We start from the raw sequence: 56,467 nt of genomic DNA, 5'->3' as shown, positions 1-56,467 counted from the left end.
GAGACCGCGCAGCCACCAGGCGCCGACGGCGAGGATGCCGGCGAAGAGCAGCGGCTCGGGCGCGGAGAGGACCGCGTCGATGCCGTCGTACATGCCCGTGACGAGCGAGCTGATCGCGTCGAACAGCCAGGAGAGATGACGCTGGAGCCAGTCGACACCGCTGTCGACCCAGTCCCCGAGGTGGAGCCTAGGCACTGGCCACCGCCTTGCCGCCGTCGGCGGCGGTCCGCGTGGCGGCCCCGGTGCCGGTCTGCGCGGGGATCTCCGCAGCGGGTGCGGCCGGTGCCGGCATCGGCTCGCCGAGCACGGCGAGCAGCCGGGTCCTCGGGACGACACCGACCAGTTCACCCTCGTCGTCGGTGACGGCGACGGGGGTGGTGCTGCCCGCGCAGGGCGTGAACAGCTCGATGATCGGGGTGTCCTCGGAGACGGTGGCGGGCGCGGCGGCGAGCACGTCGTCCGCGCCGCGTATCTCGTCGCCGCCGTCGGTCGTGGTGCCGTAGGCGGTCTCCTTGTCGGCCATGATCGCGCCGGCCGTGAGCACCCGGGAGCGGTCCACGTCCTGGGTGAAGGAGGCCACGTAGTCGTTGGCCGGGGTGACGAGGATGTCCTCGGCGGTGCCGAGCTGGACGATCCGGCCGTCGCGCATCACGGCGATCGCGTCGCCGAGGCGCATCGCCTCGTTGAGGTCGTGGGTGATGAAGACGATGGTCTTCTTCAGACGCTTCTGGAGCTCCAGCAACTGGTCCTGCATGTCACGGCGGATCAGCGGGTCGAGCGCGCTGAAGGACTCGTCCATCAGCAGCAGGTCGGCGTCGGTGGCGAGCGCGCGGGCCAGGCCGACGCGCTGCTGCATGCCGCCGGAGAGCTCGTCCGGCCAGGAGTCCTCCCAGCCGGCGAGTCCGACGAGTTCGAGGGCCTCGGCGGCGCGGCGGGTGCGCTCCTCGCGGGGCACGCCCTGCACCTCCAGGCCGTAGCCGGCGTTCTCCAGCACGCTGCGGTGCGGGAAGAGCGCGAAGTGCTGGAAGACCATGCTGATCCGGCTGGAGCGCACGGCCCTCAGGTCGCGGGGGCTGAGGGAGGTGACGTCCTCGCCGTCGAAGAGCACCCGTCCTGCGGTGGGCTCCAGCAGTCCGTTGAGCATCCGCAGGAGCGTGGACTTGCCCGATCCGGACAGGCCCATGACGACGAAGATCTGTCCCGGCTCGACGGTGAACGACGCGTCGATGACCGCGGCGGTCGTGCCGTCGGCACGCAGCTCGTCGCGGTCCGCACCGCTTTCGAGCCTGGTCACCGCTTCATCGGGTCGTCTGCCGAACACTTTGTACAAGTGCTCGGCCTGCAGCCTGGACACATACACCTCACGCGTAGAACGGGGAAACGGCCCGCCGCCCCCGCGGCCGGGCCGTGGAGCGGGACGGGGTCCGCCCGCCGGCCCGCCACGGTGGTTGAAAATGCGACGGGATTCGCTCCGGTTCCGCGCCTGCCCCGGGGCCAAAAGGGCAAACGCAAGAGTGATCCAGGTCACTGCGGGCGGTCGCGGAGCGGTCCGCGGCGGGCTGTCGGCGGGGTGCGGCATCATCGTGCGTGTGACGCGACGCCTGATGCTCCTCGACACCGCCTCCCTGTACTTCCGCGCCTACTTCGGCGTCCCCGACTCGGTCCGCGCCCCGGACGGCACCCCGGTGAACGCGGTGCGCGGGCTGATGGACTTCATCGCCCGCCTGGTGCAGGACCACCGGCCCGACGACCTGGTCGCCTGCTGGGACGACGACTGGCGGCCGCAGTGGCGGGTCGACCTCATCCCGTCCTACAAGGCGCACCGCGTGGCCGAGCCGCGCCCCCAGGGCCCCGACGTCGAGGAGACCCCCGACACCCTCGACCCGCAGGTGCCCGTCATCCGGGAGGTGCTCGCGGCGGTGGGCATCGCCCGCGTCGGCGCCGACGGCTACGAGGCGGACGACGTCATCGGCACGCTGACGGCCCGCGCCGAGGGCCCGGTCGACATCGTCACCGGGGACCGCGACCTGTTCCAGCTCGTGGACGACGCCCGCGCCCGACGGGTGCTCTACCCGCTCAAGGGCGTCGGGACGCTCCAGGTGACGGACGAGGCCTGGCTGCGCGAACGGTACGGGGTGGACGGCCCGGGATACGTCGACCTGGCCCTGCTGAGGGGCGACCCGAGCGACGGCCTGCCGGGCGTGCCGGGGATCGGCGAGAAGACGGCGGCCAAGCTGCTCGACGCCTACGGGGACCTCGACGGGATCATGGCGGCGGTGGACGACCGCACCTCGAAGCTCACCCCCTCGCAGCGCAAGCGGCTGGACGAGGCCCGGGCGTACGTCGCGGTCGCGCCGCGGGTGGTCCGGGTCGCGTCCGACGTGCCGCTGCCGGCGTTCGATCCCGCGCTGCCGCGCACCCCGCGCGATCCGGCGGCGCTGGAGGAGCTGGCGAAGCGCTGGGGGCTCGGTGGCGCGGTGGTCAGGCTGCTGTCAGCGCTCGAGTGATAGCTTGGGTGACTTAGGTATACCTAAGTGAGCGTCGCAGGGAGAAGACCGTGGCAGAGCGTCCGGCCCGCAAGGCACCGAAGGCCCACAGCGCGACCGTGGTGCGCACCGAGCGGCTCACCCCGCACATGGTGCGCGTCGTGCTCGCGGTGGACCCGGGGACGGGCTTCGAGATCGGCGAGTACACCGACCACTACGTGAAGCTGCTCTTCGCGCCGGAGGGCGTGAGCTATCCGGAGCCGTTCGACATGGACCGGATCCGCGAGGAGTTCCCGCGCGAGCAGTGGCCCACCAACCGGACGTACACCGTGCGCTCCTGGGACGCGGCGCACCGGGAGATGGCGGTCGACTTCGTCGTCCACGGCGACGAGGGCCTCGCGGGCCCCTGGGCCGCCCGCGCGACGGCCGGCCAGTCCATGCACTTCCTCGGCCCCGGCGGCGGCTACGCCCCCGAGCCGGACGCGGACTGGCACCTGCTGGCCGGTGACGAGAGCGCGCTGCCGGCGATCGCCGCGTCACTGGAGCGCATGCCGGCGGGCGCCCTGGTGCACGCCTTCGTCGAGGTCGCGGGCCCCGGGGACGAGCAGAAGATCGTCACCCCGGACGGCGTGGAGGTCACCTGGCTCCACCGGGGCGACCGCGCGCCGGGCGAAGCCCTGGTGGAGGCGGTGCTGGCGCTGGACTTCCCGGCGGGCGAGGTGTCGGCGTTCGTCCACGGCGAGGCCGGCAGCGTGAAGGAACTGCGCCGTCTGCTGCGCCTGGAGCACGGGGTCCCGCGGGAGCGGCTGTCGATCTCCGGCTACTGGCGCGTGGGCAAGACGGACGAGGACTGGCGCGCGATCAAGCGCGAGTGGAACGAGCAGGTGGAGCGGGAGCAGGAGCCGTCCGCCTGAGGCGCCCGGCGTGAGGCGCCCGGCGTGAGGCGTGAGGCGTGAGGCGTGAGGCGTGAGGCGTGAGGCGTGAGGCGTGAGGCGTGAGGCGTGAGGCGGGGCCCGCCCCCCGGGGGGCGGGCCCCGCCTCACATCACGGCGAGCCGGATCGCCGCGGTCGCGACCAGCAGCAGCGCGAACGCGGTCCACCACCGTCCGAGGACGCGGCGCCCGGTCGGCGTGAGCGTGATCAGCAGCGCCGGAGCCTCCGTCACGAACACCAGCAGGCAGGCCAGTTCGATCCCGGCGAGGGCCCCTTCGTCGCCGGGGTGGCCCGGCCGGATCGTCAGCGCCGTCCAGCAGCAGAACGCGGCGACCGCGTGGAGCAGCACCAGCGGCACGCCGAGCACCACCCGCAGACAGCCCCGCTCACCGCCGAGGGGCATCTCCCCCGCGGGCTCAGTCAGCCGCGTCGCCGTAGAGGCGCGAGGAGCGGTGGACCTGGGCCATCCGCCGCAGGGACGCGAAGATCGCGTCGCCCATCACCGTGCCCACCACGACGCTCTCCACCAGGTCGTCCAGTGCGACCCGCTTGCGCACATGGTCGAAGTCGGCCTCGGCCACGCCGTCGGCGGCGTCCGCGTAGTCGTCGAGGACCTCCGCGAACGCCCCGTGTCCGGCGCGCTCCAGTGCCGCGAGGGTCTCCGCCAGGGCCGTCACCGCCGGATGGTCGCCGTCGAGCCGCCATCCGCGGGCGGCCACGAGTTCGCCGACCCGGTCCCGGGCCGCCGCGAGCGCCTCGTCGTCGGGGCCCTGCGGAAAGCGGGGGACGATCGGATTCGTCGCCTCCCCCAGCACCTTGTGCACCGACCGGTCCGGTTCGTCGACGGCGGCGACCACGTCCCGGACGGCGGCCACCGACAGGCCCCCCACGTCGAGCAGGGCCCTGATCAGGCGCAGCCGCCGTTCATGGCGCTCCCCGTAGTGGGCCTGGTTGGGGCTCGTGAGCTCGCCGGCGGGCAGCAGGCCCTCCCGGACGTAGTACTTGACCGTCGGGACCGGCACTCCGGTCCGGCGGCTCAACTCACCGATGCGCACTGTGCGTTCACCCTTTCACGCTTGCGATCACGCTCCCCATCATAGATAGTCTCGCTATCGGATAGCGGTAAGCGCCACTATCCATAACGAACCGGGGGTTCCTCATGTCCTCTTGGCACCGGCCGCTCGTGGCCTTCGCCGCTTCGATGGCCTTACTCGCGGCCCTCACCGCCGTCGGCCTGGTGGTCGACGACCGCACCGTCGGCGGCTCGCCGGTCTGGTTCAAGCCGTTCAAGTTCTCCGTCTCGTTCGTCGCCTACTCCCTCTCGCTCGCCTGGATGCTGTCGCTGCTCCCCCGCTTCCGGCGGACCGGCCGCTGGGCGGGGAACGCCGTCGTGGCGGCGAGCGTCGTGGAGATGGTGCTGATCACCGGGCAGGCCCTGCGCGGCCGGCGCAGCCACTTCAACAACGAGACGCCGTTCGACGCGGCCCTGTACACCACCATGGGCGTGTCCGTGGTGGTCCTGTGGGCGGGCGCCCTGGCCGTCGCCGTGCTGCTGTTCCGCGCCCGTCTCGCGGACCGCGCCTCCGCGTGGGCGGTCCGCTGCGGCTCCGTCGTGGCGCTGGCGGGCGCGGCGATCGGCTTCCTGATGGCCCGTCCCACCGAGGAACAACTGGCGGCGGGAGTCACCGACGTCGTCGGCGCGCACGCGGTCGGCGTCCCGGACGGCGGCCCCTCCATGGCGCTCACCGGCTGGGCGACGACCGGCGGCGACCTCCGCGTCCCGCACTTCTTCGGCATGCACGCCCTCCAGGCGCTTCCGCTGGTGCTGCTCGTCCTCGCCGCCCTCGCGTCGCGCTTCGCCCGGCTCGCGGACGAGCAGGTCCGGCTGCGGCTCGTGCTGATCGCCTCGGCGGCCTACGCCGGCGCGTTCGTCCTGGTCACCTGGCAGGCCCTGCGCGGCCAGGCACTGCTGAGCCCGGACGCGCCCACGCTCACGGCCGCCGCCGTGCTCGCGCTGGGCACCGCCGCGGCCGTCGTGGCGGTGCTGCGCACCGCGCCGGCCGGCCCGCCCGCCCCGCCGTCCGCCGAGGACGCCCGGCGCACGGAGGTGACGGCATGACCGGCTTCCTCTTCGCGTTCTCCTTCTGGCTGGCCGCCCCGGTGTGGCTGCTGATGATCCTGGCCCCGCGCCACCCGGTCACCGCACGGGTGGCGGCCTCCCCGCTGACCGTCGTCCCGGTGCTCCTCGTGTACACCGCCCTGGCGCTGCCCGTCCTCCCCGAGCTCTGGACGGCGGTGAGCAACCCCGACATCGACGCCTTCCGCGATCTGACCGCGCTCCCCGGGGGCGCGGGGGCGGTCTGGGCGCAGGTCATCGCCTGGGACCTGCTGATCGGCCAGTGGATCTACCGCGAAGCGGTCCGACTGGGGGTCCACCCGCTGGTCACGGGCCCGCTGCTGGTGTTCACGATCCTGCTGTCGCCGTTCGGCCTGCTGCTCTTCCTCGCGCTGCGGGCCGTGTACACCCGGCGGGACGGGCGCGCTCCGGTGCCCACGGGCGACGGGCCGGGGGCGCGTGCGTGACCTCCGCCGCGAGGCCCGGGTGACCTCCGCCGACGGGCCGGGGGCGCGTCCGTGACACGATGCGGCGCACCGACCCATCCGCGCGCCGTCCGGCTCCGAATAACGGTCGAGAATCGTCCGGAGCGTGCGCACCGTGGAGGAACACCGAGTGAAAGAAGCCGTCCGCATCGGCGGACCCGCGGCCGCGGGGCCCGATCTGGAGCAGTTGCTCGTCCTGGTGGCCAGAGGCGACCAGGACGCCTTCTCCGCGGTGTACGACTCGGTGAGCGGGGCCGTGCTCGGCCTCGTGCGCACCGTGCTGCGTGATCCGGCCCAGTCGGAGGAGGTGACGCAGGAGGTGCTGATCGAGGTCTGGCGGTCCGCCGCCCGCTACCAGCCGGCCCGCGGCTCGGCGATGACGTGGATCATGACCCTGGCCCACCGCCGCGCCGTCGACCGGGTGCGGTCCGCCCAGGCGGCGACCGACCGTGAGCGCCGCGCGGCGCTGCTCGAACGGACCCCGGCCTACGACGAGGTCACCGAGCAGGTCGAGGCACGTCTCGAACACGAGCAGGTGCGGCGCTGCCTGCGGGGGCTGACCGAGCTCCAGCGGCAGTCGGTGACCCTCGCCTACTACCGCGGGCTGGCCTACCGCGAGGTGGCCGAACTGCTCGCCGTACCGCTCGGCACGGTCAAGACACGACTGCGCGACGGCCTCATCCGGCTGCGCGACTGCCTGGGGGTGAGCGCGTGAGCACCGACGAGCTGCACCTGCTGACCGGCGCCTACGTGCTGCACGCGCTCTCCCCGGAGGAGCGCGACCGGTTCGAGCGCCATCTGCACTCCTGCGCCTCGTGTGCCCAGGAGGTGCGCGAACTCGCCGCCACCACGGCGCGGCTGGGGTCGGCGGTCTCCGTCACCGCGCCCGCCGCGATGAAGCGCGAGGTCATGGCCCGGATCTCCACCGAGCGCCAGGAGCCGCCGCTCGTCGCCCGCCGGGCACAGCGCGCGGCGGGCGGCCGGCGTCTCGCCGCCTCCCGGTTCGCGCTGGCCGCCTGCGTGGCGGCGGCCGCCGCCCTCGGCGGGGTCGCGGTCTGGCAGCACCAGGAGGCCGAGGACGCCCGGGCCGCCGCGCGGGCCGCCGAACGCGCGGCGGACGACATCTCCGCCGTGCTCTCCGCCCCCGACGCCAAGGTCTCGGCGGGGAAGCTGCCGGACGGCGCCGGGGCGACGGTGATCGTCTCGCGCACCCGCGACCGGGCCGTGTTCGTCGCGTCCCGGATGCCCCGGCCGCCCGCCGGGAAGGTGTACCAGCTCTGGTTCTCCGACGGCGACGCGATGCGCCCCGCCGGTCTGATGGACGCGTCCCAGGACTCGGGCACGGTGCTGATGGACGGTCCGGTGGACGGCGCGTCCGGGATGGGCATCACCCTCGAACCGGCGGGGGGATCGCCCCAGCCGACCTCGGCACCGCTGGCGGTCATGGAGTTCCCGGCCTGATCCCGGCCCGCGCCGGGCGCCCCGCGACGGCGGGGCGCCCGGCACCGGGCCCTTCGTCCGGACCGAACGGCTCCGGCGCCGCCCGCGCCGCGGGGCCGGATCAGGCGCCCGTGCCGCGGGCGCGCGGCGGGCGGGGGAAGAAGCCGCTGGTGCGGGCCGCGTACTCGGCGAAGCCGGGGCGCTCGGCCATGTGCCGTTCGAGCAGGCGCTTGCCGCTTCCCGCGGTCAGCAGGAAGCTCATGACGACCGGGCCGACGGCGCACACCGCGGCGACGGCCGGCTCGTCGCAGACGAAGAGGAACAGCCCCCACCACACCAGGAAGTCGCCGAAGTAGTTGGGGTGCCGGGTCCACGCCCACAGCCCGCGGTCCATGATGCGCCCCTTGTTCGCCGGGTCCGCCTTGAACCGGGCGAGCTGGTGGTCGCCGACGGCCTCGAAGAGGAAGCCGGCCAGCCACACCGCGCACCCGGCCCAGACCAGCGGCCCCGCCGGGCCGGGCACGTACTGGGCCGCCTGCACCGGCAGCGAGACCAGCCACACCAGGGCGCCCTGGAGGAGGTAGACCATGCGCAGCGCGTACAGCGCCCGGCTGCCGGGGGCGCGGGAGAGCATCCGCTCGTAGCGCGGGTCCTCGCCGTGCCCCCGGCCGCGCCGCCCGATGTGGACGGCGAGCCGCAGCCCCCAGACGCAGGTCAGCACCGTGACCAGCAGCCGCCGGGTGCCGTCGCCCTCGCCCGCGGACGCGGCGTACGAGGCCACGGCGACGGCGGCGAAGCCGACGCCCCAGGCCACGTCCACGATCCGGTGGACGCCCAGCCGCAGCGCGACGGCGAAGGTCACCAGCATGACCGCGAGCGCGGCACCCGCGGCGAGGGCCAGCCCCTGCGCGAAGTCCGCCCATGGGAAGCCGTTCATCCGCCGTACCATCCCTTCGGTGTCGCGGGCATCCCGGAGGCGCCGTCGTCGCCGGGCCGGACGGCCAGGATCTGGTCGACCCCCATCCGCCGTTCCTCGAACGCCAGGGCCCCGCCGACCAGATAGAGCCGCCACACCCGGGCCGTCTGGTGGCCCGCGAGGGCGGTGAAGTCGTCCCAGCGCTCCTCCAGGGTGCGGTGCCAGGCGGCCACCGTGCGGGTGTAGTGCTCGCGCAGCGACTCGGCCGACCGCACCTCCAGACCGGCGCCCTCCAGCAGGGAGACGGTGTCGCCGAGCGGGCGCATGTGCATGTCGGGCGCGATGTACGACTCGATGAACGCGCCGCCGCCGGGCGCGTCGGCGCCCCGGGACATCTGCTGCACGAGCACCCGGCCGCCGGGCCGGACCATCCGGTGCAGGACACCGGCGAACGCCGGGTACTCGGCGTCGCCGACGTGTTCGCCCATCTCGACGGTGGACACCGCGTCGTAGCCGCCGCCGTCGATGTCGCGGTAGTCGCGGAGCAGGACCTCGACCCGGTCCGACAGCCCCCGCTCGCGCACCTGTTCCCGGACGTACCGGGCCTGGGCGGCCGCCAGGGTGACCGCGGTGACGCGCGCCCCGTGGTGCTCGGCCGCGTGGAGGGTGAGGGAGCCCCAGCCGCAGCCGATGTCCAGCAGCCGGGCGCCCTCGCGCAGGCCGAGCTTGCGGCAGATCAGCTCCAGCTTGTCCCGCTGGGCGTCGGCGAGCCCGTACTCCGGGTCGTCACGGGTCCAGTAGGCGCAGGAGTAGGCCATGGACGGGTCGAGCAGGGCCGCGTAGAAGTCGTTCGACAGGTCGTAGTGGTGGCTGATGGCGGCCCGGTCGCGGGCCTTGCTGTGGAGGTCCCCGGTGAGCCGGGCCTCGGCGGCGGGCGCGGGCGGCCGGGGGCCGAGCGCGCCGAGGCGCAGCGCCGTGCCGGCCGCCCTGGCCCGGTCGGCGAGGGTGAGCCGGGGCGGGGCGAGCGCCCGGGTGCGCACGGCCGTCCACATGGTGCGCAGCGCCTCCCCGAGATCGCCCTCGACATCGATCTCGCCCGTGATGTACGCCTGCGCCAGGCCGAGTTCGCCCGGCTGCCAGAGCAGCCGGCGCAGCGCCCTGCGGGAGCGGATCACGACGACCGGGCCGTGGGCGGGGCCGGCGGTGGAGCCGTCCCAGGCGCGCAGCCGGAGCGGGAGGGCGCCGCCGAGCACCTCCTCGACCAGCGGCAGCAGCCGTCGCGCCGCGGTGCCCCGGCCGGCGGGGCGGGTGCCGGCGTCGGGCGCGCGGGTGCCGGTGTCCGGTGCGGTCGGGTGGTTCACGCGGTCGTTCCCTTCGTCAGCCGGAGCTGCTGCACATCGAGGTAGCCCGAGCGGAATCCGGCTTCCGAGTAGGCCAGGTAGAAGGTCCACATCCGGCGGAAGGTCTCGTCGAAGCCGAGGGCGCCGACCTCCTCGGCGCGCGCGGTGAACCGCTCCCGCCACAGCCGCAGCGTCTCGGCGTAGTGCGGCCCGAAGGTGTCGCGCGCCGTGACGGCGAGGCCGCCCGACCGGCCGGCGGTCTCCTCGATCGCCTCGGTCGAGGGCAGCAGGCCGCCGGGGAAGATGTACTTCTGGATCCAGGTGTGGGTGGAGCGGGAGGCCAGCATCCGGTCGTGCGGCATGGTGATGGCCTGGAGGGCGGCGTGTCCGCCGGGGACGAGCAGCCGGCCGAGGGCCGTGAAGTACTCGGGCCAGAACTCCGCGCCGACGGCCTCGATCATCTCCACGCTGACGACGGCGTCGTAGGTGCCCGTGATCGCGCGGTAGTCCCGCAGCAGGATCGTCACCCGGTCGTCCAGTCCGGCGTCGCGCACCCGCCGGGCGGCCAGCTCCTGCTGCTCGGAGGAGAGCGTGACGGTGACGACGTCGGCGCCGCGGGCCGCGGCCCGGATCGCCAGCTCCCCCCAGCCGGTGCCGATCTCCAGCAGCCTGGTGCCCGGGCCCGTCTCCGCCAGGTCGAGCAGCCGGTCGATCTTGCGGTGCTGGGCGGCTTCGAGGAGGTGCTGCTCGGCGGGGAAGCCCCGGAAGAGGGCCGAGGAGTAGGTGAGCGTGTCGTCCAGGAAGAGGGCGAAGAGGTCGTTGGACAGGTCGTAGTGGTGGCTGATGTTGGCCCGGGTGGCGTCGGCGGTGTTGCGGTGCCCGGCGGGCTGCGCCGGGGCCCAGACCTTGCGCAGCCGTTGCAGGGGCCGCGGCACCAGGGTGGCGGCGTGCTCGGCGAAGGCGCTCAGCACGCCGACCAGGTCGGGGGCGTCCCACTCGCCCGCCATGTAGGACTCGCCGAAGCCGATGGTGCCGCCGGCGGCTATGCGGGCGAAGAAGGCCCGCGGGTCGCGCACCTCCATCAGGGGCCCGCCCGCTCCGGCCGGTTCCCGCTCGCCCGCGAGCCGCACCCGCAGCGGGAGGGGGCGGATCGCGCGGCGCACGATCCGTTCGGCCACCGCGGCGCGCGCCCGGGAGACGTGCGGTGGCCGGGCCACGTCCGGCCACCGGCGCGCGTCCACGGGGCCGGCCGGCCGGGGGACGGGAAGGACGGGGACGCTCACTTGACACCCTCCTGGGGCTGATGACGGGGGCGGGGGCGGACGGGCAGTCCGCGCAGGTACAGGCGGATGCCGTGGAAGCGGATGGCCGCCGACACGGCGAGGGTGGACAGCGGATGGCGCAGCAGGCAGCGCAGCACCCCGGCGGTGGTGACCGGCCGGCGGGTGCCGGTGACGGTCGCGGTGAACGGCCGGGAGCCCTCGCGTTCCAGATGGATCGTCAGGCGCAGCGCGTCACCGGGCTCGGGCAGGCGCATCAGATAGCGGCCGTCGACGGGGAAGAACGGCGAGACGTACAGCTCCTTCCCGGTCGTGGCCCGGTGGTCCTCCTCGTCGGGACGGAGCAGGTAGCAGTGCCGCTCGCCGTAGGTGTTGTGGACCTCGGCGACCACGCAGAGCGGGCTGCCGTCCTCGCGGTGGCACCAGTACAGGGTCAGCGGGTTGAACACATGGCCGAGCACCCGGGCGTGGGCGAGCATCAGGACGGGGCCGTCGCCGAGCGCGACGCCCCGGGCCGCGAGGAAGGCGGCGAGCCCGGCGCGGACGGTGGCGCTCCGGCCGCCGAAGTGGTCGCGGGCGTCGAAGCGGGCGAACGGGCGCAGCGGCGCGGGCAGCCGGGGCGGCCGGTCGGGGTCGATCAGCCACAGGTAGGTGCGGTGGCGCAGTACGTAGTCCGACGGCGTCTTGCGCACATGGGTGACCGTGCAGGGGTAGAGGGCCGGGGCGGTGCTCACCAGGTCACGCCCAGGGCCCGGGCGGCCTCCACGCCGGAGCGGCAGCCGTCCTCGTGGAACCCCCACCCGTGGTAGGCGCCGGCGTAGGCGGTGACCGGGCCGCTCAGTGCGGGCAGCAGCCGCTGCGCGGCGACCGACTCCGGTGTGAAGACGGGGTGTTCGTACTCCATCCGTGCGATGACCCGGCCGGGGTCCACCCGGTCGCCGCCGCCCAGGGTGACGACGTGCTCCCGGGGGGCGTCGAGGCGCTGGAGGCGGTTCATGTCGTAGCTGACGCGGACTTGATCGGCGCCGGCGTCGCAGGCGGGCATGGTGAAGTTCCAGCTCGCCCGGGCGCCCGCGGTCCGCGGGAGGACGGAGCCGTCGGTGTGCAGCACGGTGGTGTTGCGGGAGTAGGTGAACGCCCCCAGCGCCCGCTTCTCCTGCTCGGTCGGGTCGGCGAGCAGGCGCAGTGCCTGGTCGGGGTGGGTGGCGACGACCACGCCGTCGAAGCGCGCGGTCCCGCCGTCGCCGGTGGTGACGACGACGCCGTCGGGGCCGCGGTGCAGCGCGCGCACGGGGGTGGCGGTGTGGACGGCGGTGAGCTGCTTGCCGATCCGTTCGACGTACTCCCGGGAGCCGCCGGTGACCGTCCGCCACACCGGCGACCCGGTGACGGTGAGCATGCCGTGGTGGTCGAGGAAGCGGAACAGGTGCAGGGCGGGGTAGCGCAGCGCGGTGACGGCGTCGCAGGACCAGACGCAGGAGACGACCGGGGCCATGAAGTGGGCGGTGAAGTACGGGGAGAAGCGGGCCCGGGCGATGAACTCGCCGACGGTGGTGGTGTCGTCGTGCGGGCCGTCGAGCAGTCGCCGGGCGAGCCGGTGGAAGCGGGGCACCTCGGCGAGCATCCGCAGGTAGCGGCCGCGCAGCGCGTTGCCGGGGCGGGGGAACAGGCCCCTCGCGCCCCGGGCGCCCGCGTAGAGCAGGCCGCAGCCCTCGCACCGCACCGACATGCTCATCTCCGACTCCTGCGTCGCGACGCCGAGTTCCCGGAACAGCCGCAGCAGCAGCGGGTACGTGCGCTCGTTGTGGACGATGAAGCCGGAGTCCACGCGGTACGCCCGTCCGTCGGCCGCGGGCACCTCGTGGGTGTGCGCGTGCCCGCCGAGCCGGGAGTCCGCCTCGTAGAGGGTCACCTCGTGCTCGCGCTGAAGGATGTACGCCGCGGTCAGTCCCGCCACCCCGCCGCCGATCACGGCCGTACGCCGCCGTTGCGCTGTCATACCGCTCCCTCCGGGCAGCTCGGCGCCGCCCCTCAGCCAGCTATTCGTCGCCGGGGGCGGGCCGGATTGGCCGGGGGCCGGAATTCGTCGGATCTTCCGCCCGTCGCGCGCTCCCGCCGGTCCGTGGACAGCCCTCGCGGCCCGTCGGATGATGGAGGAAAGGGATCGACGCGGACGAAAGGTGTGTCCTGCGATGTCTGAGCATCCTGACTGCGCCCTGGTGCGCCGGGGCTACGTAGCGTTCAGCGAGGGCGACATGGAGACCCTCAGCTCCCTGATGACGGCGGACGCCGTCTACCACCTCCCGGGCAGCAGCCCGGTGTCCGGCCACCACAAGGGGCGCGAGGCGATCCTCGGTCTGTTCCAGCGCTTCGGGCAGGAGACCGGCGGCACCATGCAGGTGCAGGTGGAAGCGGTCCTCGCGGACGGCCGCGGCCATGTCATGGCCTTCCACACCACCCGGGCCGACCGGGGCGACCGGGGCATCGAGATGCGCGAGGGCCTGTTCTTCACGATCACCGGCGGAAAGGTGACGGACATCGACGCGTGCGTGGAGGACATCGACGAGATGGACGCGTTCTGGAGCTGACGGCGCCGGTGGGGGCACGGCACGACGGCGCGGCACGGCCGTGGGGCCGTGCCGCGCCGTCGGATGCGCCGTCCCGTACGGGTGCCGTCGCGGGTGTGCTCAGCCCACCGAGCTGTAGGCCACCACGCCGCGCAGCAGTCCGTCGACCGCCTTGCGGGCGTTCTTGGCGACGGTGCTGTTCTCCCGGGGGGCGGCGGCAGCCACCTGGCCGAGGACGTCGATGACCTGCTTGCACCAGCGCACGAAGTCGCCCGCGGGCATCTCCGCCTCGCGCAGCACCTCGTCGAGCGCCTTGCCCGACGCCCACTGGTGGGCGGCCCAGGCGAAGCCGAGGTCGGGCTCGCGCTGGCCGACCCCCTCGGCCTGGTTGATCTTGAACTCCTCCTCCAGGGCGTCCAGCCGGCCCCAGATGCGGATCATCTCGCCCAGCGCCTCCTTGGCCCTGCCGCCCGGGACCTTGGGCGCGACGGCGTCGTCCGCCTGCCTCGCCTCGTAGACCAGCGCCGAGACGCAGGCGGCCAGTTCGGCGGGGCCGAGACCCTCCCAGACCCCGTCGCGCAGGCATTCGCTGGCGAGCAGGTCCAGTTCGCCGTAGAGCCGGGCGAGCCGCCTGCCGTGCTCGGTGACCTCCTCGCCGCGGAAGTAGTCCATCTCCGTCAGCAGGGCCACGATCCGGTCGAAGGTCCGCGCGATGGTGTTGGTGCGGCCCTCGATCCGCCGCTCCAGCTGGCGGGTGTCCCGCTGGAGCCGCTGGTGGCGCTCGGCCCAGCGGGCATGGTCCTCGCGCTCGTCGCAGCCGTGGCAGGGGTGGGCCCGCAACTCCGTGCGCAGACGGGCGATCTCCCGGTCGTCGGCCGCCGCGGCACGCTCCTTGCGGTGCCGTTCGGGCACGATGTGACCGGCCTTCGTGCGCAGCGCCGACGCCAGATCGCGGCGCGACTGCGGCGAGCGGGCGTTGAACGACTTGGGGATGCGCATCCGCTCCAGCGCCTCCACGGGCACCGGGAAGTCGATCGACGCGAGCCGCTTGACCTGGCGTTCGGCCGTGAGCACCAGGGGGCGCGGCCCGTCGTGGTGCTCGAAGCCGCGGTGGCCGTTGGTCCGCCCGGCGGGCAGCCCGGGGTCGAGCACCAGGGCGAGCCCGGCGAACTTGCCCGTCGGCACGTGGATCACGTCGCCCGGCTTCAGCCGCTCCAGCGACGCGGCGGCCGCTGCCCGGCGCTGCGAGGCACCCTGCTTGGCGAGTTCGGTCTCCCGGTCCTTGAGCTCACGGCGCAGCCGCGCGTACTCCTCGAAGTCGCCGAGATGGCAGGTCATGCCCTCGCGGTAGCCCTCCAGCCCCTCCTCGTTGCGCTGGACCTGGCGGGAGATACCGACCACCGAGCGGTCCGCCTGGAACTGGGCGAACGACGTCTCCAGCAGCTCCCGCGAGCGGTGCCGCCCGAACTGGTGCACGAGGTTGACCGCCATGTTGTACGACGGCTTGAAGCTGGAGCGCAGCGGATAGGTACGGGTGCCCGCCAGGCCGGCGAGGGCGCCCGGGTCCATGGCGCGCTGCCACAGCACCACCGCGTGGCCCTCGACGTCGATGCCGCGGCGCCCGGCCCGGCCGGTGAGCTGGGTGTACTCGCCGGGGGTGATGTCCGCGTGCTGCTCGCCGTTCCACTTGACCAGCTTCTCCAGCACCACCGAGCGCGCGGGCATGTTGATGCCGAGCGCGAGGGTCTCGGTGGCGAACACGGCCTTCACCAGGCCGCGGACGAACAGCTCCTCCACGACCTCCTTGAACGTCGGCAGCATGCCGGCGTGGTGGGCGGCGATGCCGCGCTCCAGCCCTTCGAGCCACTCGTAGTACCCGAGGACATGGAGGTCCTCGGTCGGGATCGAGGCGGTGCGCTCCTCGACGATCCCGCGCACCGTGGCGCGCGCGGCCTCGTCGTTGAGCCGCAGGCCGGCGGTGAGGCACTGCTGGACGGCCGCCTCGCAGGCGGCGCGGCTGAAGATGAAGGTGATGGCCGGCAGCAGGCCCTCGGCGTCGAGCCGGTCGATGACCTCGGCCCGGCCCGGGGTCCAGATCCGGCTGCGCTGGCGGCGCTCGCGCTCGCGGTCGGCCTCGCGCACCATCTTCCCGCGGCGGCGCTCGCGCGGGTTGTAGCCGCGCTGGTTCTCCATCCGGGCCAGGCGCACCAGGTCCGGGTTGACCTCGCGCTTGGTCCGGCCGCGGCCGCCGTGGTCGGTGCTCTCCTCGAAGAGGTCGTACATCCGGCGGCCGGCCATGACGTGCTGCCACAGCGGTACGGGCCGCTCCTCGGAGACGATCACCTCGGTGTCGCCGCGGACGGTGTCCAGCCAGTCGCCGAACTCCTCCGCGTTCGACACGGTCGCGGAGAGCGACACCAGCGTCACGGATTCGGGGAGGTGGATGATCACTTCCTCCCACACCGCGCCGCGGAAGCGGTCGGAGAGGTAGTGCACCTCGTCCATCACGACGTAGCCGAGGCCGCGCAGCGCCTGCGAGCCCGCGTAGAGCATGTTCCGGAGCACCTCGGTGGTCATCACGACCACCGGGGCGTCGGCGTTGACGCTGTTGTCGCCGGTGAGCAGGCCGACGCTGCCGGCCCCGTAGCGCTTCACCAGGTCCGTGTACTTCTGGTTGGACAGGGCCTTGATGGGCGTGGTGTAGAAGCATTTGCGGCCCTGTTCGAGGGCCAGGTGGACGGCGAACTCGCCGACGATGGTCTTGCCGGAGCCGGTGGGCGCGGCGACGAGCACGCCCTTGCCGGCCTCCAGCGCCTGACACGCCTCGATCTGGAACGGGTCGAGGTCGAAGTCGTACATCGCGCGGAAGGGCGCCAGTGCGGTGGCCGCCTCCGCCGCGCGGACGCGGGCGGCGGCATAGCGCTCGGCGGGAGAGAGATCCTCGGTCATCTTGTTCATGAGCCTACCCGCCACCTCCGACAGTCAGCGGATCTTTATCCGCCGGGACCCGGGCCCCCGGGACGACGGCGAAACCACCCTCTGTGTACCCGCGGGCGGGGCGGCGGCACACGTGCGAAGGGCCGGGAATCGGCTTCCCGGCCCTTCACCCTCCGCGTGCGCGCGGCGACTTCGCGTCAGGTGATGTCGTCGTACCCGTGGGTGCGCCGGGTGTCGGGCTCGCCGGTCGCCTGCTCGGGCAGCGCCTTGGCGGTGGAGACCGGCTCCACGCCGCCGACCGGGGCGGGCGTGAGGTCGAGGTCGGACGCCTCGTCGTCGTCGAGTTCCGCGTCGGGGTCGTTGCGCCTGCGGCGGCGGTCGTTGAGCAGCGAGAAGCCGACGGCCACGAAGTAGAGGAAGATGATCGGCCCGGAGAGGGCGATCATGCCCAGCGGGTCCGTCGAGGGGGTGGCGACGGCGCCGAAGACGAAGATGCCCATGACCGCGCCGCGCCACCAGCCGAGCATCCGGCGGCCGGTGACGATGCCGGTGAGGTTCAGCATGATCAGCAGCAGCGGCAGTTCGAAGGAGAAGCCGAAGATCAGCACCATCCGGACGGTGAAGTCCAGGATCTTGTCGACGCTCAGCAGGTTCTCGGCGGGGGCCGGGGTGATGGACAGCAGCACCTTCATGCTCACCGGCATGATCAGGTACGCGAAGTAGACACCGGCGGCGAACAGCGGGGCGGCCGCGGCGGCGAAGTAGTACGTGTACTTCTTCTCGTTGCGGTGCAGGCCGGGCGCGACGAAGGCCCAGAGCTGGTACAGCCAGATCGGGCAGGACACCACGATGCCCGCCATCAGGACGACCTTGACCGTGGTGGTGAACGGCGAGAGCAGGTCGGTGTAGACGACCGTCGCGCACACCCCGCCCTTCTTGGGGCCGTCGACGGCGCACTCCGGCACCGGCGAGGTGAGGAATTCCATCAGCTCCTGGCTGAACGCCACGGCGACGACGGAGGCGATGACGATCGCCAGCGTCGCCTTGGCGAGCCGGTTGCGGAGCTCACGGAGATGGTCCGCGAGCGGCATGCGGCCCTCGGGGTCCTTCTCCTGCTGGTTGGGGCGGGCAGGCTTGAGCAACCCACGTCCTCATCTCGTGCGGCAGGCCGCGGTCACCACGGCCTTGGGGTCGTCAGCGCTGGGGGGTGTCGGTCGGCTCGTTCACGGGGCGGGCGCTGCTGACGTCGCCGGGCGAGGCCTGGATCGTCCGGGGCACGGCCTGGCCCTGCGCCGGGTCCTTCGGCTCCGCCGGGGCGGTCTGCTGCTGCTGGCCGTCCGACTTCATCGCCTTGGCCTCGCTCTTGAGGATGCGCGCGGACTTGCCGAGCGAACGGGCCATGTCGGGAAGCTTCTTGGCGCCGAAGAGCAGGAGGATCAGAAGGGCGATGATGATGATCTCGGTGGGGCCGATCTGTCGGAACATAACTGTGTCTACCTTCTCACCGAGGCGGCTTGGGGCTGGTTTCTGCATGTCCCTGCGGACAGATGTCCGAGACGACGCAGCGATCGTAACCCGCAGGGGTAAACGCTGGGCAATCCTCTTGCATACTCCGGTCAGCGGCCCGGCGCCTCATCTCCGGTGCCGCCATCAGCAGCGTACCGCCCGGATCTGCGCTTCTTAAGGGCGCGTCCGCGATCGTCCGCCGGCCGTGGCGGGCGGCTCAGCGCAGCGTCTCCCCGGACCGGGCGAGACCGGTGGCCGCCTGTTCGAGGTCCTGGGCGGCGCGCTCGACGCGCCGGGTGGTGCGGGCGACCTGGTCGCCGAGGCGGCGGGCCTCGATGCCGACCCGGACGGCGAGCACCCCCAGGACGGCGATCGAGAGGAAGCCGACGGCGACGGCGAGCATGGGCCAGAACATGGGCCGAGCCTAGTGCGTCGGCGGCCGGCGCCGTGCGGGCGCCCTCACGCCGTGGTGTGCAGCCGCAGCGTCCGCACCCCGCCGCCGGTGAGCAGCTCCACTATCCGCTCACCGGCCGGCTTGCGGACGGCCGAGCCGCACTCGGGGCAGGTGAACGAGTAGAAGGTGGTGCGCCGGCTGCCCCCGATGGCGAGGCGCAGCGCGCCCGCCGACAGCTCGAACCGGGCACGGCAGTCGGGGCAGGCGGCCTTGAACAGCACGGGACCGACCTGGGTGGGAGCTCCCGGGACGAATGACATGCGGTGCGCAGCTCCTCAGTCCCGGCCGTCGTACGCGGCGAGGGCGTCGACTGCCGCCTGCCGGGCGCTGGCGGCGAGCTCCGGCGGCGACACGATGCGTCCGTCGCGCCCGAGCCGCAGCGCAAGACGGCGCAGCGAGGCGGGGGCGGGGGTGCGGATGGTGATGCGCAGGCCCCCGTCGGGGAGTTCCTCGGCCTGGTCGTGGGGGTAGTACTCGGCGACCCAGCGCCCGCCGGGACCGACCTCGACGACGACCTCCGGGTCGTCGGCGGAGGGCTGCACCAGCCCCTCGGAGAGATCGCGCAGTTCGATCTCGGGCGGGGCGGCCGGGGCGTCGAGCAGCCGGATCTCGGCGACACGGTCCAGCCGGAAGGTGCGGCGCGCCTCCGACAGCCGGCACCACGCCTCCATGTAGGTGTGGCCGACGGCGAACAGCCGGATCGGGTCGACCTCGCGCTCGGTCAGCTCGTCCCGGGCGGGCGAGTAGTACCGCAGCCACAGGCGGCGGCGCTCGGAGATCGCGCGGTCGACGTCGGCGAAGACGCCGCCCTCGGACTCGAAGGTCACCGAGAGCCGGGAGCTGGCGCCCGCGGCCTCGCCCGCCGCGCCCTCGATCTTGGCGGTGGCGCGCAGCAGCGCGTCCCGGTCGCCCTCGCGCAGGCCCGGCAGGGTCGCCACGGCCCGCGCCGCGACCAGCAGCGCGGTCGCCTCGTCGGCGGCCAGGCGCAGCGGTTCGGCGGTGGACTCGCCCGAGGCGTCGGGGTTGCGCCACCAGATGCGCTCGCCGTCGGTGTCGATGTCGAGCAGGTCGCCGCCGCGGAAGCTGGTGCCGCACATGGGCAGCACGTCGAGGTCGGAGATCAGCTCGTCCTCGGTGATCCCGAAGGCGCGGGCGACGTCGGCGACATGGGCGCCGGGGCGCTCGCGGAGATAGGTCACCAGCGAGAGCATCCGCCGGGTCTGGTCGATGGCGTTGGCGGCCATGGTCGTACGACTCCCCTTCAGCCCTTGGCCACGGCGCGCAGCCGGTCGACCACGTCCGCCCGCAGGTCCGCGGGCTCCAGCACGACGGCGTCCGGGCCGAACTCGACCAGCCAGGCGTCCAGTCCGTGCCCGTACGGAATCTCCAACTCGTCCCACCCGTCGCCGAGTTCCCGCAGGCCCACCGCGCGGGCCCGCAGCGGGTAGCCGCAGCCGGCCCGCAGCCGGATCAGCGCGGTCCTGGTCGCGGTCTCGCCCGCCCAGCTCTCGACCGTCTCGCGGACGGTGACGACGTCGGGCACCGGGGCGGTGAACGCGCCCGTCCGGGCGCGCACCCGGCCGGAGATGCGCGACAGCCGGAAGACCCGCTCGGCGCCGCGGTCCCGGTCGTGCCCGGCGAGGTACCAGTGCCCGCGCCAGCACTCCAGCGCCCAGGGCTCGACATGGCGCTGCTCGGGGCGGGCGGCGTTGGCCTTGCGGTAGTCGAAGACGACCGGCCGGCGGTCGCGGCAGGCGAGCATCAGCGGTTCGAAGGCCGCCTCGTGGACGGGGATGCGCGGTTCGAGCGCACTGTGCCGGTCCTCGTAGGCGTCCTCGGTCTCGGGCATGCCGGCCGCGCGCAGCTTCTGCAGGGCCCCGCTCGCGGCGCCGGCGAGGCGGGCCTGCTGCCACACCTTGGCGGCGAGGCCGAGCGCGGCGGCCTCCTCGGCGTCGAGGGTGATGGGCGGCAGCCGGTTGCTGTCCCGGCGGGCGACATAGCCGATGTCGCCGTCGAGGGATTCCACCGTCTCGATGACCAGACCGAGTTCGCGCAGGTCGTCCTTGTCCCGCTCGAACATGCGGTTGAAGGAGTCGTCGGTCGAGGCCTCCATGTACGCCTCGATGGAGCCGCGCAGCTCACGCTTGCTCAGCGGGCGTCCGGTCCCGAGCAGACACAGCGCCAGGTTCATCAGCCGCTCGGCCTTGGCAATGGCCATCGACGCCCTTCACCTCTTCTTATGGAGTGCCCTGTGCCCGTCGACCGTACCGCCCCGGGGTGTCCGGACAAAAGCGAGGGCCCACGCCTTCCCGGCGCGGGCCCTCGTCACACGGCGCCGGGCGCCGCGGCACTCCCTCAGACCGCGACCAGGTCGCAGACGAAGATCAGCGTCTCGCCCGGGGCGATGGAGCGGCCGGCGCCGCGGTCGCCGTACGCGAGGTGCGCCGGGATGGTCAGCTGGCGGCGGCCGCCGACCTTCATGCCCTGGATGCCGCGGTCCCATCCGGAGATGACCTGACCGGCGCCCAGCTTGAAGCCGAGCGGGGTGCCGCGGTTCCAGGAGGAGTCGAACTCCTCGCCGGTGGAGAAGGCCACGCCCACGTAGTGGACCTGGACCGTGTCGCCGGCCTTGGCCTCCTGGCCGTCGCCCTCCCAGATCTCCTTGATCTCCAGGTCGGCCGGCGGCTCGCCGCCCGGGAAGTCGATCTCGGGCTTCTCGATGCTCACGGAAGGTGCTCCTTGCGGTTCTGCTTGTCGACTGGGCCGGGACAGTCTCTCAGAACGTCCCGGCCGCTCAGGGCCGTGTCGGCTCTCAGGAACCGGAGGCGGAAAGGATGTCGACGGAGAAGACCAGCGTGGACTTGGCGGGGATGCCCTGCTGCTCCTGGTCGCCGTAGGCCAGGTCCGGCGGGATCACCAGCATCACCCGGCTGCCGACCTTCTTGCCCTCCAGGCCCTGCTGCCAGCCCGGGATGACCTGCGCGAGCGGGAAGCTGACCGGAGCGCCGCCGCGGGCGTAGCTGCTGTCGAACTCCTTGCCGCCCTTCCACAGCACACCCTTGTAGGCGACGGCGAGCGTGTCCGTCTTCTTGACGGCCGGGCCGTCCCCCTCGATGACGTAGTTCGAGACGAGCTTGGTGGGCGCGTCCTTGTCGGGCACGGTGAGCGAGGGCGCCTTGCCGTCGGTGTTGGTGCCGACCTTGGGCAGGTCGATGTTGTCCTGGGCCACCTCGGTGCCCTTGGCGGACGTCGGCACGGTGGTCGACTTCAGGATGTCCACCACGAAGACCAGCGTGGAGTTCGCCTTGATCGGGCCCTGGCCCTGGTCGCCGTAGCCGAGCTCCGGCGGGATCGACATCTCGACCCGGCTGCCGACCTTCTTGCCCTCCAGGCCCTGGTCCCAGCCCTTGATGACCTGACCGGCCCCGAGCGTGAGATCGAAGGGCTGCTTCTTGTCGAAGCTGTTGTCGAACGGCTCGTCGGAGTCCCAGGTCTGACCCAGATAGTTGACCTGGATCTGGTCGCCCTTCTTCAGGGTGGCGCCGTCGCCCTCGCTGATGACCTCGGTCTTCAGCTCCTTCGGCGGGTCCCCCTCGCCCTTCGCCAGCGTCGGCTTCTCGCCGAAGGCGGCTCCGGCGGTGATGGCGGGCAGCCCGCCCTGGGAGGAGGCGGAGTCGGAGGCCTTGTCCTCGCTGCCGCACGCGACTACCGACAACAGCAGAAGCGGGGCGACGATCAGGCCGGCAAGTCGGCGCACGTGTTCCTCAGATCTCTAACGTCACATTCGGGTCCGGGACACTCTAGGGCGTGCCCCGGGCCCCGCACGAGAAACGTACGGGGCCCGAGTGACGTTCCGGGATTCGTGCTACATACCGGCGATCAGCTTTTCCACCCGGTCGTCCACCGACCGGAACGGGTCCTTGCAGAGCACGGTCCGCTGTGCCTGGTCGTTGAGCTTGAGGTGCACCCAGTCGACGGTGAAGTCCCGGCGCTGCTCCTGCGCCCGCCGGATGAAGTCGCCGCGCAGCCGCGCCCTGGTGGTCTGCGGGGGCACGGACTTGCCCTCGAAGATCTTCAGGTCGTTGCAGATGCGGGCGGCCTGGCCCTTGCGCTCCAGCAGGTAGTACAGCCCCCGCCGGCGGTGGATGTCGTGGTAGGCGAGGTCTATCTGCGCGACCCTCGGGTGGGACATGGTCATGTTGTTCTTGGCGCGGTACCGCTCGATGAGCTTGTACTTCATGACCCAGTCGATCTCGGTGCCGATGCGGTCGAGGTCCTCGGCCTCGATCGCGTCGAGCGTGCGGCCCCACAGCTCCAGCACCTGGGCGACCGTGCCCGTGCGGATGCCGCGGCGGTCGACGAAGTCGACGGCCTTCTCGTAGTACTCGCGCTGCACCTCGAGCGCCGAGGCCTCCCGGCCGCTGGCCAGACGGACCTTGCGCTGGCCCGTTATGTCGTGGCTGACCTCGCGGATGGCCCGGATCGGGTTCTCCAGGGTGAGGTCGCGCATCACCGTGCCCGCCTCGATCATGCGGAGCACCAGGTCGGTGGCGCCGACCTTGAGCAGCATGGTCGTCTCGGACATGTTCGAGTCGCCGACGATGACATGGAGGCGGCGGTACCGCTCCGCGTCGGCGTGCGGCTCGTCACGGGTGTTGATGATCGGGCGCGAACGGGTGGTCGCCGAGCTGACGCCTTCCCAGATGTGCTCGGCACGCTGGCTGACGCAGAACACCGCGCCGCGGGGGGTCTGCAGCACCTTGCCGGCGCCGCAGATGAGCTGCCGCGTCACCAGGAACGGAATCAGGATGTCGGCCAGCCGGGAGAACTCTCCGTGCCGGGCCACGAGATAGTTCTCGTGGCAGCCGTAGGAGTTTCCCGCCGAGTCGGTGTTGTTCTTGAAGAGGTAGACGTCGCCCGCGATTCCCTCCTCGTGCAGGCGGCGTTCGGCGTCGACGAGCAGGCCCTCGAGAATGCGCTCGCCCGCCTTGTCGTGCGTGACCAGTTCGGTCACGTTGTCGCATTCCGGCGTTGCGTATTCCGGATGCGATCCCACGTCGAGGTACAGACGGGCGCCGTTCCGCAGAAAGACATTGCTGCTGCGGCCCCATGACACGACACGGCGGAAGAGGTAGCGCGCCACTTCGTCAGGTGACAGTCGGCGCTGTCCCCTGAACGTGCACGTGACGCCGTACTCGTTCTCCAGCCCGAAAATGCGGCGGTCCATGTCTGAACATTACGCCTCACGGCCTGAGCTGAAACCGGGTTGGGCGGCACCGTTTCGATCATTTTCCTCCGAGCCGTCCACCGGCGGCGCGGCGCCCTCGGCGGCGGGCGGGGCGGACAGCACACGCTGAGTGGCCATCAGGACCAGCAGCGCGGCGAAACCCCCTGCCCCCGCGACCGCGAACCCCCACGCCGTGCCGCCGCCCTCGACGGCCGGCCCCGCCACCCCGGTGCCCACCGCGGCACCGACGCCGAAGGTGGTCACCAGCCACGAGAACGCCTCGGTGACGGTGCCCCGCGGCGCGTGCCGGTCCACCACGATGAACGCGCAGGCGAGGGCCGGTGCCAGGAACACACCGGCGAGGACGGACAGCGCCGTCATCGCGGCCACACCGGGGGTCAGCACCAGCGGCAGGTACCCGAGCGCGAGCAGGGCGACGATCACCCGCAGCCTGCGCTCCGGCTCCCCCGTCCACTGCCGCGCCCCGTACACCAGGCCGCCCAGCAGCGCGCCGAGGCCCAGCGCGGCCATCAGCCAGCCGTACACCGAGTCGCTGCCGTGGTCGTCCGCGTACGCCACCCCGGCCACCGTGATCGACCCGAGGGCGAGACCGACGAAGAAGAACGCGCCGAGCAGCGACAGCAGCCCGCCGGAGCGCAGCGCGCCCAGCCAGTGGGCCTCGCGCGGCGCCGAACGCCAGGCGCGGGAGGGCTCGGACAGCACCACGGACAGCGCGCCGAGCACCCCGACGGCGTTGATCACCAGCAGCGCCGCCCCCGGCGAGGCGATGGCCACGATCAGCGTCACCAGCAGCGGACCGAGGGTGAAGAGGATCTCCTGGGCGACCGCGTCCATGGCGTAGGCCCGGTGCACCCGGTCCTGGTGACCGAGCACATTCGGCCACAGCGCCCGCAGCCCGCCTTCCAGGGGCGGGGTGAAGAGACCGGCCACCGTCACCGCCGCGTACGCGACGGGCAGCGAACCCGTGCCCGCGAGCGCGAGCCACAGCATGCCGAGGCCCGACAGGACGGCCGCGGGCAGCTGGACCCGGGGCTGGCCGTAGAGGTCGACGGCACGGCCGAGGAGCGGCTGGCCCACGGCGGTGGCGAGCCCGTACACGGCGGCCAGCACGCCGGCCAGCGTGTAGCTGCCGCCCTCGGCGCGGGTGAAGAGCACGATCGCGATGTGCGCGGTGGCGTTGGGCAGCCTGCCGACGAGTGTGCCCGCCAGCAGGCGCGCGGCATGCGGCGCCTTGAGGATGTCCGCGTACCCGGCCGCCATGCGGCTCCCCCTCTCCCCCGGCCCTGCCAAGGTTTTACGTATAACCTGATGCTCCATACGTACCATGACCACAGTCCGGGGGTCCACCGAGCCGCCCCTCCGGACGCGTCACACCCCGAGCGGCCGAGAACGGGCATCCATGGCACCTCCCACCCCCCGCCCGCTCCCCGCGCCCGCCCGGCCCACCAGCAAGGACGTCGCCCGCGCCGCGGGCGTCTCCCAGGCCACCGTCTCCCTGGTACTCGGCGAGAAGTGGCGCGGCCGGGTCTCCGAGCGCACCGCGGCACTCGTCCGCGACGCCGCCCGCGACCTCGGCTACCGGCCCAACCTGGCCGCCCGCAACCTGCGCCTCGGACGCACCAGGACGGCCCTGCTCGTGGTCCCGGCGCTCACCAACGAGTTCTTCGCCCGCGTCCACACCGGCGCATCCGCCGTCGCCGAACAGCACGGCTTCGGCGTCGTCCTGTACCCCTCCCCCGACGGCACCGGCCCCGCCCGCGACCCCTTCGCCTCCGCCCGCGCCGCCCTGGACGGCGTCATCGCCTCCTCCATGGCCGCCGAAGCGCTCGGCGCCATCCGCGGAGCCGACCTCCCCCTGGTGATGCTCGACAGCGACCCCGCGGAACCCGGCGTCGCCGCCCACGTCAACCTCGACATCGCCGACGGCATGCGCCAGATCGCCGGCCACCTGATCGCCCTCGGCCACCGGCGCATCGTCCACCTCGCCTCCGCCGTCGAGTCCTGGACCTTCGACGCCCGCGCCCGGGCCCTGCACACCGCCGTCGCCGGGACCCCCGGTACCGAGCTGCGCACCGTCACCGCCGCCCTCGACGTGAACGCGGGCCGGGAGGCCGCCGAGAGAGCCCTCACCGCCCCCGGCCCTCGCCCCACCGCCCTGCTCTGCGACGACGACATCCTGGCCGCCGGCGCCTGCAAGGCCGCCCGCCGGCTCGGCCTGCGCGTGCCCGCCGACCTCTCCGTCACCGGCTTCGACGACCTGGCCCTCGCCACCGCCCTCGAACCGGAGCTCACCACCGTCCGCCTCCCGGCCGAGGAGATCGGCCGGCGCGGCATGGCCGCCCTGCTCGCCGTCCTCGGCGACCGCCCGCCCCAGCAGGACAGCCTCCCCGTCGAACTCGTCGTCCGCGGCTCCAGCGCCCCGCCCCCGGCCTGAGCGGACAGCGAAGTGCCCCCGGACCGCCAGGGCGGCACGGGGGCACTCGACCGTCGCGCGGGCCTACTCCTCGCCCTCCGGCGAGTCCTCCGCCTCGTCGGACGGCGCGTCCGTCGGCGCCGTGGCGGCCTCCTCGGCCTCCAGCAGCCGCGACAGCTGCCGGCCCACGATCCGCTTGAACTTCCGCTGCTGCGGCCGCGTCCGGTCCAGGACCGCGACCTCCAGCCGCTCCGCGGGAATCTCCCGGTCGCTGCCGTTGGCCTGGCTGGACAGCGCCTGCACCGCCAGCTTCAGGGCCTCCGCCAGCGACATCCCGTCACGGTGACGCTGGTCGAGGTACCCGCTGATCTGCTCCGCGTTGCCGCCCACCGCGACCGAGCCGTGCTCGTCCACGATGGAACCGTCGTGCGGCAGCCGGTAGATCTGGTCGCCCTCCGGCGCGTCACCGACCTCGGCGACCACCAGCTCCACCTCGTACGGCTTCTCGCCCGCGCTGGAGAAGATCGTGCCCAGCGTCTGGGCGTACACGTTCGCCAGACCACGGGCCGTCACGTCGTCGCGGTCGTAGGTGTAGCCGCGCAGATCCGCGTAGCGCACACCGCCGATCCGCAGGTTCTCGTACTCGTTGTACTTGCCCGCCGCCGCGAAACCGATCCGGTCGTAGATCTCGCTGAACTTGTGCAGGGCACGGGACGGATTCTCGCCGACGAAGACGATGCCGTCGGTGTACTGGAGGACAACAAGGCTGCGACCACGGGCGATACCCTTGCGGGCGTATTCCGCCCGGTCGGCCATCGCCTGCTGGGGTGAGACATAGAACGGCGTCGACACCGGCTATCCGTCCCTTTCTGTCGAAGGCGAAAACATCATCAGAGCAACGCGGCACGCGGTCCGTCGGGCTGCGAGAGCCGGCGCTCCAGGATCGAGCTCGCGATCCCGGACGACTCCTCCTCCGTCAGCCTGCGGTACCCCTCGTCCGTGATGACCGTGACGATCGGATAGATACGCCGCGCGACATCCGGCCCGCCCGTCGCGGAGTCGTCGTCGGCGGCGTCGTACAGCGCCTGGACGACCAGCGTCGTCGCCTCCTGTTCGGTGAGGTCGTCGCGGTAGAGCTTCTTCATCGCGCTCCGCGCGAAGATCGACCCGGACCCGGTCGCCGCGTACCCCGTCTCCTCGGAGCGGCCGCCCGTGACGTCGTAGGAGAAGATCCGGCCCTTCTCCCGGTCCACGTCGAACCCGGCGAACAGCGGGACCACGGCCAGGCCCTGCATGGCCAGGCCGAGGTTGCTCCGGATCATCGTCGACAGGCGGTTCGCCTTGCCCTCCAGCGAGAGCTGGACGCCCTCGACCTTCTCGAAGTGCTCCAGCTCCAGCTGGAAGAGCTTCACCATCTCCACCGCGAGCCCCGCGGTGCCGGCGATGCCCACCGCCGAGTACTCGTCGGCCGGGAAGACCTTCTCGATGTCCCGCTGGGCGATCATGTTGCCCATCGTGGCGCGCCGGTCACCGGCGAGCACCACACCCCCCGGGAAGGTCGTCGCCACGATCGTCGTGCCGTGCGGCGCCTCGATCGCACCCTGCACGGGCGGCAGGGCGCGGTTGCCGGGGAGCAGGTCGGGCGAGTGCGCGCCCAGGAAGTCCATGAAGGACGACGATCCCGGCGTCAGGAAGGCAGCTGGTAGACGCCCGGTGCTACGAGTGTTGGCTTCCACGCGTTTCCCTCCAGGTATGCGACGGCCCGACGCAGGGTGTCTGGATCGTCCCCCAACTTGCCGATGGCCGAATTGCAGTTGAAGCACAGTACGCCACGGACCCTACCCGTCTCGTGGCGGTGATCCACATGCCCGGGACAAGCCGTCCGGGCGGATCGTGGGGGTTCCCGCGGCGGGCGCGTGCCGGCCGCCTCCGGAGCGGTGCGCGGCACCTGCTCCCGGCGGGCCGAGGCCGCCGGGAGCAGGTGCCGTGAGCCGTCACGCCAGCTGCCGGTCCCGTGCGCGGCGCGGCCGGGCCGCACCGCGCACGCCACCTCGGCCGGACACCCCGCCCGTCTTCGATCCGAAGGGCGACGGCCCCTACTGGCCGCCCTTTTGCACGAAGGACCGGACGAAGTCCTCGGCGTTCTCCTCGAGGACGTCGTCGATCTCGTCCAGGACGGAGTCGACGTCGTCCGACAACTTCTCCTGGCGCTCCTTGAGGTCCTCGGCAGCCTGCGCGTCCTGCGCCTGCTCCTCGACCTCCTCCGTGGAACGCGTGGCCTTCTGCTGTCCGCCGCCGGTGTCCTTGGTCGCCATCCACCTCACCCCGCTTCGGTTCGACGTATCTGATCAGACCCTACAAGCCGGTTCCGACATCGGCCCGGCTGCTGCTCGGCGTCCGGGACCTGCCTTCATGATTCCCGGACGGGAGCCGTTTCAGCCCCCGGACAGGACCCTTACCAGGTCCTCCGCGGTGCGGCAGCGGTCCAGGAGGTCCTTGACGTGTTCACGGGTGCCCCGGAGCGGCTCCAGGGTGGGGACCCGTTGCAGAGAGTCACGGCCCGGCAGGTCGAAGATCACCGAGTCCCAGGAGGCGGCGGCCACGTCGTCGGCGAACTGCTCCAGGCAGCGGCCGCGGAAGTAGGCGCGGGTGTCCTCCGGGGGCTTGGCCTCGGCCCGCTCGACGTCCCGCTCGTCCAGCAGGCGCTTCATCCTGCCGCGGGCCGCCAGCCGGTTGTACAGGCCCTTCTCGGGGCGCACGTCGGCGTACTGGAGGTCCACCAGGTGGAGCCTGGCGGCGTCCCAGTCCAGGCCGTCGCGCCGGCGGTAGCCCTCCATGAGCTCCTTCTTGGCGACCCAGTCGAGCTCGCCGGCGAGGCTCATCGGATCGGTCTCCAGGCGATTGAGGGTGTCCTCCCAGCGCGCCAGGACGTCCTTGGTCTGGTCGTCGGCGTCCGCCCCGAAGCGCTCCTCGACGTACTTGCGGGCGAGCTCGAAGTACTCCATCTGGAGCTGCACGGCGGTGAGGGTGCGGCCGCTGCGGAGGCTGACGAGGTGCTGGAGGTCCGGGTCGTGGGAGACCTGGTGGAGGGTGCGCACTGGCTGCTCGACGGCGAGGTCGACGGTGATGAAGCCGTCCTCGATCATCGACAGGACCAGCGCCGTGGTGCCCAGCTTGAGGTAGGTGGAGATCTCCGAGAGGTTGGCGTCGCCGATGATCACATGGAGGCGGCGGTACTTCTCGGCGTCGGAGTGGGGCTCGTCGCGGGTGTTGATGATGGGGCGCTTGAGCGTGGTCTCCAGGCCGACCTCGACCTCGAAGTAGTCCGCCCGCTGGCTGATCTGGAAGCCGTGGTCGTGCCCGTCCTGGCCGATTCCCACGCGGCCGGCGCCGGTGACGACCTGGCGGGAGACGAAGAAGGGCGTCAGGTGCCGCACGATGTCCGAGAAGGGGGTCTCCCGCTTCATCAGGTAGTTCTCGTGGGTGCCGTAGGACGCGCCCTTGTTGTCGGTGTTGTTCTTGTACAGATGGATGGGCTGGGCGCCGGGGAGCTGGGCGGCCCGCTCGGCGGCCTCGGCCATGATCCGCTCGCCGGCCTTGTCCCAGAGGACGGCGTCCCGCGGGTTGGTGACCTCGGGCGAGCTGTACTCGGGGTGGGCGTGGTCGACGTAGAGCCGGGCGCCGTTGGTGAGGATGACGTTGGCGAGGCCGATGTCCTCGTCGGTGAGCTGGCTGGCGTCGGCGGTCTCGCGCGCGAGGTCGAAGCCGCGGGCGTCCCGCAGCGGGTTCTCCTCCTCGAAGTCCCAGCGGGCGCGGCGCGCCCGGTGCATCGCCGCCGCGTAGGCGTTGACGATCTGGGACGAGGTGAGCATGGCATTGGCGTTCGGGTGGCCGGGGACGGAGATCCCGTACTCCGTCTCGATGCCCATTACTCGCCGTACGGTCATGCGGCCCTCCTTGCCCGGCGGCGCTCCCTGTGGGGTGGCGCTGAATACCGCTGCTTTTCCGGTGCGCGTGCGGTGCTCTTCCCCGTATTGCGCGACTCGGCGATACCGGAGAGCCTATTGCGCCGCTGCTCGGGTGGGGAGATCGATTGCGTCATTGCTGTGCTGTGGCCGTACCTGTCCGGAAAGCAACCGGCTGCGGATGCAGTATGTCCTTCTGCCGTGGCAGTGGACGGGGCATCCGCAGCCGGTGTGCCTGATTACAGGTACTGACCGGTGTTGGCCACCGTGTCGATGGACCGGCCGGTGTCCGCGCCCTGCTTTCCGGTGACGAGGGTGCGGATGAACACGATCCGCTCGCCCTTCTTTCCGGAGATCCGGGCCCAGTCGTCCGGGTTGGTGGTGTTGGGCAGGTCCTCGTTCTCCTTGAACTCGTCCACGCAGGCCTGGAGGAGGTGGGAGACCCTCAGGCCCTTCTGGTTGTGGTCGAGGAATGCCTTGATGGCCATCTTCTTGGCCCGGTCGACGATGTTCTGGATCATCGCGCCGGAGTTGAAGTCCTTGAAGTAGAGGACTTCCTTGTCGCCGTTGGCGTAGGTGACCTCGAGGAAGCGGTTCTCCTCGGATTCGGCGTACATCTGCTCCACGACCGACTGGATCATGGCGTGGGCCGCCGCCTCCTTGGAGCCGCTGTGCTCGCCGAGGTCGTCGGAGTGGAGCGGCAGGGAGGGGGTCAGGTACTTGGCGAAGATGTCCTTCGCGGCCTCCGCGTCCGGACGCTCGATCTTGATCTTGACGTCGAGCCGGCCGGGCCGCAGGATCGCGGGGTCGATCATGTCCTCGCGGTTGGAGGCGCCGATGACGATCACGTTCTCCAGGCCCTCGACGCCGTCGATCTCGGCGAGGAGCTGGGGGACGATGGTGTTCTCCACGTCGGAGCTGACACCGGAGCCACGGGTGCGGAAGAGGGACTCCATCTCGTCGAAGAAGACGATGACGGGGGTGCCCTCGCTGGCCTTCTCACGGGCCCGCTGGAAGACGAGGCGGATGTGCCGCTCCGTCTCGCCGACGTACTTGTTGAGGAGCTCGGGGCCCTTGATGTTGAGGAAGTAGCTCTTCCCCTGGGGGCGCCCGGTGACTTCGGCGACCTTCTTGGCAAGGGAGTTGGCGACGGCCTTGGCGATGAGCGTCTTGCCGCAGCCGGGCGGGCCGTAGAGCAGGATGCCCTTGGGCGGCCGCAGTTCGTGCTCCTTGAAGAGGTCGGGGTGGAGGTACGGGAGCTCGACCGCGTCGCGGATCATCTCGATCTGGCCGCCGAGGCCGCCGATCTTGTCGTAGTCGACGTCGGGGACCTCTTCGAGGACGAGTTCCTCGACCTCGCTCTTCGGGATGACCTCGTAGACGTACCCGGAGCGCGGTTCGAGCAGCAGGGCGTCGCCGGGGCGGATGGTGGTGTCCAGCAGCGGCTCGGCGAGCCGTACCACCCGCTCCTCGTCGGTGTGCCCGATGACCAGGGCGCGCTCGCCGTCCTCGAGGATCTCCTTGAGGGTGACGATGTCCCCGGCGCGCTCGTACTCCATGGCCTCGACCACGTTGAGCGCTTCGTTGAGCATGACTTCCTGGCCGCGCCGGAGCTCTTCGGGCTCGACGCTGGGACTGACGTTCACCCGGAGCTTGCGGCCCCCGGTGAAGATGTCGCAGGTGCCGTCCTCGTTGGCCTGGAGGAAGACGCCGAAGCCAGCGGGGGGCTGTGCGAGGCGGTCGACCTCCTCCTTGAGTGCCACGATCTGGTCGCGGGCCTCACGGAGTGTGTTCGCGAGCCGCTCGTTCTGTGCGGACACGCCGGCCAGGTTGGTCTGAAGCTCGACGATCCGCTCCTCGAGAATCCTCGTGTGACGCGGAGAGTCGGCGAGCTTGCGGCGCAGGACGGCGATTTCCTGCTCGAGATAGGCAACCTGGCCGGCGGGGTCCTCAGACCCTCGCCCCGGCCGGATGCCGCGGTTGATGTCGTCGTCGTGGGCTGCCACGGTCCTCACCTCCTCCAAGGGGAGCTGGACGCTTCCTGACCCTACCTGTGTGGGTGGTGATTGAAACCCCTAGATCACAAAGACGGAAGGGGTGTGTCCGATCTTCACCCTTGCGCTCTCCCTCGTGTCCAGGGAATACCCACGAGATACCCACCCGGCAACATCGGAAAGCGGTCGGTTGTATCGTCGAAGTGTTCAACACCCGTCAGGGCTGGCACGACTTGCTTCGTTCAGCTGCGCCGACGAAGGAAACGGCAGGAGATATGACCGTGCAGCACGAGGTTCCCACCGAGGGTGCCGGCGAGGCGCTCGAGGTCTGGATCGACCAGGACCTGTGCACCGGCGACGGGATCTGCGCGCAGTACGCGCCGGAGGTCTTCGAGCTCGACATCGACGGTCTCGCCTATGTGAAGTCGGCGGACGACGAGCTGCTGCAGGAGCCGGGCGCCACCACGCCGGTGCCGCTTCCCCTGCTGACGGACGTCGTGGACTCGGCCAAGGAGTGCCCCGGCGACTGCATCCATGTGCGCCGGGTCTCCGACCGCGTCGAGGTGTACGGCCCCGACGCGGGGTGAGGTTTCAGACACCCAGGGCGGCGGTGTCGTCGGAGCGGACGAACGCGCCGCCCTTCCACTGCCACTTGACCTGCTCCCGGATGTCGGGGCAGCAGCCCGGCACGTCGAGGGACGAGTAGCCGAGCAGGGTGGCGGTGACCGCCCCGTCACGGACGGCGAGCGCGCCGACGCTGGACTTCTCGGCGGGCTCCACCAGTGTCGCGACCAGCCGGGGCGTGCCGTCCCTGCCGTTGGCGAGGACGTAGACGCCGTGCGGCGGGGTGCCGGAGCCGGCGTCGCAGCGGGCCGCCACGACCGTCTCGGGGCCGCCGTCCCCGTCGAGGTCCCCGGTGGCCTTCGCGGTGACGACGTCGGCCAGCGGGCCGCACTGGAGCGGCAGGTCGACGGACGCCGGGTCGGGTGCCGTCCTCGCGGGAGCGGGTGCGGGCGCCGGTGCCGGTGCGGCGGGCCGGGCCGACGCGGTGCCGCTCTGGGTGGCGGTGGCGGCGTCGGGCTGCAGGAATCCGGCGGCCGCGACGACCGCGGCCATCGCCGTCGCCGTCAGGAGCCAGTGCACGGGGCGGGCCTGGGTGTGCGCGAGGTCCGGGACGACGGGATGCACGCCGGGGGTCTCCTGAGGGGTCGTGCGGGGTGGGGGTGGCCAGCATCGTGCCATACGTCACACCCGCGGGGAACAGGGGGGTGGGTGACATCCCGGTGACGATCCCGCCCGTGCGGGGCAAGACGGCGGCGCCGTGGTGTTGTGCGGGGCGGTCAGCCCTTGTTGGGGCCCTCGTAGTCCTCGCCGTAGGCGCCCTTGGCGGGGCGGCGGCGGCGCATGGGGGGCTCCACGCCGTCGGCGAGACGGCGGGCGGTGACCAGGAAGCCGGTGTGGCCGATCATCCGGTGGTCGGGACGCACGGCGAGTCCTTCGACGTGCCAGTTGCGGATCATCGACTCCCAGGGCTGCGGCTCGGCGAAGCAGCCGATCTCGCGGATGGACTCGACGGTCCGGGCGAGCTGGGTGGTGGTCGCCACGTAGCAGCAGAGGATGCCGCCGGGGACGAGGGCCTTGGAGACGGCCTCCAGGCACTCCCAGGGGGCGAGCATGTCGAGGATGACGCGGTCGACGTCGGTGTCGCTCAGGTTGTCCTGGAGGTCGCCGACGGTGAGCTGCCAGGCCGGGTGGGGGCCGCCGAAGTAGCGCTCCACGTTGGCCTGGGCGATCTCGGCGAAGTCCTCGCGGCGCTCGTAGGAGTGGAGCATGCCGTGGTCGCCGATGGCGCGCAGCAGGAAGCTGCTCAGCGAACCGGAGCCGACACCGGCCTCCACGACGCGCGCGCCGGGGAAGATGTCGGCGAAGGCGAGGATCTGCCCCGCGTCCTTGGGGTAGACCACGGCGGCGCCGCGGGGCATGGACAGGACGTAGTCGGGGAGCAGGGGGCGCAGCGCGAGGTAGGCGACGTTTCCCGTGGTTCGGACAACACTGCCCTCGGGAGCGCCGATCAGCTCGTCGTGCGGGAAGGAACCCTTGTGGGTGTGGAAGTTCTTCCCGGCTTCGAGCGTGAACGTGTAGTGGCGTCCCTTGGGGTCGGTGAGCTGGACCTGGTCCCCGACCTTGAAGGGCCCGCGACGGCGGGCGGCACCGGTCGGTTCGGACATGTGACCAGCCTACCGGCCTGGCGGTGGCCCCCCGACCACGGGCGGGCGGGGACGGGGGTGCGCCACCGGGGTGCGGGGGGCCGGTCAGGCCGGGGGTGTGCTGCCGGGGCGGGCCATGGCGGCGACGAAGGCGCGTTCGACGTCGGCGGTGGACAGGACGCCGTAGATCTCGCCGGTCTCCTCGACGACGAGGTACTCGGTCGCCGGGGCGGCCCGCAGGCGGTCGAGGAGGGCCTCCCCGGCCAGTTCGGCGGGGACCTTCATGCCGTCGGTGAGGTCCTGGGCGAGGCCGCTGACGGCGACCCAGGGGCGGCGGTGCTCGGGGACGCCGACGATGGCGGCCTCCCGGACGATGCCGGTGGGCTCGCCCTGGCCGTCGACGACGACGAGGGCGCGGGCGCCGGCCTCGTTGGCCCGGCGGAGGGCCTCGGAGAGGGGGGTCTCGGCCTCGACGGGGACGGCGCGGCGGGTGAGGGCGCGGGCGGCGAGCTCGGGCAGGTGCTCGCGCAGCCGGGCCATCCGCAGGCTGTTGCCGGCGCCGGTCCAGATGATGGCGGCGAGGATCGCGGCGAGCAGGGCGTCGGTGACGGTCTCCATGCCGCCGATGTCCTCGGTGGCGTTGCCGAGGGCGCCGGTGTGGGTGAGCAGCGGCAGGCCGATGAGGACGGCGACGGCGAGGGCGCGGCCGACCCAGGCGGCGGCGATGGTGCCCGTCATGGGCTTGCCGCTGATCTTCCAGACGACGGCGCGGAGCATCCGGCCGCCGTCGAGCGGCAGGCCGGGCAGCAGGTTGAAGGCGGCGACGATGAGGTTGGAGATCATCAGTCCGGCGAGCAGCACCCCGGGCACGGTGCCGGGGTCGACGGCGCTGAGGCCGAGGTAGAAGACGCCGGCGAGGACGAGCGAGAGCAGCGGGCCGACGAAGGCCAGGACGAATTCGCGGCCGGGTGTCTCGGTCTCCTTCTCGATCTCGGAGACCCCGCCGAAGAACTGGAGCTGGATGCGCCGGACCGGCAGCTTGAAGCGCAGGGCGGCGACGGTGTGGGCCAGTTCGTGGACGAGGACGGAGGCGTAGAAGGCGACCGCGAAGAAGAGGGAGACCAGGTAGCGGGCGCCGCCGAGCTCGGGCAGGACGCGGTCGAGCTGGCCGCCGAAGACCCAGGTGATCAGGGCCGCGACGACGAACCAGCTCGGGGCGACGTAGACGGGCACGCCGAAGGGGCGGCCCATGAGGATGCCGCCTCCCGGCCCGGAACGGCGCTGTGCGGCGGGGGCGCCGGGGCCGGTCGCTCCCGCGTCTGCGCGCGGCCGGTCGCGCTCGCCGCTGGTGTCGTCCTCTTTCACGGGGTCCTCTCGTCGCCGGGCGGCCGGCCGGTGCCGCCCGCCGGCCCGTCCGTGTGCGGGGGTCTGCCGTCGATGGTATGCCGATCGCTGTCGGTGGCGGGCCGTAGGGTCTTTGTCATGAGTACGAGTCAGCCGCCCGCGGAGGGGTCCTCCGCCGTGGCCGCGGAGCCCACGTCGCTGTCGCCCTCGCGGGCCGGCGACTTCATGCAGTGTCCCCTGCTGTACCGCTTCCGTGTGATCGACAGACTGCCCGAGAAGCCGAGCGAGGCGGCGACGCGGGGCACGCTGGTGCACGCGGTCCTGGAGCGGCTGTTCGACGATCCGGCCGCCGAGCGGACGGTGCCGCGGGCGAAGGCGATGATCCCGGGCCAGTGGGACAGGCTGCTGGAGGCGCGCCCGGAGCTGGGCGGGCTGTTCGGCGAGGGCGACGACGGCGGTGAGCGGCTGGCGCGCTGGATGGGCGAGGCCGAGCGGCTGGTGGAGCGGTGGTTCTCGCTGGAGGACCCGACGCGGCTGGAGCCGGCCGAGCGGGAGATGTTCGTCGAGACGGAGCTGCCGTCCGGGCTGCGGCTGCGCGGGGTGATCGACCGGGTGGACATCGCGCCGACGGGCGAGGTCCGCATCGTGGACTACAAGACGGGCAAGGCGCCGCGGCCGGAGTACAGCGAGGGCGCGCTCTTCCAGATGAAGTTCTACGCGCTGGTGATCTGGCGGCTGAAGAAGGTGCTGCCGCGCCGGCTCCAGCTCGTGTACCTGGGCAGCGGCGACGTGCTGACGTACGACCCGCAGCCGGCGGATCTGGAGCGCACGGAGCGCAAGCTGCTGGCGCTGTGGGAGGCGATCCGGGAGGCGACGCGGACGGGCGACTGGCGGCCGCGTCCGACGAAGCTGTGCGGCTGGTGCGATCACCAGGCGGTCTGTCCTGAATTCGGCGGCACTCCCCCGGTTTATCCGCTGGTCGTTTCCCCGGCGGCGTCCAGCGAGGATGAGCAGGGCAGAATGGGCCCGGTCTAGCGAAGGAGTGCCCGTGGCGATCCGCGTCCTACTGGTCGACGACCAGCCACTGCTGCGTACCGGTTTCCGCATGATCCTCGAGGCGGAGCAGGACATCGCGGTGGTCGGCGAGGCCGGGGACGGCCTCCAGGCCCTTGATCAGGTGCGGGCCCTGCAGCCCGATGTGGTGCTGATGGACATCCGGATGCCCCGGATGGACGGGGTCGAGGCGACCCGGCAGATCACCGGTCCGGGCCGTGACGGCCCGGCGAAGGTGCTGGTGCTGACCACGTTCGATCTCGACGAGTACGTGGTGGAGGCGCTGCGGGCGGGTGCCAGCGGCTTCCTGCTGAAGGACGCGCCCGCCAACGAGCTGGTGCAGGCGATCCGGGTGGTCGCCGCGGGCGAGGCGATGCTCGCGCCGAGCGTCACACGCCGGCTGCTCGACAAGTACGCGGACCATCTCCCGTCGGGCGACGAGCCCGTCCCGGACGCGCTGAACACACTGACCGACCGCGAGGTCGAGGTGCTGAAGCTGGTGGCCCGGGGCCTGTCCAACGCGGAGATCGCGGCGGATCTGTTCGTGAGCGAGACCACGGTGAAGACCCATGTCGGGCATGTGCTGACCAAGCTCGGCCTGCGGGACCGGGTGCAGGCGGCGGTGTACGCCTACGAGAGCGGTCTGGTGCGCCCCGGGGCGCAGTGACCGGTGGTACGGCGAAGGGCCGGGGGCCCGGCGGGGCGTGAGCCGCCGCCGGGCCCCCGGCCCTTGCGCTTCGCCGCCGGCCGCCCCGGTCGGGGGCGGCCGGCGGCACCGGTCAGGAGCCGCCGCCGCGGGAGAGCTCCCAGAGCTGGAGGTCGGAGCTGGCGTTGAGGGTCCACTCGATGCCGGTGATGTCGTCGCGGGAGGCGACGTACTGCTTGCCCTGCCACAGGGGCAGGAAGGGCACGTCCTCGGCGACGATGTCCTGGATCTTCTTGAAGGCCGGGGACGCGGCGGTGCGGTCGGCCTCGCGGCGGGACTGCGGGATGAGGTTGCGCGCCTCGGTGCTGACGTAGGGCGAGTTGAGGAAGTTGCCGTCGTCGAGGAAGGGCGCGGTGTAGTTGTCCGGGTCCGGGAAGTCGGGGAACCAGCCGAGGCCGTAGACCGCGTAGTCGCCGCGCTTCTGGGCGGGGCGGAACTCGGACCACTCGGTGCCCTTGACGGTCACCTCGAAGAGCTTGGTGGCGTTGAGCTGGTCGCGGAGCGTCTCGAACTCCTTGGCGGTGCCCTCGCCGTAGTGGTCGGTGGTGTAGTTCAGCTCCAGCCGGACCGGGGTGTCGATGCCCGCGTCCTCCAGGATGGCCGCGGCCTTCTCGGTGCTGGGCTCGCCGTACTTGTTGTAGAACGAGTTGGTGTGCGCGGCGATGCTCGTCGGGATGAGCGAGTACAGCGGCTCGGCCGTGGAGCCGTAGACCTGGCCGGCGATCTGGCCGCGGTCGACGACGGCGGCCATGGCCTGGCGGACGGCCTTGTTCTTCACCGACGGGTCGGTGGTGTCGAAGGCGAGGTAGCGGATCTCCAGGCCGGGGACCTCGGTGAGGGTGATGCCCTCCTTGGGGTTCTCGGAGAGGTCCCTGATCTGCTCGGGCGACATGGCCCGGGTCATCACGTCGATGTCGCCGGCCTCCAGGGCCTTGCCCATGGCGGCGGCGTCCTCGAAGGAGCGGAGCTCGACCTTGTCGTTGTGGAGCTTGATGTCGCCCTTGTACTTGTCGTTCCGGCTGAAGACGACCTTGGTGATCTTCTCGCCCTCGGTCTCGGTCTTCATCGTGTAGGGACCGCTGCCGTCGACGGCGAAGCCCTCGCGGAGCTTCTTGGCGTCGTAGTCCTTCGGGCTGACGATGCCGGCGACGGGCGTCGAGAGCTTGTAGGGGAACGTGGCGTCGGGCGTGGAGAGGTGGAAGATGACCTCGTCGTCGCCCTTGGTCTCGATGGTGTCGATGTTCGCCAGCAGGGCCGCGGTGCCGTTGTCGGCGTCGATGTCGAGCACGCGCTGGAGGGAGAACTTGACGTCGTTCGCCGTCACGGGGGTGCCGTCGGCGAAGGAGAGTCCGCTGCGGAGCTTGCAGCGGTAGCTCTCGCTGGCGTTGTCCGTGAAGGAGCACGACTCGGCCGCGTCCGGGACGGGCTCGCCGCCGCCGCGGGGGGCGTGCATCAGCGTCTGGACGGTCTGGCGCAGCACGTTCCACGCGCCGGTGTCGTAGGCGTAGGCCGGGTCCAGCGGGGCGGGGGATTCGGCGCTCGCGGCGAACTGGTCCGTGGTGCCCACGACGATGGCGTCCCCGCCGCCCGACCCGCCGTCCGTGCTGCCGCAGGCGACGAGCACGGGCGCGAGCAGGCCGATCGTGGCCAGCGGCACCAAGGTCTTACGGTTCATCCTGGACGTTCTCCCTCATCCAACCGGCTCTGGGATTCAGCGGTGTGTGTACACGTCACTACGCCGCTTCCACCCGGTCGGGGTGGCGCGATCGTGCTGGTTGTACAGAGCGATCGGTCCTCGGTTTCCGAGGGTGTGATGACCTTCGGTGCATCTCGGTGAGGCGGCGGAGTTCTCGTCGACGACATTAGTCCCAGGCGCCAGGAAAGCGTGAACGGGCCCGAGTTGGGGCGTATTCGCTGAGTGATCACGAATGCCTGCGTGCGCCCCCCGCGCCGGTGGATGATTCATATGCGTCCGCCGCAAAACGGGCATGTGACGACCCCCTTTCCGCCTCCAGGGGCAGGTCGGGGGCCTTCGGCCGGTCGGTCGGGGTGCACGCGCAGTGACGAAGGTCACGCGGCGGAACACATTGCCGATTACCGATCGGTAATGCAGTTGGTCACGGAAACTACATGGTCCGCTGCCCTGAGTTTCCCGGTGCATTCGAGATGCACGGACCGTACATGTATCAGTGCGGGGCGGTGATCAGGGTGCGCAGGAAAAGCAGGTCGACTTCTTCGAGCGACGCCACGACCATGCGCCCCGCCGCGGGCTGGATCGGCGCCACGGACGGCACCGCCACGACCCGGCAGCCGGCCGCCTCGGCGGCCGCCACCCCGGTGGCGGTGTCCTCGACGACCGCGCAGCGCGCCGGGTCGGCGCCCAGGCGCCGGGCGGCCACCAGGTACGGGTCGGGGTGCGGCTTGGTGCGCTCCACCTCGTCGCCGGCCACCGAGAGGTGGAAGTGGTGGCTCCCGAGGGACTCCAGGATCCGGTCGATGATGCGCCGGTGGGAGGCGGAGACCAGGGCGGTGGGCACGTTGTGCCGGGCCAGCTCGGCGAGCAGCCGCCGGGCGCCGGGCATCAGCGGGACGCCGCGGCCGATGCGCTCCTCGAACCGGTCGTTCAGCAGCACGCTCAGCTCGGGGAGGGTGATGTCGGCGCCGGTGGCCTCGATCAGGTATCCGGCGCTGCGGGTCATCGGTCCGCCGACGACGACGTCACGCCAGGACTCGTCCAGCCGGTGCCCCAGGTCGGCGAAGACCTCCACCTCGGCGTCCCACCAGAAGCCCTCGGTGTCGACGAGGGTCCCGTCCATGTCGAGGAAGACGGCCTGGAGGGCCGCCCCGTCGGCCGTACGGGTAAGGGACGCGGGGACCGTGCTGGTCATAGGCACACCTCCGGAAGGGACGAGAAGGCCGGCCACCCCTCCCGCGGCGCTCCGCGGTGACAGGTGACCGGCCTGCACTGGACCGACCAGTCTACGCCCGATGGATCAGCGTGCGTTGAAATACTTGGCTTCGGGGTGGTGGATGACGATCGCGTCGGTCGACTGCTCGGGGTGGAGCTGGAACTCCTCGGAGAGCTGCACCCCGATCCGCTCGGGCTCCAGCAGGGCGGCGATCTTCGCGCGGTCCTCCAGGTCGGGGCACGCCCCGTAGCCGAGCGAGAACCGTGCGCCGCGGTACTTCAGGGCGAACATGTCCTCCACGTCCGCCGGGTCCTCGCCGCCGAATCCGAGCTCGGAGCGCACCCGGGCGTGCCAGTACTCGGCGAGGGCCTCGGCGAGCTGGACGGACAGTCCGTGCAGCTCCAGGTAGTCGCGGTAGGAGTCGGCCTCGAAGAGCTTGGCGGTCGCCTCGCCGATCCGGGAGCCCACGGTGACGACCTGGAGGCCGACGACGTCCGTCTCGCCGGACTCCTCGGGCCGGAAGAAGTCCGCGAGGCACAGCCGGCGCCCGCGCCGCTGGCGCGGGAAGGAGAAGCGGGTGCGCTCGGCGCCGTCCTCGCCCAGCAGGATGAGGTCGTCGCCCTTGGACACGCAGGGGAAGTAGCCGTAGACGACGGCCGCCTCCAGCATGTTCTGCGTGTGGAGCTGGTCGAGCCAGCCGCGCAGCCGGGGCCGTCCCTCGGTCTCCACCAGCTCCTCGTAGCCGGGGCCGTCGCCGGCGCGGGACTGCTTGAGCCCCCACTGGCCCTTGAAGAGGGCGCCCTCGTCGAGCCAGGAGGCGTACTCCTTGAGCTGGATGCCCTTGACCACGCGGGTGCCCCAGAAGGGCGGGGCGGGCACCGGGTTGTCGGTGGCCACGTCGGAGCGGGCGGCGCCCTCCTCGGGGCGCTCCTCGACGACGGCGGTGGCCGCGGGGCGCACCCGGCGCTGCTTGAGCTCGGGCAGGGTGGCGCCGGGGACGCCGCGCTTGACGGCGATCAGGGCGTCCATCAGCCGCAGGCCCTCGAAGGCGTCCCGGGCGTAGCGGACCTCGCCCTCGTAGATCTCGTGGAGGTCCTGTTCGACGTAGGCCCGGGTGAGGGCCGCGCCGCCGAGGATGACCGGGTAGTCGGCCGCCAGCTTGCGCTGGTTCAGCTCCTCCAGGTTCTCCTTCATGATCACGGTCGACTTGACCAGCAGGCCCGACATGCCGATCACGTCGGCCCGGTGCTCGTCGGCGGCCTCCAGGATCGCGGAGACGGGCTGCTTGATGCCCAGGTTGACGACGTTGTAGCCGTTGTTGGACAGGATGATGTCGACGAGGTTCTTGCCGATGTCGTGGACGTCGCCGCGGACGGTGGCCAGCACGATGGTGCCCTTGCCCTCGGCGTCGGACTTCTCCATGTGCGGTTCCAGGTAGGCGACCGCGTTCTTCATGACCTCGGCCGACTGGAGCACGAACGGGAGCTGCATCTGGCCGGAGCCGAAGAGCTCGCCGACCACCTTCATGCCGTCGAGCAGGGTGTCGTTGACGATCTCCAGGGCGGGACGGTCGCGCAGCGCCTCGTCGAGGTCGCCCTCCAGGCCGTTCTTCTCGCCGTCGATGATCCGGCGCTTGAGGCGCTCCTCCAGCGGCAGCGCCAGCAGTTCCTCCGCCTTGCCGGCCTTCATCGACTTGGCGGTCGCGCCCTCGAAGAGCGCCATCAGCTTCTGGAGCGGGTCGTAGCCCTCGGCGCGGCGGTCGTAGATCAGGTCCAGCGCGGTGGTGACCTGCTCCTCGTCGAAGCGGGCGATCGGCAGGATCTTGGAGGCGTGCACGATGGCCGAGTCCAGACCGGCCTTGACGCACTCGTCGAGGAAGACGGAGTTCAGCAGGATGCGGGCGGCCGGGTTGAGGCCGAAGGAGATGTTCGACAGGCCGAGCGTGGTCTGCACGTCCGGGTGGCGGCGCTTCAGCTCGCGGATGGCCTCGATGGTGTTGACGCCGTCCTTGCGGGACTCCTCCTGACCGGTGCAGATGGTGAAGGTGAGGGTGTCGACGAGGATGTCCGACTCGTGGATGCCCCAGTTGCCGGTCAGGTCGTCGATGATCCGCTCGGCGACGGCGACCTTGTTCTCGACGGTGCGGGCCTGGCCCTCCTCGTCGATGGTGAGGGCGATCAGCGCGGCGCCGTGCTCCCGCGCGAGGCCGGTGACCTTGGCGAACCGGGACTCGGGGCCGTCGCCGTCCTCGTAGTTGACGGAGTTGATGACCGCGCGGCCGCCGAGCTTCTCCAGACCGGCCTCGATGACGTCGACCTCGGTGGAGTCGAGCACGATCGGCAGGGTGGAGGCGGTCGCGAAGCGGCCGGCCAGCTCGGCCATGTCGGCGACGCCGTCGCGGCCGACGTAGTCCACGCAGAGGTCGAGCATGTGCGCGCCCTCGCGGATCTGGTCGCGGGCCATCTCGACGCAGTCGTCCCAGCGGCCTTCGAGCATGGCCTCGCGGAACTTCTTGGAGCCGTTGGCGTTGGTCCGCTCGCCGATCGCCAGGTACGCGGTGTCCTGGCGGAAGGGCACCGTCTGGTAGAGCGAGGCGGCGCCCGGCTCGGGGCGCGGCTCACGGGCGGTGGGGGCGAGGCCGCGGACCCGCTCGACGACCTGGCGCAGGTGCTCGGGGGTGGTGCCGCAGCAGCCGCCGACGAGCGACAGGCCGTACTCGCGGACGAAGGTCTCCTGGGCGTCCGCCAGCTCCGGGGCGGTCAGCGGGTAGTGGGCGCCGTCCTTGCCGAGCACCGGGAGGCCCGCGTTCGGCATGCAGGAGAGGGGGACGCGGGAGTGGCGGGCGAGGTAGCGCAGGTGCTCGCTCATCTCGGCCGGGCCGGTGGCGCAGTTCAGGCCGATCATGTCGATGCCGAGCGGCTCCAGCGCGGTGAGTGCCGCGCCGATCTCCGAGCCGAGCAGCATGGTGCCGGTGGTCTCCACGGTGACCGAGCAGATGAGCGGGAGGGTGGTGCCGGTCGACTCCAGCGCGCGGCGGGCGCCGAGGATGGCGGCCTTCGTCTGGAGCAGGTCCTGGGTGGTCTCGACGATCAGCGCGTCGGCGCCGCCGGCGATCATGCCCTCGGCGTTGCGCTGGTAGGCGTCGCGCAGGGTGGCGTAGTCGGCGTGGCCGAGGGTCGGCAGCTTGGTGCCCGGGCCCATCGAACCCAGCACCCAGCGCTGCTGCCCGGTCGACGCGGTGAACTCGTCGGCGACCTCGCGGGCGATCCGGGCGCCGGCCTCGGACAGCTCGTGGACGCGCTCGGGGATGTCGTACTCCCCCAGGGCCGCGAAGTTGGCGCCGAAGGTGTTGGTCTCGACCATGTCGACGCCGACGTCGAAGTAGGCGGCGTGGACGGAGCGCACGATGTCGGGGCGGGTGATGTTGAGGATCTCGTTGCAGCCTTCGAGGTTCTCGAAGTCCTCGAGGGTGGGGTCCTGGGCCTGCAGCATCGTGCCCATCGCCCCGTCCGCCACCACCACCCGGGTGGCGAGTGCCTCGCGCAGTGCGTCGATTCGGGTCCGGCTGTCAGCGGAAGGGGTCGGCAACGAGGCCATGGATGTGCTCCCTGGGATGCGACGGCTGTCGGCTTTGCGCCTCCGGCTCGGGGAAGGCGCACGCAGTCAGAGTAGCCGTGTGCCCGCCCACGCCGTCGATGTGTCCCACGAGGCGGACGGAACCACTCCATCCGGGTTTCCGTGGGTAGCTCGGCCGGGGGATACTCCTTCTGCGATGACCAGGTCGGCATGGACCGATAGTGTTCAGCATTGTCGAACACCCATCCAAGCCGTCACCCTCTACCCGGGGTACCGCAGACCGCTCGTCGCACACCGCTCGTCGAACCGCAGTGGAGAAGGGCCAGATCCGATGGCGAAGAACATCCAGTCACTGGAGCGGGCCGCCGCCATGCTGCGCCTGCTCGCCGGCGGCGAGCGCCGGCTGGGGCTGTCGGACATCGCCTCCTCGCTGGACCTCGCCAAGGGGACGGCCCACGGCATCCTGCGCACCCTCCAGGCCGAGGGCTTCGTCGAGCAGGACCCGGCCTCCGGGCGCTACCAGCTCGGCGCGGAGCTGCTGCGGCTCGGCAACAGCTACCTGGACGTGCACGAGCTGCGGGCCCGCGCCCTGGTGTGGACGGACGACCTGGCCCGCTCCAGCGGCGAGAGCGTGCACCTGGGCGTGCTGCACCAGCACGGGGTGCTCGTCGTGCACCACGTCTTCCGCCCGGACGACAGCCGCCAGGTGCTGGAGGTGGGGGCCATGCAGCCGCTGCACTCCACGGCCCTCGGCAAGGTGCTGGCCGCCTACGACCCGGTCGCGCACACCGAGGCCGTCGAAGTGGAGCGCAAGGCGTTCACCCCGGCCACGGTGACGGAGCTGGACGCCTTCGAGGCGCTGCTCGACCTCACCCGGGCCAAGGGCTGGGCGGCCGACGTGGAGGAGACCTGGGAGGGCGTGGCCTCGGTGGCCGCCCCCATCCACGACCGCCGGCGCATGCCCGTGGGCGCGATCGCCATCACGGGCGCGGTGGAGCGCGTCTGCGACGGCGGCGAGCTGCGCTCCGAGCTGGTCGCGGCGGTCCGCGACTGCGCCCGCGCGGTCTCCCGGGACCTGGGCGCCAGCCGCTTCTAGACCCGGCGCCCCCTGCGCCCGGGCCATCGCCCGCCCCACCCGGCGGCCACCGGCCGCGCCCGCACCCGCCCCGCCCCGGGCCGCACCCCGCCGCCCGGGGCCGCCACATGCCCGCGTGCGGCCGCCGCGGCGTGCCCGCGCGCGGTTGCGCGGGCCGTCCCGCGGGCAGGTGCCTACGGGCGAGCGCATCATCGGATAACGATCCGGCTTTCGATCCCTCAACCCTTGACGCCGTCTTCACCCGGGACAAAACTGCCGTGCATCGGTCGGCATTGTCGAACAGCTAACGGCAATACGCGCTAGAGTGTGACAACGCCAAGGGCCGGCATTCGCCCCCATCTGAGGGCGCGGACCTCCGGAGGGACCCGGGGTCCGCCTTCCCCTGGACGTAGGACAAAGGAGTCGCGGGTGGACAGCGACAAGATCTTCATCGGTGAGACCATCGGCACCGCCGTGCTCATCCTGCTCGGTGGCGGCGTCTGTGCCGCCGTCACCCTCAAGAGCTCCAAGGCCCGCAACGCGGGCTGGCTCGCCATCACCTTCGGGTGGGGCTTCGCGGTGCTCACCGCGGTCTACATGACCGGCGCGCTCTCCGGTGCCCACCTCAACCCGGCGGTCACCCTCGGCATCGCGATCAAGGACAACAGCTGGGGCGACGTCCCCGTCTACCTCGCCGGACAGATGCTCGGCGCGATGATCGGCGCCGCGCTCGTGTGGATCGCCTACTACGGGCAGTTCCACGCGCATCTCACCGACCGGGAGATCGTCGGCGACCCCGCCGACAAGCCGATCGAGGGCCCCCACGCGGAGGGCAGCGGCCACGCGGGCCCGGTGCTCGGCATCTTCTCCACCGGCCCCGAGATCCGCAACGTCTGGCAGAACCTCGCCACCGAGATCATCGGCACCCTGGTGCTGGTCCTCGCCGTGCTCACCCAGGGGCTCAACGACAGCGGCAAGGGCCTCGGCCCGGTCGGCGGCCTGATGACCGCCCTCGTGGTGGTCGCCATCGGTCTGTCGCTCGGCGGCCCGACCGGATACGCCATCAACCCGGCCCGCGACCTCGGCCCCCGCATCGTGCACGCCCTGCTCCCGCTGCCGAACAAGGGCGGCTCCGACTGGAGCTACGCCTGGATCCCCGTCGCCGGTCCCCTGATCGGTGCGGCCGCCGCCGCGGGTATCTACAACATCGCGTTCGCCTGAGACACGACCGCCGCACGAGCCGTACATCCTCAGACCTGAGCAGGAGCACCCCGTGACCGACGCACCCACCACCACGTCCTCCCACGGCACCGGGCCGTTCATCGCGGCCATCGACCAGGGCACCACGTCCAGCCGCTGCATCGTCTTCGACAAGGACGGCCGGATCGTCGCGGTCGACCAGAAGGAGCACGAGCAGATCTTCCCCAAGCCGGGCTGGGTCGAGCACGACGCCGCCGAGATCTGGACCAACGTCCAGGAGGTCGTCGCCGGCGCGATCCACAAGGCCGGGATCACCGCCGCCGACGTCAAGGCGATCGGCATCACCAACCAGCGCGAGACCACGCTGCTGTGGGACAAGAACACCGGCGAGCCCGTCCACAACGCCATCGTCTGGCAGGACACCCGCACCGACGCCCTCTGCAAGGAACTCGGCCGCAACGTCGGCCAGGACCGCTTCCGCCGCGAGACCGGGCTGCCCCTGGCCTCCTACTTCGCCGGCCCCAAGGCCCGCTGGCTGCTGGACAACGTCGAGAGCCTGCGCGAGCGCGCCGAGCGCGGCGACATCCTCTTCGGCACCATGGACTCCTGGGTCATCTGGAACCTGACCGGCGGCACCGACGGCGGTGTGCACGTCACCGACGTCACCAACGCCTCGCGCACCATGCTGATGAACCTGCACACCATGGAGTGGGACGACAAGATCCTCCAGTCCATGGAGGTGCCGGCCGCGATCCTCCCCGAGATCCGCTCCTCCGCCGAGGTCTACGGCACCGCCAAGGGCGGGGCGCTCGACGGCGTCCCGGTCGCCTCCGCGCTGGGCGACCAGCAGGCGGCCCTCTTCGGCCAGACCTGTTTCGCCAAGGGCGAGGCCAAGTCCACGTACGGCACCGGCACCTTCATGCTGATGAACACCGGCGACCAGCCGGTCAATTCGTACAACGGCCTGCTCACCACCGTCGGATACCGCATCGGCGACCAGAAGGCGGTCTACGCCCTGGAGGGCTCGATCGCGGTCACCGGTTCGCTGGTGCAGTGGATGCGCGACCAGATGGGCCTGATCAACTCCGCCGCCGAGATCGAGACCCTCGCCCTCTCCGTCGAGGACAACGGCGGCGCCTACTTCGTGCCGGCCTTCTCCGGTCTGTTCGCCCCGTACTGGCGCTCCGACGCCCGCGGTGTGATCGCCGGACTGACCCGGTACGTCACCAAGGCGCACATCGCCCGTGCCGTGCTCGAGGCCACCGCCTGGCAGACCCGCGAGATCACCGACGCCATGACCAAGGACTCCGGCGTCGAGCTGACCGCGCTCAAGGTCGACGGCGGCATGACCTCCAACAACCTGCTGATGCAGACGCTCTCGGACTTCCTGGACGCCCCCGTGGTGCGCCCGATGGTCGCCGAGACCACCTGCCTCGGCGCCGCCTACGCCGCCGGCCTGGCCGTCGGCTTCTGGCCCGACACCGACGCGCTGCGCGCCAACTGGCGCAGGGCAGCCGAGTGGACCCCCCGCATGGAGGCCGACCGGCGCGAGCGCGAGTACAAGAGCTGGCTCAAGGCCGTGGAGCGGACCATGGGCTGGCTCGACGAGGAAAACTGACGAGGAGCAGCAACAATGACCACCCTGCAGAGCGTCCCCTCCGGGACGCACCCGGCCTCCGGCTCGGTGTCCTCCTTCAAGGCCGCGAGCCGCGCCGAGACCCGGGAGCAGCTCTCCACGGCGACGTACGACCTCCTGGTGATCGGCGGCGGCATCCTGGGCATCTCCACCGCCTGGCATGCGGCGCAGTCCGGGCTGCGGGTGGCCCTGGTGGACGCCGGCGACTTCGCCGGCGCCACGTCCTCCGCCTCCTCCAAGCTCCTCCACGGCGGTCTGCGCTACCTGCAGACCGGCGCGGTGAAGCTGGTCGCGGAGAACCACTTCGAGCGACGGGCGGTCTCCCGCCAGGTGGCCCCCCACCTGGCGAACCCGCTCACCTTCTACCTGCCCGTCTACAAGGGCGGGCCGCACGGCGCGGCGAAGCTCGGCGCGGGCGTGTTCGCCTACTCCGCGCTCTCCGCCTTCGGCGACGGCGTCGGCCATCTGCTCAGCCCGGCGAAGGCCGCGGCCGACGTGCCGGAGCTGCGCACCGACAACCTCAAGGCCGTCGCGGTGTACGGCGACGACCAGATGAACGACGCGCGGATGGCGCTGATGACCGTCCGCGCGGCCGTCGAGTCGGGCGCCACCGTGCTCAACCACGCCGAGGTCACCGGGCTGCGCTTCACCCGGGGCCGGGTCACCGGCGCGGAGCTGAAGGACCGCACGGACGGCACCGAGTTCGGTGTCGACGCCCGGCTGGTGCTCAACGCGACCGGGCCCTGGGTCGACCACCTGCGGCGGATGGAGGACGCGGGCGCCGCGCCCTCGATCCGGCTGTCCAAGGGCGCGCACCTGGTCCTCAAGCGCACCTCGCCGTGGAAGGCAGCGCTGGCGACCCCGATCGACAAGTACCGGATCACCTTCGCCCTCCCCTGGGAGGACATGCTGCTCCTCGGCACCACGGACGAGGAGTTCGAGGGCGACCCGGCGGATGTGGCGGTGACCGAGAAGGACACCGCCCAGATCCTGGACGAGGCCGCCTTCTCCATCCGCGACCAGCAGCTCTCGCGCGATCTGATCACCTACTCCTTCGCGGGTCTGCGGGTGCTGCCGGGCGGGCCCGGCGACACCTCCAAGGCCAAGCGGGAGACGGTGGTCACGGAGGGCCGGGGCGGCATGCTGTCGGTCGCCGGCGGCAAGTGGACGACCTTCCGGCACATCGGCCGCACCGTGATGAACAAGCTGGCGGCGCTGCCGGGCCGGCCGCTCTCGGAGGACATGGAGCCCATCGCGCGGCTGCCGAGGAAGCTCCCGCTGCCCGGGATCGCCAACCCGAACGCGGTCGCCCACCGGCTGCTCGTCGACGGCGGCACCCCCGGCCCCCGGATGGCCGCGGACACCGCCCGCCACCTCGCCACCCACTACGGCTCGCTGGCGTTCGACATAGCCCGGCGGGCTTCCGAGGACCCGGCGCTCGCCGAGCGGGTGCACCCGGACGCCCCCGAGATCTGGGCGCAGGTCGCGTACGCGCGGGACCACGAGTGGGCCGAGACGGCGGACGACGTGCTGCGCCGCCGGACGACGCTGACGATCCGCGGTCTCGCCACGGACACCGTCCGCGCCCGGGTCGAGGACGTGCTCGGCGACCGCTGACGCGCACCCGCGGATCCGCCCCCCGGGGCGGGTCCGCCGGGGGGCTGGGAAGGGCCCAGGGCCGGCGCCGTTCCGCCGGTGCGGGGCGGGCGCCGCTCCGCCGGTGCTGCCACACGGCCGCCACAGTGCCGCAACACACGGTGGCGAGAGTTGAGGGCATGAAGTTCCAGGTGCTCTCCCTCATCGGTCATGCCCCGCACCCCCTCACCGGAGAACTCCCCTCCGCCGCCGACCGGTTCGAGGACGTCCTCGCCGTCGGCGAGGAGGCGGAGCGCCTCGGCTACGACGCCCTCGCCGTCGGCGAGCGGCACGCCGGGGCGTTCCTGTCGTCCAGCCCGACCGCGGTCCTCGGCGCGCTGGCCGCCCGCACCCGCCGGATCCGGCTGCTGACCGGCGTCACGGTGGTGGCGATCCTCGACCCGGTACGGGTCGCCGAGGACTACGCCACCCTCGACCAGCTCTCCCGCGGCCGGGTCGAACTCGTCGTCGGCAAGGGGGCCGAGGCGGGCCACTTCGACCTCTTCGGGCTCGACGAGTCCCGGCAGTGGGATCTCCAGCGGGAGAAGTACGAGCTGCTGCGGCGGCTGTGGCGCGAGGAGGAGGTGGACTGGGAGGGCGAGTTCCGGCCGCCGCTGCGGAAGGTGACCACGGTGCCGCGCCCGTACGCGGGCCCGCCGCGCGTCTGGCACGGCTCCGCCACGAGCCCGAACTCCACCGAGCTGGCCGCGCGGCACGGCGATCCGCTCTTCACCGCGAACGCCATCCAGCCCCGCGAGGCGTACGCCCGGCTGATCGGCCACTACCGGGAACGCTTCGCGGCGTACGGGCACGACCCGGCGCGCGCCCATGTCGCCGCGGGCTCGGGCGGGCTGCTGATCGCCGGCTCGGCGCGCGAGGCGGTGTCCCGCTGGAAGGAGCTGTACGAGGCGAAGGTGGCGCAGAGCTTCCGGCCCGATCTGGAGGGGAAGGCCGGCTACAACACCCCGTTCCGCACCATCGAGGACGCCGTCGCCGGCGGACCGCAGCTCATCGGCGGCCCCCAGGAGATCATCGACAAGATCCTCGGCTGGCACGAGGTGTACGGGCACGATCTGCAGTCGGTCACCGTGGACGGCTTCGGACTGGAGCGGGCCGAGCAGACCGACATGCTGGCGCGCTTCGCCGAGGAGGTCGCCCCGGTCGTGCGGAAGGAGGCCCCGACCACGCTCTGGACCTCATAATGGGGCGATACATCGGATGTCTGGAGGTCGCCCCGTGGCTGTCACCGACGAGGCCATCGAGAAGATCAAGGGAATGATCGTCTCGGGCACCCTGCGCCCCGGCGACCGGCTCCCCAGGGAAGCCGAACTCGCCGCGGAGCTCGGCCTCTCCCGGAACTCGCTGCGGGAGGCCGTGCGGGCGCTGGCGCTGATCCGCATCCTCGACGTGCGCCAGGGCGACGGCACCTATGTGACCAGCCTGGACCCGCAGTTGCTGCTGGAGGCGCTGAGCTTCGTGGTGGACTTCCACCGCGACGACACGGTGCTGGAGTTCCTCGTGGTGCGCCGCATCCTGGAGCCCGCCGCGACGGCGATGGCCGCGACGCTGATCACCGAGGAGGAACTGGACGCGCTGGGGGCCCGGTTGGACGCGCTGGGCACGGCGCCCTCGGTCGAGGAGCTCGTCGCGGCGGATCTGGAGTTCCACCGGGGCATCGTGCGCTCCGCGGGGAACTCGGTGCTGTGCTCGCTCCTCGACGGCCTGTCGGGGCCGACGACCCGGGCCCGCGTCTGGCGCGGGCTGACCCAGGAGGACGCGGTGAGCCGCACCCTCCGGGAGCACCGGGCGATCCTCGCCGCCCTGCGCGACCGGGACGCCGAGGCGGCGCGGTCCTGGGCGACGGTGCACGTGGCGAGCGTGGAGCAGTGGCTGCGTTCCACCCTGTAGGGAGCCCGCGACCCGCCCGCCGCGGCGGGGCGGAGGGCATTCGCGCCCCGGGGGTTGACACATGCCGGGAAGTTCACCCGGCTGTGCAAGGGGGCTGCGGCGGGGCACCCGTGACGCCGTAAGGTTGTGGCCGTAACGGAGAGAACTTCGGAAGGAGGCCTGGGTGATCGAGCTCGAGGGGGTACCCGAGCTGATCGACCCGGTCATGGTGGCCGCGTTCGAGGGCTGGAACGACGCCGGCGACGCCGCCTCCACCGCGGTCGCACACCTCGACCGGGAATGGAAGGGGGAGGTGTTCGCGGCTCTCGACGCCGAGGACTACTACGACTTCCAGGTCAACCGGCCGACGGTGTGGCTGGACGGCGGCGCACGGAAGATCACCTGGCCCACGACCCGGCTGTCCGTCGTGCGCATCGGCGGTGACAAGCCGCGCGATCTGGTCCTGGTGCGGGGCATCGAGCCCTCCATGCGCTGGCGCTCGTTCTGCAACGAGATCCTGGGCTTCGCCCATGAGCTGGGTGTGGAGATGGTGGTGATCCTGGGCGCCCTGCTCGGCGACACCCCGCACACCAGACCGGTCCCGGTCAGCGGCATCACCTCGGACCCGGAGCTGGCCCGCACGATGGACCTGGAGGAGACCCGCTACGAGGGCCCGACGGGCATCGTGGGCATCCTGCAGGAGGCGTGCACCCACGCCGGGGTCCCGGCGGTGAGCCTGTGGGCCGCCGTCCCGCACTACGTCTCCCAGCCGCCCAACCCGAAGGCGACGCTGGCGCTGCTCAACCGGCTCGAGGACCTGATCGACCTGCGCATCCCGCTCGGCGAGCTGCCCGAGGACGCCCGCGCCTGGCAGCTCGGCGTGGATCAACTGGCCGCCGAGGACAGCGAGGTGGCCGAGTACGTGCAGACGCTGGAGGAGGCGCGGGACACCGCGGAGCTCCCCGAGGCGTCGGGCGAGGCGATCGCCCGCGAGTTCGAGCGCTATCTGCGCCGGCGCGACGGATCCGGTCCCGGCGGCCACGCGACCGACGGCGGCGAGGGCAGCTCGTACCTGCGGGACACGGCGAGCGGCCGTACCCGTCCGCCGCTGCCGCCCCGGCCCGAGCGCGATACGGACACCGACACCGACGCCGGGCACGAGGCGGACGCCGGCACCGGCACCGGCACCGCCGACGAGCCGGACACGGGCACGGACGCGGGCACGGACGCGGGCACGGGTTCGGGTACGGACGCGGGCAGAGCCACCGGCGAGGAGCCGGGCACGGACGGACCCGCCGGGGCCGAGCCGGGCACCGGCGGCGACGCCGGGGCCGGCGGCCGGACGGACACCGGGCCGGACAGCGGCGGCGAGGGCGGCGCGGACCGCCCGGGCGGGGACTGACCGCCGCCCGGACACCGGGCCGCACACACGAAGCGGGGGCGGCGCCGTACCGGCGCCGCCCCCGCGGTGCGTCCCCCTCGGGGACGCCGGGTCAGAGTGCCACGCCGAGCAGCGCGTCCACGGCCCGGGACACCAGCCCGGGCGCGCCCTCGTCGGTGCCGCCCCCCGCGTTCTGCGACTCGGCCCAGCGGTCGACGGCGGCGAGCGCCGCGGGGGCGTCGAGGTCGTCGGCGAGCGCCGTGCGGATCTCGTCGACCAGCGCGTCGGCGGACGGGCCGTCGGGACGGGACACGGCGGCCCGCCAGCGCCCGAGGCGCTCCACGGCCTCGCGCAGCACGTCGTCGGTCCACTCCCAGTCGGCCCGGTAGTGGTGCGCGAGCAGCGCGAGCCGGATCGCGGCCGGGTCGACGCCCTCCCTGCGCAGCGTGGAGACGAAGACCAGGTTGCCCTTGGACTTGGACATCTTCTCGCCGTCGAGGGCGACCATCCCCGCGTGCACGTACGCCTTGGCGAAGGGGTGCTCGCCGGTCAGCGCGTGGGCGTGGGAGGCCCCCATCTCGTGGTGGGGGAAGACCAGGTCGGAGCCGCCGCCCTGGACGTCGAAGCCCATGCCGAGGTGGTCGAGCGCGATGGCGACGCACTCGATGTGCCAGCCCGGGCGGCCCCCTCCGAGGCTCGCCCCGTCCCAGCTCGGCTCGCCCTCGCGGGCGGCCATCCACAGCATCGGGTCCAGCGGGTTCTTCTTGCCGGGCCGCTCGGGGTCGCCGCCGCGCTCGGCGGAGAGCAGCCGCATCGCCTCGGCGTCCAGGTGGGAGACCTCACCGAAGTGCGGGTCGGACTCCACCGAGAAGTAGACGTCGCCCTCGAGTTCGTAGGCGGCGCCGGCGTCCCGCAGCCGCTCGACGAGCGGCACGATGCCGGGTATCGCCTCGACGGCTCCGATGTAGTGCTGCGGCGGGAGCATCCGCAGGGCGGTCATGTCCTCGCGGAAGAGGGCGGTCTCCCGCTCGGCGAGCGCGGTCCAGTCGTGGCCGTCGCGGATCGCGCGTTCCAGCAGCGGATCGTCGACGTCCGTCACGTTCTGGACGTAGTGGACCTGCCGCTTGGTGTCGAGCCACACGCGCTGCACGAGGTCGAACGCGTTGTAGGTCGCCGCGTGACCCATGTGGGTCGCGTCGTACGGCGTGATGCCGCAGACGTAGATACGGGCGACGGGACCGGGGTCGAGCGTCAGCGGACCACCGGTCGCGGTGTCGTGGATCCTGAGGTCGCGGCCCTTGCCGGGCAGGGCGGGGACCTCGGAAGCGGGCCAGGCATGCATGCATTGAGCCTAACCGGACGCATGTTCCGGATACGAACCGGATCACTGCTCTTGGCCGGTTGGGCGTTCTTGCGCCCCCGGACCGCGTGTGCAGGCCGCGGGGGCGCCCGGCGGGTGAGGGCTACACCGGTGGCCAGGGGATCGCGGGCCACTCCCCCGACGGTTCGGGGTGGGTGCCGGAGCGCAGCAGCGCGCCGACCCTGCCCCGCAGGGCGGTGATCTCCGCGGCCGTGAGCAGTTGGGCCAGACGGGTGGCGAGCGGCGCGCCCTCGGCGAGAGCGCCGGTCACCGCCGTCAGCGCCTCGGTCGCCTCGCCCGTCAGCGGCTCCCCCGCCCACCCCCACAGCAGGGTGCGCAGCTTGTCGTCGGTGTTGAAGGTCACCCCGTGGTCGATCGCGTAGAGGGTGCCGTCGGCCGTGGGCAGCAGATGGCCGCCCTTGCGGTCGCCGTTGTTGATCACCGCGTCCAGCACGGCGAGCCGCCGCAGGCGCGGGTCGTCGGCGTGGACCAGGAGCGCGGTGCGCCCCTCCCCCACCTCGGCGAGGCCGACCGCCTTCCAGCCGTCGCCCGGCTCGGGCCCGTCGACGAGGGCGAGCAGCTCGGCCGCGGGGTCGGCCTCGACCCAGAGCTGCGCCATGCCCTGCCCGTAGGGCCCCTCGCGGAGCACCGTGGGGGGCACCAGGCCCCAGCCCGTGGCCTCGGACAGCTCGTACGCGGCGACCTCGCGCTGGGCGAGGGTGCCGTCGGGGAAGTCCCACAACGGGCGTTCGCCGGCGACGGGTTTCCAGACGCACTGCGCCTCGGTCCCGTCGAGGGAGACGGTGCAGTACAGCACCGCGTTGGACGCCTCACGGACCTGGCCCCGGACGGTCAGCTCGCCCTCGGTGAGCAGGGTCAGCGCATCGGCCGCGCTCACGCTCCCCGTCGGTATCCGTTCTGGCGCGGGCATACGTGTCCTTCCGGATCGAGCGGCAGGCTGCACAGCGGGCACGGCGGGCGGCCGGCGTTCACCACGTCGAGGGCCCGCTTGGCGAAGGCGCGGGCCTGGACGCCGGTGAGCCGCACCCGCAGCATCGGCGGGCCGTTCTCCTCGTCCTGGAGCAGCCGCTCCTCGGCCTCAGCGAGGTCCTCCTCGGAGTCCGCGTCGAGTTCGACGAGAGCCTGCGCCTCGACGATCATGCGCTGTTCGTCGCCGTCCCAGGCGAGCGCCATGGTGCCGACCCGGAACTCCTCCTCGACCGGGTTGTCGAGGGGGGCGGTGTCCCCGACCTCGGTCGGGGCGACGGCCGGGACGGGTGCGTTGCCGCCGGTGCGGCGCACGACCTCGTCGAGCAGCTCGTCGATCCGTTCGGCGAGCGCGGCGACCTGGGTCTTCTCCAGAGCGACGCTGGTGACGCGGCCTGCGGCGGAAGCCTGCAGGAAGAACGTACGGCGTCCAGGCAACCCGACCGTGCCGGCCACGAAACGTTCCGGCGGGTCGTAGAGGAACACCTGACGGGACACGTCCTGTCTCCCTTGGGATCGGTCTTCGGATCGGTCTTCGGTCGGTCTTCGACGGAGCGTCCAGACCGTGCGCCCGCGGAGCCGGAGCTGGTGCTCGCGCGCGCTTCGGCCGTGGGCGTCCGGTCGTCGTCACGGGCCTTCGGCCCGCGGCCCGTCCACCCTACTGCGCCGAGCGATCACGGTGCGCCCGCGCCACCTCCGACCACTCCCTGCCCGCGGTCCTCCGTGCGGCTCTCCTCGTCCGGCTCGGCCGGCGCGAGGGATCCGAGGTCGCCGGTGTCGCCCAGCCGCAGCAGGAAGGGGCGGGTGCGGGTGAAGCGGATCGCGGTGACCGAGCACGGTTCGACGTGGACGCGCTGGAACAGGTCGAGATGCATGCCGAGGGCGTCCGCCACCAGGGACTTGATGATGTCCCCGTGCGAGCACATCAGGAAGACCGCGTGCTCGCCGTGCTCGCGGTCCACGCGGTCGTTCCACTCCCGGACGGCCTCGACGGCCCTGGCCTGCATGGCGCGCATCGACTCGCCGCCCGGGAAGGCGGCCGCCGACGGATGCTGCTGGACGACCTCCATCAGCGGTTCCCGGGCGAGCTCGGCGAGTTTGCGCCCGGACCAGTCGCCGTAGTGGCACTCGCCGATGCGGTCGTCGGTGTGGAGCGCGAGCCCGGGGCGGGCCGCCAGCAACGGCGCCACCGTCTCCCGGCAGCGCTCCAGCGGGCTGCTCACCACCGCCGCGAGCGGCACCCGGGCAAGCCGGCCGGGCAGGGACGCGGCCTGGGCGCTCCCCCGCTCGTCGAGGTGGACACCGGGGGTCCACCCGGCGAGCACCCCCTCGGTGTTGGCGGTGGAACGTCCGTGCCGTACGAGGATCAGCGTGGCCATGGCGGCAAGCCTACGACCCCGCCGCCGCGGGCGGGCCCGGTCCGGGTCGCGG

The 56,467-nt window shown here is 72.2% G+C and carries 53 protein-coding genes and 1 pseudogene (1 of these 54 cut by a window edge); 18 read left to right on the top strand and 36 right to left on the bottom strand.

Going from position 1 to position 56,467, the window contains the following annotated elements:
* Both JE024_RS28410 and JE024_RS28405 read right to left on the bottom strand, forming a co-directional pair.
* Positions 1–195 carry the start of an ABC transporter permease/substrate binding protein gene (locus JE024_RS28410; RefSeq protein WP_205376829.1) on the bottom strand. It extends 2,430 nt beyond the left edge of the window, so only the first 195 of its 2,625 coding nucleotides appear in the window; its start codon is at positions 193–195; its stop codon lies off the left edge, out of view.
* Positions 188–1,354, bottom strand: coding sequence for a quaternary amine ABC transporter ATP-binding protein (locus tag JE024_RS28405; protein ID WP_205376828.1), 1,167 nt, complete (start codon positions 1,352–1,354; stop codon positions 188–190). Before JE024_RS28405 ends, JE024_RS28410 begins: the two co-directional genes overlap by 8 nt.
* A 250-nt stretch (positions 1,355–1,604) precedes the next feature.
* On the opposite strand from JE024_RS28405, the gene JE024_RS28400 reads away from it, so the two are divergent.
* Entirely contained in the window at positions 1,605–2,507 is a 903-nt protein-coding gene (locus JE024_RS28400; protein WP_205378403.1) for a 5'-3' exonuclease, read from the top strand.
* A 50-nt stretch (positions 2,508–2,557) separates the two neighbouring features.
* The gene (locus tag JE024_RS28395; protein WP_205376827.1) at positions 2,558–3,400 is read left to right on the top strand and encodes a siderophore-interacting protein; all 843 of its coding nucleotides are present in this window, start codon (positions 2,558–2,560) and stop codon (positions 3,398–3,400) included.
* A 125-nt stretch (positions 3,401–3,525) separates the two neighbouring features.
* Here JE024_RS28395 and JE024_RS28390 read toward each other — a convergent pair whose 3' ends face one another.
* Positions 3,526–3,822 (bottom strand): hypothetical protein, encoded by a 297-nt coding sequence (locus tag JE024_RS28390; protein ID WP_205376826.1) that lies wholly within the window; start codon positions 3,820–3,822, stop codon positions 3,526–3,528.
* 13 nt (positions 3,823–3,835) lie between these two features.
* Positions 3,836–4,474, bottom strand: a complete 639-nt coding sequence (locus JE024_RS28385) for a MerR family transcriptional regulator (protein ID WP_205376825.1) — start codon at positions 4,472–4,474, stop codon at positions 3,836–3,838.
* Positions 4,475–4,578: 104 nt separating this feature from the next.
* Here JE024_RS28385 and JE024_RS28380 point away from each other — a divergent pair, with 104 nt between their 5' ends.
* The 4 genes from JE024_RS28380 to JE024_RS28365 all read left to right on the top strand — a co-directional run bounded on the left by JE024_RS28380 (position 4,579) and on the right by JE024_RS28365 (position 7,481).
* Positions 4,579–5,538 carry a hypothetical protein gene (locus JE024_RS28380; protein WP_205376824.1) on the top strand — a complete coding sequence of 320 codons (960 nt, stop codon included), beginning with the start codon at positions 4,579–4,581 and terminating at the stop codon, positions 5,536–5,538.
* A complete protein-coding gene (locus JE024_RS28375) occupies positions 5,535–6,002 on the top strand; it encodes an ABA4-like family protein (protein ID WP_205376823.1) in 468 nt (155 codons plus the stop codon). The genes JE024_RS28380 and JE024_RS28375 overlap by 4 nt, the downstream gene beginning before the upstream one ends.
* A 148-nt stretch (positions 6,003–6,150) precedes the next feature.
* Positions 6,151–6,735 carry a sigma-70 family RNA polymerase sigma factor gene (locus JE024_RS28370; RefSeq protein ID WP_205376822.1) on the top strand — a complete coding sequence of 195 codons (585 nt, stop codon included), beginning with the start codon at positions 6,151–6,153 and terminating at the stop codon, positions 6,733–6,735.
* Positions 6,732–7,481: an anti-sigma factor gene (locus tag JE024_RS28365; protein WP_205376821.1), complete on the top strand. Its 750-nt coding sequence runs from the start codon at positions 6,732–6,734 to the stop codon at positions 7,479–7,481. The genes JE024_RS28370 and JE024_RS28365 overlap by 4 nt, the downstream gene beginning before the upstream one ends.
* 100 nt (positions 7,482–7,581) lie before the next feature.
* Here JE024_RS28365 and JE024_RS28360 read toward each other — a convergent pair whose 3' ends face one another.
* From JE024_RS28360 to JE024_RS28340, 5 genes are all read right to left on the bottom strand, one after another.
* Complete coding sequence (locus JE024_RS28360) at positions 7,582–8,397, bottom strand: DUF1295 domain-containing protein (RefSeq protein ID WP_205376820.1); 816 nt, start codon at positions 8,395–8,397, stop codon at positions 7,582–7,584.
* Positions 8,394–9,650, bottom strand: coding sequence for a class I SAM-dependent methyltransferase (locus tag JE024_RS28355; RefSeq protein WP_244883565.1), 1,257 nt, complete (start codon positions 9,648–9,650; stop codon positions 8,394–8,396). The genes JE024_RS28360 and JE024_RS28355 overlap by 4 nt, the downstream gene beginning before the upstream one ends.
* Positions 9,651–9,733: 83 nt before the next feature.
* Entirely contained in the window at positions 9,734–10,999 is a 1,266-nt protein-coding gene (locus JE024_RS28350; RefSeq protein ID WP_205376818.1) for an SAM-dependent methyltransferase, read from the bottom strand.
* Positions 10,996–11,730, bottom strand: a complete 735-nt coding sequence (locus JE024_RS28345) for a DUF1365 domain-containing protein (protein WP_244883248.1) — start codon at positions 11,728–11,730, stop codon at positions 10,996–10,998. The genes JE024_RS28350 and JE024_RS28345 overlap by 4 nt, the downstream gene beginning before the upstream one ends.
* Complete coding sequence (locus JE024_RS28340; RefSeq protein ID WP_205376817.1) at positions 11,727–12,995, bottom strand: NAD(P)/FAD-dependent oxidoreductase; 1,269 nt, start codon at positions 12,993–12,995, stop codon at positions 11,727–11,729. Before JE024_RS28340 ends, JE024_RS28345 begins: the two co-directional genes overlap by 4 nt.
* Before the next feature lie 193 nt (positions 12,996–13,188).
* Here JE024_RS28340 and JE024_RS28335 point away from each other — a divergent pair, with 193 nt between their 5' ends.
* Positions 13,189–13,584 carry a nuclear transport factor 2 family protein gene (locus tag JE024_RS28335; RefSeq protein WP_205376816.1) on the top strand — a complete coding sequence of 132 codons (396 nt, stop codon included), beginning with the start codon at positions 13,189–13,191 and terminating at the stop codon, positions 13,582–13,584.
* Between the two features lie 99 nt (positions 13,585–13,683).
* Here the strand turns inward: JE024_RS28335 and JE024_RS28330 are convergent, their stop codons facing one another.
* The 11 genes from JE024_RS28330 to JE024_RS28280 form a co-directional block, all read right to left on the bottom strand.
* Positions 13,684–16,512 carry a DEAD/DEAH box helicase gene (locus tag JE024_RS28330; protein WP_205378401.1) on the bottom strand — a complete coding sequence of 943 codons (2,829 nt, stop codon included), beginning with the start codon at positions 16,510–16,512 and terminating at the stop codon, positions 13,684–13,686.
* A 185-nt stretch (positions 16,513–16,697) separates the two neighbouring features.
* On the bottom strand, positions 16,698–17,591 hold the full coding sequence (tatC, locus tag JE024_RS28325; RefSeq protein ID WP_205378400.1) for a twin-arginine translocase subunit TatC: 894 nt from the start codon (positions 17,589–17,591) through the stop codon (positions 16,698–16,700).
* A 103-nt stretch (positions 17,592–17,694) separates the two neighbouring features.
* Complete coding sequence (gene tatA / locus JE024_RS28320; RefSeq protein WP_205376815.1) at positions 17,695–17,985, bottom strand: Sec-independent protein translocase subunit TatA; 291 nt, start codon at positions 17,983–17,985, stop codon at positions 17,695–17,697.
* A gap of 238 nt (positions 17,986–18,223) precedes the next feature.
* Positions 18,224–18,421 carry a hypothetical protein gene (locus JE024_RS28315; RefSeq protein ID WP_205376814.1) on the bottom strand — a complete coding sequence of 66 codons (198 nt, stop codon included), beginning with the start codon at positions 18,419–18,421 and terminating at the stop codon, positions 18,224–18,226.
* Between the two features lie 44 nt (positions 18,422–18,465).
* Positions 18,466–18,720: a CpXC domain-containing protein gene (locus JE024_RS28310; RefSeq protein WP_205376813.1), complete on the bottom strand. Its 255-nt coding sequence runs from the start codon at positions 18,718–18,720 to the stop codon at positions 18,466–18,468.
* A gap of 15 nt (positions 18,721–18,735) precedes the next feature.
* Positions 18,736–19,704, bottom strand: coding sequence for a helix-turn-helix transcriptional regulator (locus JE024_RS28305; protein WP_205376812.1), 969 nt, complete (start codon positions 19,702–19,704; stop codon positions 18,736–18,738).
* Between the two features lie 17 nt (positions 19,705–19,721).
* Entirely contained in the window at positions 19,722–20,678 is a 957-nt protein-coding gene (locus tag JE024_RS28300) for a helix-turn-helix transcriptional regulator (protein ID WP_205376811.1), read from the bottom strand.
* 137 nt (positions 20,679–20,815) lie between these two features.
* On the bottom strand, positions 20,816–21,187 hold the full coding sequence (locus JE024_RS28295) for an FKBP-type peptidyl-prolyl cis-trans isomerase (RefSeq protein ID WP_205376810.1): 372 nt from the start codon (positions 21,185–21,187) through the stop codon (positions 20,816–20,818).
* Between the two features lie 85 nt (positions 21,188–21,272).
* Positions 21,273–22,217, bottom strand: a complete 945-nt coding sequence (locus tag JE024_RS28290; protein ID WP_205376809.1) for an FKBP-type peptidyl-prolyl cis-trans isomerase — start codon at positions 22,215–22,217, stop codon at positions 21,273–21,275.
* A 108-nt stretch (positions 22,218–22,325) separates the two neighbouring features.
* The gene (gene pafA, locus JE024_RS28285) at positions 22,326–23,687 is read right to left on the bottom strand and encodes a Pup--protein ligase (RefSeq protein ID WP_205376808.1); all 1,362 of its coding nucleotides are present in this window, start codon (positions 23,685–23,687) and stop codon (positions 22,326–22,328) included.
* A 9-nt stretch (positions 23,688–23,696) separates the two neighbouring features.
* Positions 23,697–24,968, bottom strand: a complete 1,272-nt coding sequence (locus JE024_RS28280) for an MFS transporter (protein ID WP_205376807.1) — start codon at positions 24,966–24,968, stop codon at positions 23,697–23,699.
* A gap of 139 nt (positions 24,969–25,107) precedes the next feature.
* Between JE024_RS28280 and JE024_RS28275 the strand changes: the two genes are divergently transcribed.
* On the top strand, positions 25,108–26,142 hold the full coding sequence (locus JE024_RS28275; protein ID WP_205376806.1) for a LacI family DNA-binding transcriptional regulator: 1,035 nt from the start codon (positions 25,108–25,110) through the stop codon (positions 26,140–26,142).
* A gap of 63 nt (positions 26,143–26,205) precedes the next feature.
* On the opposite strand, the gene prcA is transcribed toward JE024_RS28275, so the two are convergent.
* From prcA to arc, 6 genes and pseudogenes are all read right to left on the bottom strand, one after another.
* Positions 26,206–26,973: a proteasome subunit alpha gene (gene prcA / locus JE024_RS28270; protein WP_205376805.1), complete on the bottom strand. Its 768-nt coding sequence runs from the start codon at positions 26,971–26,973 to the stop codon at positions 26,206–26,208.
* Between the two features lie 38 nt (positions 26,974–27,011).
* Positions 27,012–27,857, bottom strand: a complete 846-nt coding sequence (gene prcB / locus JE024_RS28265) for a proteasome subunit beta (protein ID WP_205376804.1) — start codon at positions 27,855–27,857, stop codon at positions 27,012–27,014.
* A pseudogene (locus JE024_RS28260) lies at positions 27,809–27,988 on the bottom strand (endonuclease domain-containing protein); the annotation flags it as partial. The gene prcB and the pseudogene JE024_RS28260, both read right to left, overlap by 49 nt.
* A 229-nt stretch (positions 27,989–28,217) precedes the next feature.
* Positions 28,218–28,436, bottom strand: a complete 219-nt coding sequence (locus JE024_RS28255) for a ubiquitin-like protein Pup (protein WP_018848997.1) — start codon at positions 28,434–28,436, stop codon at positions 28,218–28,220.
* Positions 28,437–28,556: 120 nt separating this feature from the next.
* Positions 28,557–30,068 (bottom strand): depupylase/deamidase Dop, encoded by a 1,512-nt coding sequence (gene dop, locus JE024_RS28250; RefSeq protein WP_205376803.1) that lies wholly within the window; start codon positions 30,066–30,068, stop codon positions 28,557–28,559.
* A 257-nt stretch (positions 30,069–30,325) separates the two neighbouring features.
* Positions 30,326–32,092, bottom strand: coding sequence for a proteasome ATPase (gene arc, locus JE024_RS28245; protein ID WP_205376802.1), 1,767 nt, complete (start codon positions 32,090–32,092; stop codon positions 30,326–30,328).
* A gap of 263 nt (positions 32,093–32,355) precedes the next feature.
* Between arc and JE024_RS28240 the strand changes: the two genes are divergently transcribed.
* Positions 32,356–32,667, top strand: a complete 312-nt coding sequence (locus tag JE024_RS28240) for a ferredoxin (RefSeq protein ID WP_205376801.1) — start codon at positions 32,356–32,358, stop codon at positions 32,665–32,667.
* 4 nt (positions 32,668–32,671) lie between these two features.
* On the opposite strand, the gene JE024_RS28235 is transcribed toward JE024_RS28240, so the two are convergent.
* The 3 genes from JE024_RS28235 to JE024_RS28225 form a co-directional block, all read right to left on the bottom strand.
* A complete protein-coding gene (locus JE024_RS28235; RefSeq protein ID WP_372449878.1) occupies positions 32,672–33,322 on the bottom strand; it encodes a hypothetical protein in 651 nt (216 codons plus the stop codon).
* A 98-nt stretch (positions 33,323–33,420) separates the two neighbouring features.
* Positions 33,421–34,308, bottom strand: coding sequence for a tRNA (adenine-N1)-methyltransferase (locus tag JE024_RS28230; RefSeq protein WP_147990641.1), 888 nt, complete (start codon positions 34,306–34,308; stop codon positions 33,421–33,423).
* Positions 34,309–34,392: 84 nt separating this feature from the next.
* The gene (locus JE024_RS28225) at positions 34,393–35,652 is read right to left on the bottom strand and encodes a site-2 protease family protein (RefSeq protein ID WP_205376799.1); all 1,260 of its coding nucleotides are present in this window, start codon (positions 35,650–35,652) and stop codon (positions 34,393–34,395) included.
* Between the two features lie 117 nt (positions 35,653–35,769).
* On the opposite strand from JE024_RS28225, the gene JE024_RS28220 reads away from it, so the two are divergent.
* Positions 35,770–36,666, top strand: coding sequence for a RecB family exonuclease (locus JE024_RS28220; RefSeq protein WP_244883247.1), 897 nt, complete (start codon positions 35,770–35,772; stop codon positions 36,664–36,666).
* Positions 36,667–36,679: 13 nt separating this feature from the next.
* Entirely contained in the window at positions 36,680–37,351 is a 672-nt protein-coding gene (locus JE024_RS28215; RefSeq protein WP_147990638.1) for a response regulator, read from the top strand.
* Positions 37,352–37,463: 112 nt separating this feature from the next.
* On the opposite strand, the gene JE024_RS28210 is transcribed toward JE024_RS28215, so the two are convergent.
* The 3 genes from JE024_RS28210 to metH all read right to left on the bottom strand — a co-directional run bounded on the left by JE024_RS28210 (position 37,464) and on the right by metH (position 43,896).
* Positions 37,464–39,065 carry an ABC transporter substrate-binding protein gene (locus tag JE024_RS28210; protein WP_205376797.1) on the bottom strand — a complete coding sequence of 534 codons (1,602 nt, stop codon included), beginning with the start codon at positions 39,063–39,065 and terminating at the stop codon, positions 37,464–37,466.
* 511 nt (positions 39,066–39,576) lie between these two features.
* The gene (locus JE024_RS28205) at positions 39,577–40,278 is read right to left on the bottom strand and encodes an HAD family hydrolase (protein WP_205376796.1); all 702 of its coding nucleotides are present in this window, start codon (positions 40,276–40,278) and stop codon (positions 39,577–39,579) included.
* 105 nt (positions 40,279–40,383) lie between these two features.
* Entirely contained in the window at positions 40,384–43,896 is a 3,513-nt protein-coding gene (gene metH, locus JE024_RS28200; RefSeq protein ID WP_205376795.1) for a methionine synthase, read from the bottom strand.
* Positions 43,897–44,206: 310 nt separating this feature from the next.
* On the opposite strand from metH, the gene JE024_RS28195 reads away from it, so the two are divergent.
* The 7 genes from JE024_RS28195 to JE024_RS28165 all read left to right on the top strand — a co-directional run bounded on the left by JE024_RS28195 (position 44,207) and on the right by JE024_RS28165 (position 52,710).
* On the top strand, positions 44,207–44,971 hold the full coding sequence (locus JE024_RS28195; RefSeq protein ID WP_205376794.1) for an IclR family transcriptional regulator: 765 nt from the start codon (positions 44,207–44,209) through the stop codon (positions 44,969–44,971).
* Between the two features lie 408 nt (positions 44,972–45,379).
* Positions 45,380–46,171 (top strand): MIP/aquaporin family protein, encoded by a 792-nt coding sequence (locus JE024_RS28190; protein ID WP_205376793.1) that lies wholly within the window; start codon positions 45,380–45,382, stop codon positions 46,169–46,171.
* 52 nt (positions 46,172–46,223) lie between these two features.
* A complete protein-coding gene (gene glpK, locus JE024_RS28185; RefSeq protein ID WP_205376792.1) occupies positions 46,224–47,768 on the top strand; it encodes a glycerol kinase GlpK in 1,545 nt (514 codons plus the stop codon).
* 15 nt (positions 47,769–47,783) lie between these two features.
* Positions 47,784–49,403 (top strand): glycerol-3-phosphate dehydrogenase/oxidase, encoded by a 1,620-nt coding sequence (locus JE024_RS28180; RefSeq protein WP_205376791.1) that lies wholly within the window; start codon positions 47,784–47,786, stop codon positions 49,401–49,403.
* Between the two features lie 158 nt (positions 49,404–49,561).
* Positions 49,562–50,623, top strand: coding sequence for an LLM class flavin-dependent oxidoreductase (locus JE024_RS28175; RefSeq protein WP_205376790.1), 1,062 nt, complete (start codon positions 49,562–49,564; stop codon positions 50,621–50,623).
* Between the two features lie 34 nt (positions 50,624–50,657).
* Positions 50,658–51,329, top strand: a complete 672-nt coding sequence (locus JE024_RS28170; protein WP_205376789.1) for a FadR/GntR family transcriptional regulator — start codon at positions 50,658–50,660, stop codon at positions 51,327–51,329.
* Between the two features lie 163 nt (positions 51,330–51,492).
* On the top strand, positions 51,493–52,710 hold the full coding sequence (locus tag JE024_RS28165; RefSeq protein WP_205376788.1) for a PAC2 family protein: 1,218 nt from the start codon (positions 51,493–51,495) through the stop codon (positions 52,708–52,710).
* Positions 52,711–52,801: 91 nt separating this feature from the next.
* On the opposite strand, the gene mshC is transcribed toward JE024_RS28165, so the two are convergent.
* From mshC to JE024_RS28145, 4 genes are all read right to left on the bottom strand, one after another.
* Positions 52,802–54,031 carry a cysteine--1-D-myo-inosityl 2-amino-2-deoxy-alpha-D-glucopyranoside ligase gene (mshC, locus tag JE024_RS28160; RefSeq protein WP_205376787.1) on the bottom strand — a complete coding sequence of 410 codons (1,230 nt, stop codon included), beginning with the start codon at positions 54,029–54,031 and terminating at the stop codon, positions 52,802–52,804.
* A gap of 121 nt (positions 54,032–54,152) precedes the next feature.
* Positions 54,153–54,980: an SCO1664 family protein gene (locus tag JE024_RS28155; RefSeq protein ID WP_205376786.1), complete on the bottom strand. Its 828-nt coding sequence runs from the start codon at positions 54,978–54,980 to the stop codon at positions 54,153–54,155.
* Positions 54,944–55,534 carry a DUF3090 domain-containing protein gene (locus tag JE024_RS28150; RefSeq protein ID WP_205376785.1) on the bottom strand — a complete coding sequence of 197 codons (591 nt, stop codon included), beginning with the start codon at positions 55,532–55,534 and terminating at the stop codon, positions 54,944–54,946. The genes JE024_RS28155 and JE024_RS28150 overlap by 37 nt, the downstream gene beginning before the upstream one ends.
* 176 nt (positions 55,535–55,710) lie before the next feature.
* Entirely contained in the window at positions 55,711–56,415 is a 705-nt protein-coding gene (locus tag JE024_RS28145) for a histidine phosphatase family protein (RefSeq protein WP_205376784.1), read from the bottom strand.
* Positions 56,416–56,467 lie beyond the last annotated feature (52 nt).

Origin of the sequence: Streptomyces zhihengii, from assembly GCF_016919245.1 — a bacterium.
Classification (GTDB): Bacteria; Actinomycetota; Actinomycetes; order Streptomycetales; family Streptomycetaceae; genus Streptomyces; species Streptomyces zhihengii.
The sequence above is the reverse complement of the archived record's forward strand: the minus strand, read 5'-3'. Positions and strand labels throughout refer to the sequence as shown.

What these genes read in the sequence shown, in the direction of transcription:
- JE024_RS28400 (WP_205378403.1), top strand. Translation starts at nt 1,605, where the DNA reads ATGCTCCTCGACACCGCCTCCCTGTACTTCCGCGCCTACTTCGGCGTC.
- JE024_RS28390 (WP_205376826.1), bottom strand. Translation starts at nt 3,822, where the DNA reads ATGCCCCTCGGCGGTGAGCGGGGCTGTCTGCGGGTGGTGCTCGGCGTG.
- JE024_RS28380 (WP_205376824.1), top strand. Translation starts at nt 4,579, where the DNA reads ATGTCCTCTTGGCACCGGCCGCTCGTGGCCTTCGCCGCTTCGATGGCC.
- JE024_RS28375 (WP_205376823.1), top strand. Translation starts at nt 5,535, where the DNA reads ATGACCGGCTTCCTCTTCGCGTTCTCCTTCTGGCTGGCCGCCCCGGTG.
- JE024_RS28360 (WP_205376820.1), bottom strand. Translation starts at nt 8,397, where the DNA reads ATGAACGGCTTCCCATGGGCGGACTTCGCGCAGGGGCTGGCCCTCGCC.
- JE024_RS28340 (WP_205376817.1), bottom strand. Translation starts at nt 12,995, where the DNA reads ATGACAGCGCAACGGCGGCGTACGGCCGTGATCGGCGGCGGGGTGGCG.
- JE024_RS28335 (WP_205376816.1), top strand. Translation starts at nt 13,189, where the DNA reads ATGTCTGAGCATCCTGACTGCGCCCTGGTGCGCCGGGGCTACGTAGCG.
- JE024_RS28330 (WP_205378401.1), bottom strand. Translation starts at nt 16,512, where the DNA reads ATGACCGAGGATCTCTCTCCCGCCGAGCGCTATGCCGCCGCCCGCGTC.
- tatC (WP_205378400.1), bottom strand. Translation starts at nt 17,591, where the DNA reads ATGCCGCTCGCGGACCATCTCCGTGAGCTCCGCAACCGGCTCGCCAAG.
- tatA (WP_205376815.1), bottom strand. Translation starts at nt 17,985, where the DNA reads ATGTTCCGACAGATCGGCCCCACCGAGATCATCATCATCGCCCTTCTG.
- JE024_RS28315 (WP_205376814.1), bottom strand. Translation starts at nt 18,421, where the DNA reads ATGTTCTGGCCCATGCTCGCCGTCGCCGTCGGCTTCCTCTCGATCGCC.
- JE024_RS28310 (WP_205376813.1), bottom strand. Translation starts at nt 18,720, where the DNA reads ATGTCATTCGTCCCGGGAGCTCCCACCCAGGTCGGTCCCGTGCTGTTC.
- JE024_RS28305 (WP_205376812.1), bottom strand. Translation starts at nt 19,704, where the DNA reads ATGGCCGCCAACGCCATCGACCAGACCCGGCGGATGCTCTCGCTGGTG.
- JE024_RS28300 (WP_205376811.1), bottom strand. Translation starts at nt 20,678, where the DNA reads ATGGCCATTGCCAAGGCCGAGCGGCTGATGAACCTGGCGCTGTGTCTG.
- pafA (WP_205376808.1), bottom strand. Translation starts at nt 23,687, where the DNA reads ATGGACCGCCGCATTTTCGGGCTGGAGAACGAGTACGGCGTCACGTGC.
- JE024_RS28280 (WP_205376807.1), bottom strand. Translation starts at nt 24,968, where the DNA reads ATGGCGGCCGGGTACGCGGACATCCTCAAGGCGCCGCATGCCGCGCGC.
- JE024_RS28275 (WP_205376806.1), top strand. Translation starts at nt 25,108, where the DNA reads ATGGCACCTCCCACCCCCCGCCCGCTCCCCGCGCCCGCCCGGCCCACC.
- JE024_RS28255 (WP_018848997.1), bottom strand. Translation starts at nt 28,436, where the DNA reads ATGGCGACCAAGGACACCGGCGGCGGACAGCAGAAGGCCACGCGTTCC.
- dop (WP_205376803.1), bottom strand. Translation starts at nt 30,068, where the DNA reads ATGACCGTACGGCGAGTAATGGGCATCGAGACGGAGTACGGGATCTCC.
- JE024_RS28240 (WP_205376801.1), top strand. Translation starts at nt 32,356, where the DNA reads ATGACCGTGCAGCACGAGGTTCCCACCGAGGGTGCCGGCGAGGCGCTC.
- JE024_RS28235 (WP_372449878.1), bottom strand. Translation starts at nt 33,322, where the DNA reads ATGGCACGATGCTGGCCACCCCCACCCCGCACGACCCCTCAGGAGACC.
- JE024_RS28230 (WP_147990641.1), bottom strand. Translation starts at nt 34,308, where the DNA reads ATGTCCGAACCGACCGGTGCCGCCCGCCGTCGCGGGCCCTTCAAGGTC.
- JE024_RS28220 (WP_244883247.1), top strand. Translation starts at nt 35,770, where the DNA reads ATGAGTACGAGTCAGCCGCCCGCGGAGGGGTCCTCCGCCGTGGCCGCG.
- JE024_RS28210 (WP_205376797.1), bottom strand. Translation starts at nt 39,065, where the DNA reads ATGAACCGTAAGACCTTGGTGCCGCTGGCCACGATCGGCCTGCTCGCG.
- JE024_RS28205 (WP_205376796.1), bottom strand. Translation starts at nt 40,278, where the DNA reads ATGACCAGCACGGTCCCCGCGTCCCTTACCCGTACGGCCGACGGGGCG.
- metH (WP_205376795.1), bottom strand. Translation starts at nt 43,896, where the DNA reads ATGGCCTCGTTGCCGACCCCTTCCGCTGACAGCCGGACCCGAATCGAC.
- JE024_RS28195 (WP_205376794.1), top strand. Translation starts at nt 44,207, where the DNA reads ATGGCGAAGAACATCCAGTCACTGGAGCGGGCCGCCGCCATGCTGCGC.
- JE024_RS28180 (WP_205376791.1), top strand. Translation starts at nt 47,784, where the DNA reads ATGACCACCCTGCAGAGCGTCCCCTCCGGGACGCACCCGGCCTCCGGC.
- JE024_RS28175 (WP_205376790.1), top strand. Translation starts at nt 49,562, where the DNA reads ATGAAGTTCCAGGTGCTCTCCCTCATCGGTCATGCCCCGCACCCCCTC.
- mshC (WP_205376787.1), bottom strand. Translation starts at nt 54,031, where the DNA reads ATGCATGCCTGGCCCGCTTCCGAGGTCCCCGCCCTGCCCGGCAAGGGC.
- JE024_RS28155 (WP_205376786.1), bottom strand. Translation starts at nt 54,980, where the DNA reads ATGCCCGCGCCAGAACGGATACCGACGGGGAGCGTGAGCGCGGCCGAT.
- JE024_RS28145 (WP_205376784.1), bottom strand. Translation starts at nt 56,415, where the DNA reads ATGGCCACGCTGATCCTCGTACGGCACGGACGTTCCACCGCCAACACC.